At 50.7% G+C, this 53862-nt stretch carries 70 protein-coding genes and 2 tRNA genes (1 of these 72 cut by a window edge); 48 read left to right on the forward strand and 24 right to left on the reverse strand.

All coding sequences use genetic code 11. The features are described from left to right. Positions 1-1065, forward strand: the 3' end of a protein-coding gene (locus QXT02_RS02605) for a helicase-related protein (RefSeq protein ID WP_342811767.1). It extends 1122 nt beyond the left edge of the window; 1065 of the gene's 2187 nt are visible here — the last part of the coding sequence; its start codon lies off the left edge, out of view; the stop codon is at positions 1063-1065. Here the strand turns inward: QXT02_RS02605 and QXT02_RS02610 are convergent. The 3 genes from QXT02_RS02610 to QXT02_RS02620 form a co-directional block, all read right to left on the reverse strand. Then, complete coding sequence (locus QXT02_RS02610; protein WP_342811840.1) at positions 1062-2426, reverse strand: NAD(P)/FAD-dependent oxidoreductase; 1365 nt, start codon at positions 2424-2426, stop codon at positions 1062-1064. The genes QXT02_RS02605 and QXT02_RS02610 overlap by 4 nt on opposite strands. A 74-nt stretch (positions 2427-2500) precedes the next feature. Next, positions 2501-3274 (reverse strand): metallophosphoesterase, encoded by a 774-nt coding sequence (locus QXT02_RS02615; RefSeq protein WP_342811768.1) that lies wholly within the window; start codon positions 3272-3274, stop codon positions 2501-2503. A gap of 42 nt (positions 3275-3316) precedes the next feature. Continuing rightward, a complete protein-coding gene (locus QXT02_RS02620; RefSeq protein ID WP_342811769.1) occupies positions 3317-4366 on the reverse strand; it encodes an mRNA surveillance protein pelota in 1050 nt (349 codons plus the stop codon). A 60-nt stretch (positions 4367-4426) separates the two neighbouring features. Between QXT02_RS02620 and rimI the strand changes: the two genes are divergently transcribed. Continuing rightward, positions 4427-4894: a ribosomal protein S18-alanine N-acetyltransferase gene (gene rimI, locus QXT02_RS02625; RefSeq protein WP_342811841.1), complete on the forward strand. Its 468-nt coding sequence runs from the start codon at positions 4427-4429 to the stop codon at positions 4892-4894. On the opposite strand, the gene dnaG is transcribed toward rimI, so the two are convergent. Both dnaG and QXT02_RS02635 read right to left on the reverse strand, forming a co-directional pair. Then, complete coding sequence (dnaG, locus tag QXT02_RS02630; RefSeq protein ID WP_342811842.1) at positions 4895-6058, reverse strand: DNA primase DnaG; 1164 nt, start codon at positions 6056-6058, stop codon at positions 4895-4897. It abuts the gene before it with no gap. A gap of 192 nt (positions 6059-6250) precedes the next feature. Beyond that, complete coding sequence (locus QXT02_RS02635) at positions 6251-6709, reverse strand: small multi-drug export protein (RefSeq protein ID WP_342811770.1); 459 nt, start codon at positions 6707-6709, stop codon at positions 6251-6253. Positions 6710-6874: 165 nt separating this feature from the next. Here QXT02_RS02635 and QXT02_RS02640 point away from each other — a divergent pair, with 165 nt between their 5' ends. From QXT02_RS02640 to QXT02_RS02650, 3 genes are read left to right on the forward strand one after another with little or no spacing between them, the layout of a single operon-like run. Beyond that, positions 6875-7009 carry a hypothetical protein gene (locus tag QXT02_RS02640; protein WP_342811771.1) on the forward strand — a complete coding sequence of 45 codons (135 nt, stop codon included), beginning with the start codon at positions 6875-6877 and terminating at the stop codon, positions 7007-7009. 16 nt (positions 7010-7025) lie between these two features. Beyond that, the gene (locus QXT02_RS02645) at positions 7026-7451 is read left to right on the forward strand and encodes an HAD-IB family phosphatase (protein WP_342811772.1); all 426 of its coding nucleotides are present in this window, start codon (positions 7026-7028) and stop codon (positions 7449-7451) included. 57 nt (positions 7452-7508) lie between these two features. After that, positions 7509-8117 carry a phosphoribosyltransferase gene (locus QXT02_RS02650; RefSeq protein WP_342811774.1) on the forward strand — a complete coding sequence of 203 codons (609 nt, stop codon included), beginning with the start codon at positions 7509-7511 and terminating at the stop codon, positions 8115-8117. A 5-nt stretch (positions 8118-8122) separates the two neighbouring features. On the opposite strand, the gene QXT02_RS02655 is transcribed toward QXT02_RS02650, so the two are convergent. Further along, complete coding sequence (locus QXT02_RS02655; protein WP_342811775.1) at positions 8123-8518, reverse strand: toprim domain-containing protein; 396 nt, start codon at positions 8516-8518, stop codon at positions 8123-8125. Positions 8519-8524: 6 nt separating this feature from the next. Beyond that, positions 8525-8695 (reverse strand): hypothetical protein, encoded by a 171-nt coding sequence (locus tag QXT02_RS02660; protein ID WP_342811776.1) that lies wholly within the window; start codon positions 8693-8695, stop codon positions 8525-8527. 60 nt (positions 8696-8755) lie between these two features. Here QXT02_RS02660 and QXT02_RS02665 point away from each other — a divergent pair, with 60 nt between their 5' ends. After that, positions 8756-9670 carry a cation diffusion facilitator family transporter gene (locus tag QXT02_RS02665; protein ID WP_342811777.1) on the forward strand — a complete coding sequence of 305 codons (915 nt, stop codon included), beginning with the start codon at positions 8756-8758 and terminating at the stop codon, positions 9668-9670. Positions 9671-9756: 86 nt separating this feature from the next. On the opposite strand, the gene QXT02_RS02670 is transcribed toward QXT02_RS02665, so the two are convergent. The 4 genes from QXT02_RS02670 to QXT02_RS02685 form a co-directional block, all read right to left on the reverse strand. Next, a complete protein-coding gene (locus QXT02_RS02670; protein ID WP_342811778.1) occupies positions 9757-9900 on the reverse strand; it encodes a hypothetical protein in 144 nt (47 codons plus the stop codon). A gap of 150 nt (positions 9901-10050) precedes the next feature. Beyond that, entirely contained in the window at positions 10051-10998 is a 948-nt protein-coding gene (locus QXT02_RS02675) for an adenosine kinase (RefSeq protein ID WP_342811779.1), read from the reverse strand. Positions 10999-11008: 10 nt separating this feature from the next. Further along, complete coding sequence (locus tag QXT02_RS02680; RefSeq protein WP_404980422.1) at positions 11009-11512, reverse strand: CDP-2,3-bis-(O-geranylgeranyl)-sn-glycerol synthase; 504 nt, start codon at positions 11510-11512, stop codon at positions 11009-11011. A gap of 7 nt (positions 11513-11519) precedes the next feature. Then, positions 11520-12254, reverse strand: a complete 735-nt coding sequence (locus QXT02_RS02685) for a TrmB family transcriptional regulator (protein WP_342811781.1) — start codon at positions 12252-12254, stop codon at positions 11520-11522. Positions 12255-12321: 67 nt separating this feature from the next. Between QXT02_RS02685 and tes the strand changes: the two genes are divergently transcribed. The 4 genes from tes (at position 12322) to fen (ending at position 16985) form a co-directional block, all read left to right on the forward strand. After that, entirely contained in the window at positions 12322-13923 is a 1602-nt protein-coding gene (tes, locus tag QXT02_RS02690) for a tetraether lipid synthase Tes (protein ID WP_342811782.1), read from the forward strand. Positions 13924-13996: 73 nt separating this feature from the next. Beyond that, entirely contained in the window at positions 13997-15655 is a 1659-nt protein-coding gene (gene thsB, locus QXT02_RS02695) for a thermosome subunit beta (RefSeq protein ID WP_342811783.1), read from the forward strand. Positions 15656-15666: 11 nt separating this feature from the next. After that, positions 15667-15870 carry a DNA-directed RNA polymerase subunit K gene (locus QXT02_RS02700; RefSeq protein ID WP_342811844.1) on the forward strand — a complete coding sequence of 68 codons (204 nt, stop codon included), beginning with the start codon at positions 15667-15669 and terminating at the stop codon, positions 15868-15870. A gap of 86 nt (positions 15871-15956) precedes the next feature. Continuing rightward, the gene (fen, locus tag QXT02_RS02705) at positions 15957-16985 is read left to right on the forward strand and encodes a flap endonuclease-1 (protein ID WP_342811784.1); all 1029 of its coding nucleotides are present in this window, start codon (positions 15957-15959) and stop codon (positions 16983-16985) included. Here fen and QXT02_RS02710 read toward each other — a convergent pair. After that, on the reverse strand, positions 16982-17641 hold the full coding sequence (locus QXT02_RS02710) for a protein-L-isoaspartate(D-aspartate) O-methyltransferase (RefSeq protein WP_342811785.1): 660 nt from the start codon (positions 17639-17641) through the stop codon (positions 16982-16984). The two genes, fen and QXT02_RS02710, sit on opposite strands and share 4 nt — an antisense overlap. Positions 17642-17690: 49 nt before the next feature. On the opposite strand from QXT02_RS02710, the gene QXT02_RS02715 reads away from it, so the two are divergent. Further along, complete coding sequence (locus QXT02_RS02715; protein ID WP_342811786.1) at positions 17691-18116, forward strand: DUF371 domain-containing protein; 426 nt, start codon at positions 17691-17693, stop codon at positions 18114-18116. A 78-nt stretch (positions 18117-18194) separates the two neighbouring features. Next, positions 18195-19244 carry a flippase-like domain-containing protein gene (locus QXT02_RS02720; protein WP_342811787.1) on the forward strand — a complete coding sequence of 350 codons (1050 nt, stop codon included), beginning with the start codon at positions 18195-18197 and terminating at the stop codon, positions 19242-19244. Here QXT02_RS02720 and QXT02_RS02725 read toward each other — a convergent pair. Then, complete coding sequence (locus tag QXT02_RS02725) at positions 19213-19614, reverse strand: metal-dependent hydrolase (RefSeq protein WP_342811788.1); 402 nt, start codon at positions 19612-19614, stop codon at positions 19213-19215. The two genes, QXT02_RS02720 and QXT02_RS02725, sit on opposite strands and share 32 nt — an antisense overlap. Before the next feature lie 59 nt (positions 19615-19673). After that, positions 19674-19865, reverse strand: coding sequence for a hypothetical protein (locus QXT02_RS02730; protein WP_342811789.1), 192 nt, complete (start codon positions 19863-19865; stop codon positions 19674-19676). A 92-nt stretch (positions 19866-19957) separates the two neighbouring features. On the opposite strand from QXT02_RS02730, the gene QXT02_RS02735 reads away from it, so the two are divergent. After that, on the forward strand, positions 19958-21112 hold the full coding sequence (locus QXT02_RS02735; RefSeq protein ID WP_342811790.1) for a glycosyltransferase family 4 protein: 1155 nt from the start codon (positions 19958-19960) through the stop codon (positions 21110-21112). A gap of 29 nt (positions 21113-21141) precedes the next feature. Beyond that, positions 21142-21846 (forward strand): glycosyltransferase, encoded by a 705-nt coding sequence (locus tag QXT02_RS02740; RefSeq protein WP_342811791.1) that lies wholly within the window; start codon positions 21142-21144, stop codon positions 21844-21846. Between the two features lie 14 nt (positions 21847-21860). On the opposite strand, the gene QXT02_RS02745 is transcribed toward QXT02_RS02740, so the two are convergent. Continuing rightward, on the reverse strand, positions 21861-22958 hold the full coding sequence (locus tag QXT02_RS02745) for a glycosyltransferase (protein ID WP_342811792.1): 1098 nt from the start codon (positions 22956-22958) through the stop codon (positions 21861-21863). 3 nt (positions 22959-22961) lie between these two features. After that, complete coding sequence (locus QXT02_RS02750; protein ID WP_342811846.1) at positions 22962-24380, reverse strand: B12-binding domain-containing radical SAM protein; 1419 nt, start codon at positions 24378-24380, stop codon at positions 22962-22964. A 74-nt stretch (positions 24381-24454) separates the two neighbouring features. Between QXT02_RS02750 and QXT02_RS02755 the strand changes: the two genes are divergently transcribed. Both QXT02_RS02755 and QXT02_RS02760 read left to right on the forward strand, forming a co-directional pair. Continuing rightward, positions 24455-25363 carry an NAD-dependent epimerase/dehydratase family protein gene (locus QXT02_RS02755; protein WP_342811793.1) on the forward strand — a complete coding sequence of 303 codons (909 nt, stop codon included), beginning with the start codon at positions 24455-24457 and terminating at the stop codon, positions 25361-25363. Between the two features lie 67 nt (positions 25364-25430). Then, the gene (locus tag QXT02_RS02760; protein ID WP_342811794.1) at positions 25431-26102 is read left to right on the forward strand and encodes a YqaA family protein; all 672 of its coding nucleotides are present in this window, start codon (positions 25431-25433) and stop codon (positions 26100-26102) included. Between the two features lie 36 nt (positions 26103-26138). Here QXT02_RS02760 and fbp read toward each other — a convergent pair whose 3' ends face one another. Genes fbp through QXT02_RS02775 form a run of 3 tightly spaced genes read right to left on the reverse strand, consistent with a single transcriptional unit; the run spans position 26139 to position 28094 of the window. Continuing rightward, positions 26139-27236, reverse strand: a complete 1098-nt coding sequence (gene fbp / locus QXT02_RS02765; protein ID WP_342811795.1) for a fructose-1,6-bisphosphate aldolase/phosphatase — start codon at positions 27234-27236, stop codon at positions 26139-26141. A 32-nt stretch (positions 27237-27268) separates the two neighbouring features. Further along, complete coding sequence (locus QXT02_RS02770) at positions 27269-27829, reverse strand: hypothetical protein (protein WP_342811796.1); 561 nt, start codon at positions 27827-27829, stop codon at positions 27269-27271. A gap of 19 nt (positions 27830-27848) precedes the next feature. Next, a complete protein-coding gene (locus QXT02_RS02775) occupies positions 27849-28094 on the reverse strand; it encodes a hypothetical protein (protein ID WP_342811797.1) in 246 nt (81 codons plus the stop codon). 145 nt (positions 28095-28239) lie between these two features. Here QXT02_RS02775 and QXT02_RS02780 point away from each other — a divergent pair. Beyond that, a tRNA-Thr gene (locus QXT02_RS02780) sits at positions 28240-28315 on the forward strand. Position 28316: 1 nt separating this feature from the next. On the opposite strand, the gene QXT02_RS02785 is transcribed toward QXT02_RS02780, so the two are convergent. Both QXT02_RS02785 and QXT02_RS02790 read right to left on the reverse strand, forming a co-directional pair. Then, on the reverse strand, positions 28317-29135 hold the full coding sequence (locus QXT02_RS02785; RefSeq protein ID WP_342811798.1) for an SPL family radical SAM protein: 819 nt from the start codon (positions 29133-29135) through the stop codon (positions 28317-28319). Then, positions 29135-30430 carry an Nre family DNA repair protein gene (locus QXT02_RS02790; protein WP_342811799.1) on the reverse strand — a complete coding sequence of 432 codons (1296 nt, stop codon included), beginning with the start codon at positions 30428-30430 and terminating at the stop codon, positions 29135-29137. The genes QXT02_RS02785 and QXT02_RS02790 overlap by 1 nt, the downstream gene beginning before the upstream one ends. Before the next feature lie 161 nt (positions 30431-30591). On the opposite strand from QXT02_RS02790, the gene dph2 reads away from it, so the two are divergent. From dph2 to QXT02_RS02895, 21 genes are all read left to right on the forward strand, one after another. Next, positions 30592-31593: a diphthamide biosynthesis enzyme Dph2 gene (dph2, locus tag QXT02_RS02795; RefSeq protein WP_342811800.1), complete on the forward strand. Its 1002-nt coding sequence runs from the start codon at positions 30592-30594 to the stop codon at positions 31591-31593. Between the two features lie 38 nt (positions 31594-31631). Next, on the forward strand, positions 31632-32210 hold the full coding sequence (locus QXT02_RS02800; RefSeq protein ID WP_342811801.1) for an exosome complex RNA-binding protein Csl4: 579 nt from the start codon (positions 31632-31634) through the stop codon (positions 32208-32210). Continuing rightward, on the forward strand, positions 32210-32410 hold the full coding sequence (locus tag QXT02_RS02805; RefSeq protein WP_342811802.1) for a hypothetical protein: 201 nt from the start codon (positions 32210-32212) through the stop codon (positions 32408-32410). Before QXT02_RS02800 ends, QXT02_RS02805 begins: the two co-directional genes overlap by 1 nt. 30 nt (positions 32411-32440) lie before the next feature. Continuing rightward, positions 32441-32722, forward strand: a complete 282-nt coding sequence (locus QXT02_RS02810) for a DNA-directed RNA polymerase subunit L (RefSeq protein ID WP_342811803.1) — start codon at positions 32441-32443, stop codon at positions 32720-32722. Positions 32723-32747: 25 nt separating this feature from the next. Continuing rightward, positions 32748-33353: a DUF99 family protein gene (locus QXT02_RS02815; protein WP_342811804.1), complete on the forward strand. Its 606-nt coding sequence runs from the start codon at positions 32748-32750 to the stop codon at positions 33351-33353. Then, positions 33340-33903 (forward strand): signal peptidase I, encoded by a 564-nt coding sequence (locus tag QXT02_RS02820; protein ID WP_342811806.1) that lies wholly within the window; start codon positions 33340-33342, stop codon positions 33901-33903. The genes QXT02_RS02815 and QXT02_RS02820 overlap by 14 nt, the downstream gene beginning before the upstream one ends. Positions 33904-33907: 4 nt before the next feature. After that, entirely contained in the window at positions 33908-34297 is a 390-nt protein-coding gene (locus QXT02_RS02825; RefSeq protein WP_342811807.1) for an NUDIX hydrolase, read from the forward strand. A gap of 4 nt (positions 34298-34301) precedes the next feature. Beyond that, positions 34302-34628, forward strand: coding sequence for a transcription factor S (locus tag QXT02_RS02830; protein ID WP_342811808.1), 327 nt, complete (start codon positions 34302-34304; stop codon positions 34626-34628). A 9-nt stretch (positions 34629-34637) separates the two neighbouring features. Beyond that, positions 34638-34985 (forward strand): hypothetical protein, encoded by a 348-nt coding sequence (locus QXT02_RS02835; RefSeq protein WP_342811809.1) that lies wholly within the window; start codon positions 34638-34640, stop codon positions 34983-34985. 3 nt (positions 34986-34988) lie between these two features. Beyond that, positions 34989-35744, forward strand: coding sequence for a proliferating cell nuclear antigen (pcna) (gene pcn / locus QXT02_RS02840; RefSeq protein ID WP_342811810.1), 756 nt, complete (start codon positions 34989-34991; stop codon positions 35742-35744). A gap of 53 nt (positions 35745-35797) precedes the next feature. Next, on the forward strand, positions 35798-37075 hold the full coding sequence (locus tag QXT02_RS02845) for a hypothetical protein (protein ID WP_342811812.1): 1278 nt from the start codon (positions 35798-35800) through the stop codon (positions 37073-37075). Between the two features lie 9 nt (positions 37076-37084). After that, positions 37085-38041, forward strand: coding sequence for a DNA primase catalytic subunit PriS (gene priS / locus QXT02_RS02850; RefSeq protein WP_342811813.1), 957 nt, complete (start codon positions 37085-37087; stop codon positions 38039-38041). After that, positions 38038-38592 carry a hypothetical protein gene (locus QXT02_RS02855; RefSeq protein ID WP_342811815.1) on the forward strand — a complete coding sequence of 185 codons (555 nt, stop codon included), beginning with the start codon at positions 38038-38040 and terminating at the stop codon, positions 38590-38592. The genes priS and QXT02_RS02855 overlap by 4 nt, the downstream gene beginning before the upstream one ends. A gap of 50 nt (positions 38593-38642) precedes the next feature. Next, the gene (locus QXT02_RS02860; protein ID WP_342811816.1) at positions 38643-38924 is read left to right on the forward strand and encodes a 50S ribosomal protein L44e; all 282 of its coding nucleotides are present in this window, start codon (positions 38643-38645) and stop codon (positions 38922-38924) included. 1 nt (position 38925) lies between these two features. Beyond that, positions 38926-39105 carry a 30S ribosomal protein S27e gene (locus tag QXT02_RS02865; RefSeq protein ID WP_342811817.1) on the forward strand — a complete coding sequence of 60 codons (180 nt, stop codon included), beginning with the start codon at positions 38926-38928 and terminating at the stop codon, positions 39103-39105. A gap of 9 nt (positions 39106-39114) precedes the next feature. Next, positions 39115-39903, forward strand: coding sequence for a translation initiation factor IF-2 subunit alpha (locus QXT02_RS02870; protein WP_342811818.1), 789 nt, complete (start codon positions 39115-39117; stop codon positions 39901-39903). Between the two features lies 1 nt (position 39904). Further along, positions 39905-40066 (forward strand): RNA-protein complex protein Nop10, encoded by a 162-nt coding sequence (locus tag QXT02_RS02875; protein ID WP_342811819.1) that lies wholly within the window; start codon positions 39905-39907, stop codon positions 40064-40066. Beyond that, on the forward strand, positions 40063-40824 hold the full coding sequence (locus tag QXT02_RS02880) for a proteasome assembly chaperone family protein (RefSeq protein WP_342811820.1): 762 nt from the start codon (positions 40063-40065) through the stop codon (positions 40822-40824). Before QXT02_RS02875 ends, QXT02_RS02880 begins: the two co-directional genes overlap by 4 nt. A gap of 61 nt (positions 40825-40885) precedes the next feature. Continuing rightward, positions 40886-42130, forward strand: a complete 1245-nt coding sequence (locus tag QXT02_RS02885) for a TIGR00375 family protein (protein ID WP_342811821.1) — start codon at positions 40886-40888, stop codon at positions 42128-42130. Continuing rightward, the gene (locus tag QXT02_RS02890; RefSeq protein WP_342811822.1) at positions 42127-42300 is read left to right on the forward strand and encodes a 4Fe-4S binding protein; all 174 of its coding nucleotides are present in this window, start codon (positions 42127-42129) and stop codon (positions 42298-42300) included. The genes QXT02_RS02885 and QXT02_RS02890 overlap by 4 nt, the downstream gene beginning before the upstream one ends. Beyond that, positions 42284-43471, forward strand: a complete 1188-nt coding sequence (locus QXT02_RS02895; protein ID WP_342811823.1) for an NAD(P)/FAD-dependent oxidoreductase — start codon at positions 42284-42286, stop codon at positions 43469-43471. The genes QXT02_RS02890 and QXT02_RS02895 overlap by 17 nt, the downstream gene beginning before the upstream one ends. A 3-nt stretch (positions 43472-43474) precedes the next feature. Here QXT02_RS02895 and QXT02_RS02900 read toward each other — a convergent pair whose 3' ends face one another. Then, positions 43475-44575 carry an MFS transporter gene (locus tag QXT02_RS02900; protein ID WP_342811824.1) on the reverse strand — a complete coding sequence of 367 codons (1101 nt, stop codon included), beginning with the start codon at positions 44573-44575 and terminating at the stop codon, positions 43475-43477. A 60-nt stretch (positions 44576-44635) separates the two neighbouring features. Here QXT02_RS02900 and tpiA point away from each other — a divergent pair, with 60 nt between their 5' ends. From tpiA to QXT02_RS02930, 6 genes are all read left to right on the forward strand, one after another. Beyond that, positions 44636-45322, forward strand: a complete 687-nt coding sequence (tpiA, locus tag QXT02_RS02905) for a triose-phosphate isomerase (RefSeq protein WP_342811825.1) — start codon at positions 44636-44638, stop codon at positions 45320-45322. A gap of 58 nt (positions 45323-45380) precedes the next feature. After that, positions 45381-45469 (forward strand) — tRNA-Thr (locus tag QXT02_RS02910). 47 nt (positions 45470-45516) lie between these two features. Beyond that, a complete protein-coding gene (locus tag QXT02_RS02915) occupies positions 45517-46287 on the forward strand; it encodes a 7-carboxy-7-deazaguanine synthase QueE (RefSeq protein WP_342811826.1) in 771 nt (256 codons plus the stop codon). Next, a complete protein-coding gene (locus QXT02_RS02920) occupies positions 46287-46775 on the forward strand; it encodes a 6-carboxytetrahydropterin synthase (RefSeq protein WP_342811827.1) in 489 nt (162 codons plus the stop codon). The genes QXT02_RS02915 and QXT02_RS02920 overlap by 1 nt, the downstream gene beginning before the upstream one ends. Beyond that, a complete protein-coding gene (locus tag QXT02_RS02925) occupies positions 46775-47200 on the forward strand; it encodes a GIY-YIG nuclease family protein (protein ID WP_342811828.1) in 426 nt (141 codons plus the stop codon). Before QXT02_RS02920 ends, QXT02_RS02925 begins: the two co-directional genes overlap by 1 nt. Before the next feature lie 67 nt (positions 47201-47267). Further along, positions 47268-47882 (forward strand): RlmE family RNA methyltransferase, encoded by a 615-nt coding sequence (locus QXT02_RS02930; protein ID WP_342811829.1) that lies wholly within the window; start codon positions 47268-47270, stop codon positions 47880-47882. On the opposite strand, the gene QXT02_RS02935 is transcribed toward QXT02_RS02930, so the two are convergent. Continuing rightward, positions 47866-49032, reverse strand: a complete 1167-nt coding sequence (locus QXT02_RS02935) for a tRNA (guanine(10)-N(2))-dimethyltransferase (protein ID WP_342811830.1) — start codon at positions 49030-49032, stop codon at positions 47866-47868. The two genes, QXT02_RS02930 and QXT02_RS02935, sit on opposite strands and share 17 nt — an antisense overlap. A gap of 326 nt (positions 49033-49358) precedes the next feature. Here QXT02_RS02935 and QXT02_RS02940 point away from each other — a divergent pair, with 326 nt between their 5' ends. From QXT02_RS02940 to QXT02_RS02950, 3 genes are all read left to right on the forward strand, one after another. Further along, positions 49359-49949, forward strand: a complete 591-nt coding sequence (locus QXT02_RS02940) for a hypothetical protein (protein WP_342811831.1) — start codon at positions 49359-49361, stop codon at positions 49947-49949. Between the two features lie 147 nt (positions 49950-50096). Next, complete coding sequence (locus QXT02_RS02945; protein WP_342811832.1) at positions 50097-50558, forward strand: signal peptidase I; 462 nt, start codon at positions 50097-50099, stop codon at positions 50556-50558. A 638-nt stretch (positions 50559-51196) separates the two neighbouring features. Continuing rightward, positions 51197-52000 carry a P-loop NTPase gene (locus QXT02_RS02950; protein ID WP_342811833.1) on the forward strand — a complete coding sequence of 268 codons (804 nt, stop codon included), beginning with the start codon at positions 51197-51199 and terminating at the stop codon, positions 51998-52000. A gap of 20 nt (positions 52001-52020) precedes the next feature. Here QXT02_RS02950 and QXT02_RS02955 read toward each other — a convergent pair whose 3' ends face one another. Beyond that, positions 52021-53427 carry a PGF-pre-PGF domain-containing protein gene (locus QXT02_RS02955; RefSeq protein WP_342811834.1) on the reverse strand — a complete coding sequence of 469 codons (1407 nt, stop codon included), beginning with the start codon at positions 53425-53427 and terminating at the stop codon, positions 52021-52023. Here QXT02_RS02955 and QXT02_RS02960 point away from each other — a divergent pair. Then, positions 53402-53862: hypothetical protein (locus QXT02_RS02960; protein ID WP_342811835.1), on the forward strand; the 461-nt coding region annotated here is incomplete at its 3' end. The genes QXT02_RS02955 and QXT02_RS02960 overlap by 26 nt on opposite strands.

Raw genomic sequence — 53862 nt, forward strand, 5'->3', positions numbered from 1 at the left:
GTGGAAGTTTTGGAGAAGCTAGTGTTGGAGCAACTCTCCTCTAACCCCTCTTCGAGGATAATCGTCTTCACCCAATATCGTGATACCTCAACTTACCTGGCGGCGAGATTGTCTAAGCTTGGTTTGACGGTGGTGAGATTTGTCGGACAGGCCGCTCGAGGTCAGGACCAAGGTTTGACTCAGGATCAGCAGTCCCTGCTGTTAGAGAGGTTCAGATCAGGGGACATCAAAGTCTTGGTGGCGACCAGTATCGGTGAAGAAGGACTGGATATACCGAGCGTTGATCTGGTGATTTTCTACGAGCCAGTTCCCAGCGAGATCAGATACATTCAAAGAAAGGGGAGGACCGGCAGAAGGAGTTTTGGCAGGGTCGTCATCTTGGCGGCTGAGGGCACCCTTGACGTTAATTACTTGAGGGCCAGTAGAAAGATGGCGGAAAGAATGAAACAGATGGTGAAAGGGTTGAACTCAGAACTTCATCCCATCATCCGTTTGGGGACACCACCGGAGAGGAACCCGCTTTCCCCCGAGTTTATATCCGAGGCGGAGGTCCCCCAGCCACTGGCGGAGACAGCTGTTGTTTCATCGTCCGAAGTGGAGCTGCTCGAGAAAGAGAGATTGTCAAGGTTCAATCGAGAAGTCAGGGAAACTGCCAAGCGGATCTTGGGTTCAGTTTTAATCGCTGGGAAGAGAGGACTGTCCTTTGAGGAGTTATACACCGAGCTTGAGGAAGAGGGGAGAAATCACGCCACTATTAGAGCAGCCGTTGATAAACTTCAGGCAGAGGGTCAGTTAAGGGAAAGGGAAGGAAGGTTGTACTCCATAGGTGCTGCGGCTGTGTCCCCGGGAACGGAGCGTCATGTTTTTGAGGTTTTGAAAGTGCAGCTGGGTGAAGCCATCCTGATTGTTGACGATCGCTTCCGTGCAGTTTTAACATCCGCGGATTATAATGGTCCCAGAGAGCTGCTTCGCAAGGGTAAAAGGTTCAGCGCAGTTTCAGAACTTTATGAACATGATGGAGTGCTTTACGCCCGGATCTATGCCATTGAGGAGGCCCTAGCTTAATCCAGATGCTCTTCGCTACCTGATTTTCTGATGATTCCTCTGGCCGCAAGTAACCCCGTGGCGGCGGCTGTGACGATTCCTCTTGAGAGACCGGCTCCGTCTCCTGCCACGAAAAGATTTGGAACGCTAGTTTCCATATTTTGGTCGACGTTTATCTGCATGGCGTAAAGCTTGACCTCAGGAGCGTAAAGCAATGTTGAGTCAGAGGCAACTCCCGGAACCACTTTATCTAGACGTTCAAGTCCCTCGATGATGTCGGTTACTATTCTTCCGGGCAGGGCCATCGAGATGTCGCCGGGTGTGACGCTTTTGAGGGTCGGAACCACATGTCCTCTTTCAATCCTTTCCCAGGTCGAGCGTCTTCCTGCCCGAAGATCGCCCATGCGCTGGATTAATGGTCGCCCACCACCTATTGTGGTCGCGAGATAAGCGATGGACCTTCCATACGCGTTTGTATCGGTGACCGGTTGGGTAAGTCCAACGTGAACTAAAAAGGCGAAATTGGTGTTTTTGGATTTTTTATTGCGCAACGATTGCCCATTTACTCCAACGTGATCGTCGTAGCGTTCTTCCATCACCCATCCTTCAGCATTTGTACAGAAAGTACGCACAAAATCGTCGAAAGTTTTTGTCTGGATGTGAAATTTGGGGTCTCTGTTTACCCGGACAACCGGCTCGTAGACAACTGCCGGCACTTCCACTCTGACGCCGATATCCACAGGGAGGTGGGTCAGTTTGACGCCTAGCGACTTTGCTTGTGCAGCGAACCAGTCGGCCCCGACCCTCCCGGGTGCAGCTAGAATGTAGTCAGTTTTTACTGTGGAACCGTTGATGATGACCTTACCCTGTCCGATACTTTCGACCTTTGTGTTCAGCATGATTTTGACTCCGCGCTTTTCGAGTTTTTGCCGGATGGAATTTATTACCTCAGGAAGATACTCACTGCCGATGTGCCTCTGCGGGATTGGTATAAACCTAATTCCGGCGGCGGCTGCTTTTCTAGCCAGTTCATCGATCCCGGCCGTGTCCTGTCCGTAAACTTCCTTTGGGGCCCCATTCTCGACAAAAATTTCGTCAACTTCTTTCACCAGTTCTTCGGCTTTTTCCACGCTTTTGGTGAACTTGCTCAGGTCTCCCCCGATGTCATATCTGAGGTTCAGAATGCCGCTCGACATTCCTCCAGCTCCGCCGAGTCCGGACATTATGTGACAGGGCACGCAACCGATACACTTGCCTGTCTTGGTTGCCGGACAATATCTCTTGGTTATGTCATTTCCCCAGTCAACTATAGTCACCGATAATTTTGATTTTCGAGATAGCTCGTAGGCGGCGAAAAGTCCCGCCGGACCGGCTCCAATTATAAGAACGTCGGTCGTTTTATCCCCCGATGTTTAACTCTGCCATCTTATAAAAGCTTTTTTAGTCGGTTTTGCCCTCACTTGAGTGTTTTGATTTTTCCCAAGAAAGTTCCGTCAAGCAAGTAGGCCTCAGCCTCATCAAGCTTCACGGTACCAGAACGAAAGATAGGTCCGATCAGTTCCTTGGGCAATCTACGGTTCATGGCCGCGCCGCCGACGAGCTCGCTGAACGCAGGTACCACGATTAACTCCGGTAACTTTTGCTTGACCGATGGAATTAATTTTTTAGGTATTTTTTTTGGATTCAGTTTTGCCCGTAACCAGATGGGTTCGATTGACCTGCCGCCAAGCTCGTCTCGAAATTCTATTGCCGGATGATTGTGTCCAGCTATGATGAACTCTGTGTTGAAGAGTTCCGGCGCTGGCCAAGTATGGCCATGCACGAGGCCGACTCTTTTTCTTTTTCCCAAGACAATGCCGTGCGGATCGTGAATGGTGACTTCATGCGGCACCATGCCCTCCAGATCACCGTCGTGGTTTCCTTTGACAATATCGATTCTAGCCAGCCGAGCCAGATCTTCGAAAAGAGAGGGCAACTCTCGCCACTCATGCCAAGTTGTTACCGGAATGTTATGTTTAACATCGCCCAAAATTATGAGTCGATTGGCTTTTTTCTCCTCGATGAGGGCAGTTAATCTCGCCTTCAACCCAGGTATCTGACTGGGCAGGGAGATGCCTCTATCTGCCAGCTCGTGCTCGATTCCTATATGCAAGTCTGAAATCACGATTATCTTTTCCTCATTTATTTTCAATATAAGAGCCGGCGTTCCATATATCGGAACGGCTTTCATAAGAGTAAATTCGTCGACTAAAGTTATAGGTCTATTGGATATTCAGAGCTTGAACCTCAGGAATGCGGCAATTCCGCCCAGCGCCGTGAGCTGTTTTCCAGCATCGTGTTCCGTACTTATCACAATAACTTCGGACCTTGTTTTTCTGGCATTTTCAAGGATTTTTGAGATATCTTCTCGGTTTGATCTTAACAACTCGTCGGCAACTAGAAGCCTTTCGACCGCTCCGGCAGCGACCGCTCGCTCCACCTCATTCTTACCATAGGTTGCCAGTCCTTCCTTGGTAATCTCACCCATTAATCGGTCCATCAGCGAAGTCTCAAGTGAAAGCCGGTCTTCTTTTGATACAAGCTCGACTAATCCTCGTCGTACTATTTCATAGAGTCCGGCGCTCCCGCCAGAGCTGGCGTCTCCAAGCCTAATGGTCTTAGATAGGTCGGGAAAGTTATCCCGCAAAAAAGATGTAAAATTATCCTTTGTGAATCCGGGCCCGGCCACTATTGTCGTTTTTATGTTTTCCTTGGAAGTAACGTCTTTAATGGCATCCGCTAAACGGTGGAAAAATTTTTTCTCATCGGCCTCGTACTCAACTAAGTATCTTTTCCCTGAGCGAGGACGCGATATAGTCCCGATTTCATCTAATCCGTACTGTCTCACCACTGCTAGATCAGCAGTTGAGTCATCAAGAGCAACGAGCAAAACTCGAGGCCGGTTGCTAGCTCGAACCGCTTCCTGAATTCTTCGGAGGTCCTCAGGATTCCATTCCTTGGTGATGGTTAGAACCGAACCCGGTTCAAAACTGAAGGAATGGTGTTTTCCAACGTCAGGACCTTCCAGTATCTTCCCCAAAACGCGCAGGCGGTTGCTGTGCTTGTGAAATTCGATGTTCTCCGCTTGAATCGAGATGGTGATCGGTCTTTTTTCCATCCTTTCAGGACGGATTTTATCACTCATCTCTTGTTCTCTTCGCCAAGTGACGGCTGTGATAATATCACTTGGGCAGATTAAATGTTGCAGGTGCCATAGGTCGTCCAAAGTTTCCAATGCTAGCTTGATTTTCCCGTGCTTCAAGTCCTTGTGGATGATTTTCAAATTTATCCCTCAGTATTTACCCGTTCCGCAAATGATTTTATGTCGGGTGGTTTAAACTTGGTGAGGGATGTTATGGTCACCCAGCGATTAATAAATATCAGAGAGCTTAGGGCGGAGGACCTTAAAGCGATCATGTCAATTCAGTATAAGTGCTTTAAGGATCCCTACCCGGTTAGCCTTATAAAACGATTACACCTGATGCACCCTGATGGTTTTTTGGTAGTTGATCTAGGTGGAATTGTCGCTGGCTATTTAATTGGAGTCATCCGCTGGAGCAATATAGGCCACATCCTTGCCATAGCCGTCGATCCAGCCTTTCAAAGGCAAAGTTTAGGTACCTTGCTGATGAACAACATTATCGAGCGTTTCAGGAAAAAAGGTGTTAAATTAGTTCGGCTTGAGGTGAGGAAAAGCAACGTTGGGGCGCAGCAATTCTACAAAAAACTGGGTTTTTTGGAAAGAGGGGAAATGCCGTTTTACTATGAGGACGGCGAGTCGGCTATTGCGATGGAGCTATCCCTTGATTAGTTATCTTTGATGTTTGATCCTGCGAAGGTCATCCAATGTCAGCACCCGCAGGTTTGGGGGCACTGACTCCACTCTTGATCTCATTCCGACTAAGTACTGAACTCCTCTCCCTGCAGCAAGTTCGGCGAGTTCTTGCGTTATTACGCCGTCGAACACGACCGCTTTTACATTTTGTGCTTGCGAAAGATGCTCCTTCAGCTCCCTCACTTGGATTTCTTCCATTAACTCCAGTTTTTCATTGAGCAGTTGGGCCTTGAGAGTACCGCGCAACTTGTTGGCCATATTTTCAAGCTCTTGTAATTCACCGTTACCTGTTTCAGCTGGTTGGACCGGCGCTGGTTTTGCCCTGTATTCCGCAGCTGCGATTTCTACTGGAACTTTGTTTCTAAGCGCTTTGATTATTTCTTTTTTAGATAACTCTTCCACGCTTCTACCAGGAGGAGGTCGAGCCACGAAATCTATCTCCGCCACTTGGAGCAGTTCCTTCAAGATCAGGTCGCCGCCCCGGTCGCTGTCAACAAATGCAGTGACTGTTTTGTCCTTGGTTAAATCTATCACTGCCTTAGGTACGCTGGTGCCCTCTATACCGATGGCGTTTTTTATGCCCGCCCTCAGCAGGTTGAGAACGTCGGCACGCCCCTCGACGATTATAATGGCATCAGAGTCCTTAACACCCGGTCCCGCGGGGAGTCCCTCATATTCAGATATCTCTTCAACACGTACGGATTCCATTACTTTTTCCGTTATCTCTTGAGTTTCAGTAGCAGCTTCCTCAAAAGCCCCGAGAAGCTCTTTGGCTCTCTCCACCACAAACTTCCTCTTAATGTCCCTGACGTCCTCGATGCGTTCCACTTTTATGGTTGCTTCACAAGGGCCGACACGATCAATAGTTTCTAGGGAGGCGGCAATTATTGCCGTTTCAACTCTGTCAAGGCTTGAAGGGATCGTGATCGTGCCGGTCGACTTTCCTTGGCTTGAGTTGATCTCTACTTTGATCCTCCCGATTCTACCACTCTTTAACAGCTCCCTTAGATCAAGGTCGCTTCCGAGCAGACCCTCCGTCTGTCCAAATATTGCACCCACGACATCTGGGCGCTCGACCACGCCGCTAGCCTCTATTTTGGCGTGGATAAGATACTTGGTCGTACCACTATCTTCACGCATATTTGAAACCTCCTTTTTGCCGAGCTTTTCGGCCACTAAATCCTGCAAACTTTTTTCTTCCACGGGCAACAGCCCTCAATGGGCCAGAATTAGCTTGATCGTGATTCTGGCTTGATTTAATGATAATAAAAATAATACTGCTTATCTTAAAAAGCTGACGCTTGAGATACAGATGGTTGCTTCGGCCGGCCCTCAAAGCCCAGTTACGCCTTGAATATAAACTATTCCAAGAATTGCCAGTAGCATTATTACACTTGCCAGAAAAACACCGATTGCAATTGCCAGTGATGAGGTTTTGCGGTTGAAACCAGCGACGTAGGCTATAAGAACCCCACTATAGGCGCCAGTTCCCGGAAACGGCACTCCTACAAAGAGGGCAAGCCCTATCAAGCTTAGCCCTTGATACTTTTGTGCTCGTTTGACAGAAAATTGGAACAACCTGTTGACCAACTTCCATTTACGCCTGATCGGTGGCACGATTATGTCGAGCAGAAGGTAGGCTAGTGGTATGGCTAGCAAGTTGAGAATGAGGCAAATGGCAAATACTACAAGCGGAGGTAGTCCCGGATTGTAAATTGTAGCAAGTGGTAATGAAAAGCGCACCTCTAAAAAAGGCACCAGCGAAAGGAGAAAGGACAGCCATCCCATCATCTTGGGCCCTATATTTCATCGTGACCGGAGAATAAATCCCTTGAGAAAAACCGAAAACCGCATTTTAACGCTTATTATCGTTTTGGCAAAATTTAATTTGGTTCGCATGCGCTACAAGCTCGTGGCATTTGACATGGACGGAACCTTGATACTAGAGGACAGTTGTTGGGGATAATTCAAAGATTTGGCACCAAGACGGCCGCACTTGGGAACTTAATGGCGTATGAGTCGGGGCAGATTGATCATGCGGAGTTCATGCGTCGCGACATAGCGCTGTGGCAGCCGACCCCCCACTTTTAATGAGATTAGGAAAATTTTGTCTCAATATACCTTGGCCCCAAACGTGAAAAATGTGGTCGGGGAAATAGTTCGCAGAGGTTTTCAGACAGCGATTATTACTGGAGGCCTTGATGTGTTAGCCGGCAATGTGGCCCGAGACCTTGGTATCCCCCACATTATCGCAAATGGTCTGGAGGTGGATAAATCCGGTTATCTGACTGGAGAGGGTATTCTCAGGGTTGAACCACGTCATAAGGATAAAAATTTGGTTAAACTGGCGAAAGATCTGGAAATTTCCCCCGAAGAACGTGTCGCGATTGGTGACGGTAAATATGACGTAAATTTCTTAAAAAGCGCTGGTCTGGCGGTTGCGGTGGGAAAGAACCCTGAGTTAGCCCGGGTGGCTGATGTCGTTATAGAGGATTTTGATCACTTTCCTCGGTTGTTAGATTACCTGGTCTGAAAAGTGTAGCTTTAATTAAACACTTTTGACAGAGAGACCATGTGCAGGTGTGTTTGCATGGGTGTGATCAAAAAGCCCGTAAAGTATGAAGTTCCAGGCTGGGAATACATTCATGAACTCTGCGTGGAACTAGCTGAACAGGTGAAGAGGAGCAAGTACAATCCAGACCTTATCGTCGCCGTTTCACGAGGCGGTTGGATACCGGGCCGGTTGATCTTGGATTTCTTAGGAGGGCCAGATATTGCCACGATTAAGGTGGAATATTATGTAGGGTTTTACAAAACCCGTGATAAACCTGAAATAACCCAACCACTTGCCGTGAATGTTAAAGGGAAAAAGATACTACTCGTCGATGATATTGCCGACACCGGTAGGAGCCTAAAGGTTGCTTTGGAATACCTCAGGGAACAAGGAGCAAAAGAAGTTAAAACTGCCGCTCTTTATTTTAAGCCTTGGTCCCTGGTGGTCCCGGATTTCTATGCACGGAAAACGGATGCTTGGGTTTGCTTTCCTCATGAAACTTATGAATCCATTGACAAAATGTACTCCCAGCTGATAAAGCAGGGTAAAAGTAAAAAGGATGTAATGAAAAGGTTGGTGGAACTGGGCATAAGACCGTTTCATGTAGAAAAATTTCTTTCGAAAAAAGGCCCGAAAAGAGTTTAGCAGTTTTATCTCACTCTTTCTCTTTGCAGAAACTTTGCCAGCCCTTCCACGTCTTTCACACTTCTGCGCACCAGTGGCTTTAGCCTGTCTCTGAATTCAGATATTGGCTTAACACCAAGCCTTTTTGCATGTTTGATGATAAAACTTGCCAGTTCATCGCCAGCTTTGTCGAAATCGGTTAATATTACTATTTCCTTTGAGCCTGAAAGACCTTCAACGAAGTTCAGCAGGGAACCACCGTTTGAGATTTTGCGAACGCGTCCACTTATGCCCAGTGCACGCAAAGCTTTTTCATCATCCATACCTTCAACGATTATCGGTATACCATCTAAGGCTAACCTGTTCAGCTCAGAGAGCAGCTCATCAATCTGCTCAAGGACCTCTTCTGTTAGCAAGTTCATCACTTTTTATTCAGGACCTTTGTCGCTGATCCAGAGCCCTTTTCGCAAACATCTAGTGCAGACACCGATATCGCTGACAAAGTCACGGGAGCAAACAGTGGCTCCGCATATGCCGCAACGGTGCACATCGTAGCTGATTCTGCCGCATATCGCGCAAGTGCCGGCTATTCTTCCCATGGTCCATCCGATAAACCTTCAAATAACCAAGATTAAAAGTTTGCACATGGAAGCGAAAGCATGCTGGAGCAAATTTCCACTTTCACTGATAGCCGCCTGAAAGCGAGTCGGAGGCTTATGCTGGCTTTCCTATTAACCGCTTCGGTGTTTGTAGCCGAGGTGATTGGTGGAATTCTGAGCAACAGCCTTTCACTGATCGGTGACGCCGGGCACATGTTGGTGGACTCGGTAGCCTTAGCTGTTGGCGTGAGTGCTTTCAAGCTTGCGATGAGACCGGCAACCAAGAGAAAAACTTACGGTTATTATCGGCTGGAGATCCTAGCTGCTCTTTTTAATGGCTTATTGTTGTTTATCGTTGCGTTTTATATCTTTTCAGAGGCCTACAGAAGATTTACGACCCCCGCCGAAGTGAGGGCACCCCTGATGTTGGCAGTCGCCGTAGCTGGTTTGGCGGTAAATTTTTTATCACTAGGTATTCTTTGGAAGGTGAGAAAAGAAAATCTGAATGTGAAGGGTACCTTTTCCCACGTTTTCTCCGACACCATTTCTTCGGTTGGGGTCATCGCCGCGGCGGTGATAATTTATTTCAGCCAATTGTTCATAGTTGATGCCTTAATAGGGATCTTGATCGGTGGAATAATACTAAGAAGTGCCGTCGCCTTGATCAGTGAGTCAGGCCGTGTTCTTTTAGAAGCTGTCCCTGAGGGTATTGACCCCGATAGAGTGGTAGAAAAGATAAAAAAGATCGACGGTGTTCAGGATGTTCATGATTTGCATATCTGGTCGATAAGTTCAGGTATTAACTCATTGAGTGGGCATATTGTCATAGATGACCAAAAGCTGAGTAAAGCGGAGGAAATCTTAAGACAAGTAGACAAACTGCTTAAGGAAAATTTTAGCATAATCCACACAACGATTCAGCTAGAGTGCAAAGCTTGTCAGGAACCGTTTGTTTGTTCCCTCGGAGGAAAATGAAAAAGGTACCTATTAAACCCATTTGCATCATTTTACCAGAGTTTAGGTTGTGTATGCGGGTGTAGCTTTCAGCAGATCATCCTGAGCTATGCAAGCGCGTGAATAACATTGAACTCATACCACTTCAGCTCCAGATTTTTGGCGTGCCTCAACAATTCCTTGCCCGCGTCTGAATGTTTTTCTAGGGCGAATCGTTGGGGATTTTCTGAAGTTACACATACAACCGCCATATCCTTCTGGATTCCGGCGGAACATCCACGTGAATAAGACACATTATGTATTGTGTGCACACGTGTGCAGTGCTGACTTTGCCCGCTGTGGCATCTGGGCCGTGGCTCCAATCAGATCGGCCCGCTACTTACCAAAAAAGAAGGATATTTTCACAGCTTATTAGCTAAAGTGGCGCCGAATTTTTCCACTACTTTTTTTGCCAGCTGTGCTCCGAGGGTTCCAGATTCTTTGATGGACTTACCCCTGCTGAGACCGAACAAGACTCCAGCCGCGTAGAAGTCACCGGCCCCTGTCGTATCCACGACATTTGCAGGTAGAGCCGGCACATGGAACTCTTCCTCCTTTGTGAATATCGATGAACCCCTTTCTCCTTTCTTCAGACAAACGATGTCTATCTCTTTAGCCAGTTCTTTAGCGGCTTTTTCATCACTTGACCCCGTTAGTGCTTTGAGTTCTTCCTCATTCGTGAACAGCACATCGGCGCGGGTGAGTATTCTCCACAAACGATCTTTCTTTTTTTCCACCAAGGGCGGGCTCTCGAGCGAGATTGATATTCGAACTTCGTTTCCCTCGGCCACATCCATTGCGTCTCGAGCGCTTCTGGAGATGGCACCATCGGCAAAAAGAGTAATTGAAGTTAGATAAAGAAAAGCTGAATTTTTTATTCCTGTGACCGGCAACCCGCCGTAGTCCTTGCCATTACCCAAGTCAACGGCAAAGGTTCTTTGGCCGTCCCGTGTGATAAGGGCAATTATCTTCCCGGTTCTGCCCGGTCCTTTCTCAAGAAAAGAGGCTATTTTTTGTTTTCGCAGGGATTCTTCAAAGATTTTACCCTCAGCATCTTCAGCGACTCTTCCAGCGTAGGCGGACCTACCTCCAAGATGGACTACCCCCTCACAGGTGTTGCGGGCATTATCCCCAGGAAAGCGGGCGAATATTGAGTCGGCCAGCCTTACTTGAATTTCATCAAGCCTTTCCCGCGAGACAAAATTGGATGCCCCTTTGATTAGGCCATTTTTCTCCAGAAAACTGTCCGTGGTTCTGCAGAAATGATCCACTAGGGCGGTGCCGATTCCAAAGACATCATACTTGGGCATAGTTATTACCTTAATATGGCCTGTCCTTCAGCTTGAGCTTATGTCCGATGAAATTCGTCGCTAGGTGTATCGGCGGCGTTATTATCAGGATGATTAAAATTATCTCCCATGAGGGCACGGATACTAGGCTGGCGAACAATAATGCCAGGACAACAAAACTGAGCTGGTCAAGGACAGGTGCGGCAGACCCTCTTTCTAAGTTAACTCTTCTTTTGATGAAGCTGCCTAGAAGATCTCCCACCAGTGCACCTAAGGCAAGCAGGAAACCAAGCGCTGAGTATAGGTGAAGCTGACCGGTGGCTAATCCCTGCAAAACACCGAGGACAAAGCCCGCGGCGAGTCCGGAAATGAAACCACGTATTGTTTTTCCCGGTCCAAAGATGGGACGCCCATCGATGAAAGTATGCCCACCGTCGATAGGTTTCCCGCCGCCGAGGACAACCGGTGTGGCGTTGGCGACATAGGCCGGCAGAATAAACCAGATTGCCGCTACAATAAGTTGAATCAACTCCACGCACACATTAGGTCACCTTTGAGTCCTTCCAGAGGTATTCAAAATATTCCTTGGCAAACTTGGCCAAGCCGATTTCATTCGACCATATTCCTAACAGTTCATTTCCGCTTCCTAGGATGAGCAGCACCTCTTGTCCATCCACGACGACACCACCACCGAAGAGGTTTTCCCTTTTCCTGATTTCTAACTTTCGCGGCAGCTCCAAGCTGCGGAGATTAAGCTTCTTTGACGCCAAGATCCTGACGGGAATTTGTTTTGCTTCCAAGAGTGAGAGATAAGATTTCAGGCCGGATATCTCCTGAGGCACGTTCGGTAGCGAGAGCAGGACTTCAATCCCGGCGCGGGTAAGCATCTCTCCAATTTTGGTGAGGATATTTTTTTCACCACGAATCACCCAGACATCTGGTCGCTTTACCTCGGCTCTTCTTGAATAAAGCGGTTCAAGTTCCTTCAATAGCGCCTCTCCAGCCTCTTTGAGCCTTTTCTCCTCCTCAGTCTTCACGATTTTCACCACTTCAGCCGGATCCCTGGAGCGGTATCGGCTAGGTCTGCCAGCTTGGGCTTCTACCCATCCACGCGCCTCAAGCCTGGATAGAATGTCGTAAATTCTTGAGTAGGGGACGTTTGCCAGTTTGCTCAGTTCACCAGCGGTTGAAGGACCATTTGAAACTAAGGCACAGTAAACTCTCGCCTCATATTCGGTCAGGCCGAACTCACGCAGGAGCCGGTGAGCCTTCTCCATAGCACCACTTTTCATATTGAGAGAAGTTTGGCAATGCTTAAAAGTTACCCCTTTTAGTGGTAAATTGATGGCCATGAAGGAATTGGCAAAGACCGGGTCCGTCTGCCCGCAGTGTTTGAGAATTCTTCCCGCGCAGATCATTGAGCGCGATGGAAAAGTTTGGATCAAGAAGGAATGTCCGGAGCACGGTGTTTTTGAGGACCTCTACTTTGGCTCTTATGAGTGGTATCGGCGAGCCCAGATCTTTGCCCGCGACGGCAGAGGGGTGCTGAATCCACAGGTTACCAAGGAAAACCCTGTTTGTCCTTCTGACTGTGGTTTGTGTAAGATGCACATGAGCCATACCGCTTTGGCGAACATTGTACTCACTAATCGTTGTGATCTTTCCTGCTGGTACTGCTTTTTTTATTCAGGCAGGGTGGGCTATGTTTACGAGCCCACTTTTGGTGAGATAGAAGAAATGGTTAAAACCCTGAAGTCGGAGCAACCGGTGCCGTGCAACGCAGTTCAGCTCACCGGGGGAGAGCCTTGTCTTAGGGAGGACCTAGTGGATATCATAAAGATGGTCAAGTCATATGGTGTGGATCACGTTCAGCTGAACACAAACGGCATCAGGCTGGCGTTAGACCCGGACCTCGTTGAAAAAGTTCGGGCGGCTGGTGTCAACACCCTTTATCTTAGCTTCGATGGAGTTACTGAGAAGACTAATCCCAAGAATCACTGGGAGGTTCCCCAGCTCATAGAGAACTGTAGAAAGGTTGGCATGGGTATTGTTCTGGTGCCCACGGTGATAAAATCTGTAAACGACCATGAAGTTGGTGACATCTTAAAGTTCGGGTTCAAGAACATTGACATCATCCGCAGCGTGAATTACCAGCCAGTTTCTCTTGTGGGCAAGATGCCACGTGAGGAGCGCGAGCGCTACCGCATCACCATTCCTGATGTCATAAAGAATATTGAGGAGCAGACCGATGGAATTCTTAAGATGGATGATTTCTTCCCTGTTCCGACCGCGTTGATGATAAGCGATTTCGTCGAGGCCCTGACGAAAAAGCCAATGTACCAGATGAGCAGCCATTTTGCCTGCGGTGCTGCCACCTATGTTTTCAACGATAACGGCAAGATGCTGCCGCTGACTCATTTTATTGATGTCCAGGGCCTGCTTGAATACTTGGCTGAGAAGTCGGAGGAACTTCGTGCCGGAAAGAGCAAACTGCTAGTTGGGGCCAAATTGCTTTATAGCATCGGGAAGTTCGTTGATAAAAAGAAGAAACCGAAGGGTCTGGATATCGACCGCATAATATTCAACGCGTTAATAAAACACGAGTACAACGCGATAGGTCAGTTTCACATGAAATCTCTTTTCATCGGGATGATGCACTTTATGGATCTCTATAATTACGATATTGAGCGGGTCAAGAGATGCTGCATCCATTACGCGATGAACGACAATCGGATTATTCCCTTTTGCGCCTTCAACGTCATTCCGGAGTGGTACCGGGACAAGAACCAGGCGGCGCAGGGTATCTCGTTTGAGGAGTGGGAGAGAAAGACAGGAAGACCGCTGAAACAGGACCTTTATAAGCGCGATGCGGAAAAATTAAAGGCATCTGAGGCTTACAAGAAGTTTGTTTGGCAGGTGGAGGAGATAAAGTCCGGCAAGTTTTGAAAGGGCAAGGTTTTTATATTCTAAAATTTTCTCATTATAGTAGCGTAATTGAATAATTAATGGGAGGGATTTTATGGCGAGTCAGTTAGGAGGACAACCAATACTCATTCTGCCGGAAAAAGTTCAGCGGTACCTGGGCCGAGATGCCCAGCGTATGAACATAATGGCCGCGAGGGTCATAGCGGAGTCGGTCCGCACGACCTTGGGCCCACGCGGAATGGATAAGATGTTGGTTGATAACTTGGGTGACGTCACCATAACTAACGACGGCGTCACCATTCTTGAGGAAATGGATGTTGAGCACCCGGCCGCAAAGATGATGGTCGAGGTCTCAAAGGCACAAGAGGACGAGGTCGGAGATGGCACCACAACAGCGGTGGTGTTGGCCGGAGAGCTGTTGAAGAAGTCGGAGGAGCTACTTGAGCAGGATATCCATCCGACGGTCATCGTCAGCGGCTACAGGCTGGCAGCCGAGCAGGCTCAGAAGATCCTGGAGAAGATGGCAACTCCTGTCTCCAAGGATGACGACAAGATTCTCAAGCAGATTGCCAAGACATCAATGAGCAGCAAGGGCTCGGAAATGCACGGCGATAAGCTGGCCGAACTCTGCGTGAAAGCAGTCAAACAGATAGTTGAGGAAGTCGACGGCAAAATTGAGGCGGACATCGATAACATCAAGGTTGAGAAGAAAACTGGGGGCAGCTCTGCCGACACTCAGCTGATCAAAGGAATAGTTCTCGACAAAGAGGTGGTTCACCCCGGCATGCCGAAGAGGGTGGAAAATGCCAAGATCGCTCTGCTGAACCTTGCTCTAGAAGTCAAAAAGACCGAGACGGATGCCAAGATTAACATTACTGACCCTGAGCAGCTCAAAAAGTTTATCGATGAGGAACAGCGCATGCTGAAGGAGATGGTTGACCAGATAAAGAGCGTCGGCGCCAACGTTGTCTTCTGCCAGAAGGGTATCGACGATGTGGCCCAGCACTACTTGGCTAAGGCCGGAATCTTGGCGGCTCGAAGGGTGAAGGAGTCCGATATGGAGAAGCTAGCCCGCGCCACCGGGGGCAACTGTGTGACTAACATCAAGGATCTCACCGTCAAGGACTTGGGCACAGCGGAGCTGGTGGAGGAGAGAAAGATTGCAGGTGATGAGATGATTTTTGTTGAGGGCTGTAAGGATCCGAGATCAGTGAGCATTCTGGTTAGGGGTGGCACCGAGCACGTCGTCGATGAGGTCGAGCGGGCAGTACATGACGCGGTTTCAGTGGTTTCAGCGGCCATTGAGGACGGAAAGATAGTCGGTGGTGGCGGAGCCCCCGAGATAGAGGTGGCCAAAGGACTTAGGGAGTATTCCGATTCCGTTGGCGGCCGCGAGGCTCTTGCGGTAAATGCTTTTGCCGATGCGATCGAGGTGATCCCAAGGACTTTGGCTGAAAACGCAGGGATGGATCCCATCGACATCTTGGTGCAACTTAGGGCAGCCCATGAGAAGAGCGATGGAAAGAATGTGGGTGTTGATGTCATCAGCGGCAAGGTCTTGAACACTCTCGAGAAGGGGATAGTGGAACCACTAAGGGTCAAGATCCAGGCAATCAAATCCGCAACTGAAGTCACCGAGATGATCCTTAGAATAGACGACGTTATCGCCGCAGGAAAGCTGGAAAAAGAAGAGAAAGAAAAAGAGAAAGAGAAGGGAGCTGGCCCTGAGATGGGTGGCATGCCAGAGATGTAGGGGGCCATCCCATTCTCCACAAAAAACACACTCGCTTTGAAAAGGCCCGCATTATTGGAGCTAGGGCGCTTCAGATACAGATGGGCGCCCCTGTTTTAGTTGAGTTGCCGAAGAACTTAGTTGACCCAATCGATATTGCCATGTATGAATACGAAAGGGATGCGATTCCGATTACGGTGGTGAGAAGGCTTCCTGGAGAGACCAGAGCTGCGTAATAATGATCCCTTTTTATTTCACAATTAACCAGTTTTTTACCAGTTTTGATTTTAAGTAATGAATGTGAGCTTTAATTGGTGCCAAGATGGGAGTGCAGCTTGGCGATTTAGTTTCCCGGGAGAAGGTTGAACTGGAAAGCTTGAGCGGCAGGATAATTGCCATAGATGCCCTGAACTCCCTCTATCAATTCCTTTCCATAATCAGGCAGCGCGACGGCGAGCTGTTGCGGGACTCGAGAGGCCGCATAACCTCACATCTTTCTGGGATCTTCTACAGGACGGCCAATTTTGTCGAGGCCGGGATCAGACCAGTTTATGTCTTTGATGGAAAGCCACCGGCCCTGAAGCGTCTGACGGTCGAGCAGCGCCAGCTGGTGAGGCTGGAGGCAGAAAGCGAGTGGAAAAAGGCGCTGGAAGAGGGAAGGATACAGGATGCCAGAAAGTTCGCCCAGAGAGCGGGCCGTTTAGACACCGCCATGATAAAGCAGACGCAGGAGCTTTTGAGTTATATGGGGCTTCCTTGGGTGCAAGCTCCCGGTGAGGGTGAGGCTCAGGCGGCGCTCATGGTTCAACGTGGTGATGCTTGGGCAGCGGCAAGCCAGGATTTTGACAGTCTGCTCTTTGGTGCGCCAAGGCTGGTTCGGAACTTGGCCATCACGGGCAGGCGAAAGCTTCCAGGTAAGGATGCTTATACCGAGGTCTATCCTGAGATCATCGAGCTGGAAAAGGTCCTAGCGGAGCTTGGAATAACTCGGGAGCAGTTGGTCGACATTGGGATTTTGGTGGGGACGGATTACAATGAAGGCATCAAGGGCATCGGACCTAAGAAAGCGCTGGAGCTGGTCAAAAAATATGGTTCGATGGTGGAGATTCTCAAGACTGAGCTGGGCAAAAAGTTTGAGGTTGACCCGCTTGAGGTCAGGGAAATTTTTCTAAGACCAGATGTTACTACCAACTATAGCTTGGTCTGGGGTGATCCCGATCCTGAGGCCATTAAAAAATTCCTCTGTGATGAATATGATTTTTCTGAGGAGAGGGTGCGGTCGGGAATAGATAAGTTGACTAAGGGCAAGTTGGAGCGGGGACAGGCCAAGCTGGAGAAGTGGTTTAGCTAGTCTTCCTTGTTCCAGCCGCATCTTCCAATGAGGGGCACGAAGGAGCAGCCACCGTGTTCGGTGATTGAGATTTCTCCCGACTCGGTTTTCTCTGCAATGGTCCAAGTTTGAAACATATAATCCCTACCCACCGGAGCACCCAATTTACCGCCGATCTTTAGCTGTTTTATCAGCGGCCTCGGCAACTCAGGGGCGCAGGCGGTTACCAAAATACGATCCCATGGGGCGCCCTCTTCGTAGCCAAGTGAGCCATCACCGATCACCACTTTCACCCAGCCGTACCCCGTTTTTTTCAGGTTTTCTTCGGCAAATTCCGCGAGTTCCTTGATTCTTTCCACGGTGACCACAACCCCCTTTTTTCCAACTACCTCGGCGATAAGGGCAGCGTTGTATCCTGAGCCAGCGCCGATCTCCAGCACGCGCATTCCCAGGGACAGGTCCAGCGTTTCCATCATAATCGCTATCATGCTGGGGGCAGAGATGGTCTGGCCTTTTCCAATGGGCAGCGGTTGGTCATAATAAGCGTAGCTTCTTTCGCTGTCCGGTATGAACTCGTGTCGGGGTACCTTCCTGAAGGCAGCGATGACATTAGGTTTGGTCAGATAACCCCATTTAATCAACCTTTCGACTAATTCCTCTCTCTCCCGGTCCAACATTCGATCAAAGTAATATTTTTCCTTGCTTCTTAAATTAGGTCGTGGTCAGATGAGATGGGTTCTCAAGGCGAGGGGCCATCCGATGGTGACCGCGAAGCACCGGACAACTTTTATGATCACCAAGGATGAAACGCTTGGCCCTAGGGGAGATTGTGTCATTGGGGTGCGCGCGGATAGATCCGCTGCGGAGCTGGATCTCAAGCTGAAGAGGCTGGCGATGCTAGGAGGGCCGGTTATCATCAGGCTCAGGGCCGGTGGGTTTTATGACGAGGTCAGAGCTTGGGGGCATCCGTTGTTGACCCTCAGCCATCCAACTGATATTGTGGTGAGAAAGAGTCGGTTTATCTGCAGCCGGACTTTAGCGGTTGGTGCCAACAAGGCGGCCGCGGATCTGTCTAGAGAACTAGTGGCGTCTCTTCGCAAGCCAACGACCGAGTTAGAGATGGAGATAATCTTTAGCATTGGCCGCGTTTGATTTCCAGTTTCAACCCAGTTGAACCTTGGCAAGTAATATTTAAGTTATTTCAGTTCGTTTTGTTGATGTGTGAAATTGATGAAAAAAAGGCTTGGTTTTTTTAACAAGAGGTCGATCTCAGTTTTCATACTTTTGTGTTTGCTGACAGTAATAGCGGCTTTTTTGTTGTTGCGGGAAAACTTGGACTCGATGCTGTGGGCCCTATACCGGGCTAATCTTTTTTTCCTGTTACTGGCGGTTTTCACGTATTTATTCGGATTGTTGTTTTGGTCTTTGCGTTGGCGTCTGACTCTCGCTACGTCAGGGTACATAGTTCCGATCAGGAGCATCTATGTCATCATTTTGGGCGGAATTTTCATAAACAACATAACGCCTTTCACCTACGCAGGCGGAGATCCGATTGCTCGGGCTTATATTCTTAGAAGAACCCAAAATGTGCCTTATTCAAGCGGCTTTGCCACGATTCTGTCGGAATACATCATGGACTTGCCGGTATATGTTTCGCTGTTGATCTTCGGATTTTTAATTTCCCTGAAACAGTTTGATCTTTGGTATGGGATTTTCGTTTTTCTAGTCTGGCTGTTTTTTTTAGTTGGATGGAGCGTTTTCTTCTTCCATGTGTTATCAAGTGCCACAGGTGCCAAGCGGATAGCTAGGGTGACCTCAAAACTGGCGAAGATCTTTCATCGCAAAGTGAAAAAGGCGGGATTGGAGCGCAGCATAAAGAGGTTCTATCGGAGTTCCGAGGAAATCATAAAGGACGGTAGAACGATCTTTGGCATCACTGTTCTTACTGTCACCATCATAGCATTGGCCATTTCTAGGTTATACTTCATCTTCCAGGCTTTTGGCTACATGCCTTCTCTCCCGATGTTGTTCTTTGCCTTGACCCTTCCCGCGCTTGTGGGATTGATACCCGTGCTCCCTGGGGGATTGGGCACAGTGGATGCCACGATTTTGTCCGTTTTCCTTCTTTTCGGTGTCCCGCTTCAAGTGGCAATAAGCGCCACGTTGATCGAGAGGGCGATAACCCTTGTTTTCAGCACAATATTGGGGGCAGGTGCAATTTCCTATTTAGGGATAAAGCAGGGCAATGCTAGAATATCAAGAGCAAAACGGCCGCGATGAAAAGCCCGCCCTCCAGCGCTAGGACCTTTTTGTCGGTCAGATAGGTCCAGAAGTCATAGGGTAGCACCCTGATTCCGTAGAACTTTTTGCTTAGCGGGTAAAGGAGGCGCCTTCCCTTTTCATCGAAGGACTCGGTTAAAACGTGGATTATTCCGCCCAGAGAAAATGAAATGGCAATATTCCAGCTGTTGCTCCAGCCGATGGCGCTTAGCCCCAGATAGAGGAACGGCAATATTATCAAGTAAAGAAAGATAGTGTGCAGGATTGTGGAGGCATGGGTTTCATTGATCGGGTTTTTAGGGGTTTTCTTCCTCAGCAGCGTTGGGAAGACGTCAAAGTTAGGAAAACCGCTTCCGATGAGTAAGGCCACCAGATTGATGTTCCCTGAGAAAAGGCCGTAGATGATTAGTGGGATGGAAACGTGTCCTATTAACGTTTTCTCAGCTCCTTGGCCATCTTGATCATGGCTATGAGGAACGGCGGCAGAAAGGGCGCGATTACTACCAGCGTGTAGATTCCTATTTCCCGTATCACCAGCGCTAGCAGGGTTAGACCCATGAAGATCCAGATGACAACGTAACCGGCATTTTCGCGCATCCATTTCCTGAGTTTGACCCTCATACCTGATCCAACCTTTTTAAACTTCGTGTTTTGATTTAATGACTTTTGCGTCATCTCTTTAAGCACCCATCCAGATGAATTTAGCGGTAGGGATGAGAATTCTACACGTTAACCCGTTTTACTATCCGTATCAGGGCGGTACTGAGAAATACCTTTACGATCTGTGCAAGCGGCTGGCTAGGAGGAATTCCGTGAGCGTGATATCCTCAAAGTTTGGGAACAATCCCGAGTTCGAGATTATCGAAGGAACCAAGGTTTACCGGATAAAGAGCATCGTCCTGGAGAAGCTACCTCCATTTTTACCGCCACCCCTAGCGATACCGATCTCATTTCGCCGCAACATTCTCAGGATCTGTGAAAAGGAAAGGCCTGACGTGGTCCACATCCACAACAGATTCTTTTTGAGCTATTCATCCATGGTGCTGTGGAAGAAATCGTTGGGTGCACCACTTTTTATCACCCTTCACAATGCTAGGCCTGTGGGCATAAATGAGGAGACTGATTTTCTAGGGCAGCTTTTTGATGATTACATTGGACATAGGATAATTCGAAGTTGTGACCGGGTTCTCGCCAACAGCCGGTGGACGCTGGAGACAACCTTGCCCAAGGATTATCCTCGGGAGAAGGCAGAGATAATTTACAACGGAGTTGACACCCGGAGGTTCAGGCGGATAGATTCAAGTCTTAAGGACAAGCTGGGCTGTGAGTTTCTTTCCACGACCGTTTGCAGGTTGCTACCGCAGAAAGGGGTCAACTATCTCATTGCCGCCATCAAGGATATTGAGGAAGACTACAAGGCTGTGATAGTGGGTCGGGGCCCATGCCTCGGTGAGCTAAAATCTTTGGCTAAAAAATTGGGCGTAGATAAAAAGGTTGAGTTTGTCACCAGTCATCTGACGGATGAAGAGTTGGTTAAATATTACTCTGCCAGTGATTTCTCAGTACTTCCTTCCCTCTGGGAGCCTTTCGGGATAACCTTGATTGAGGCAATGGCCTGTGGCTGTCCCATAATCGCCACGAATGTCGGCGGAATTCCTGAGGTCGTCACCAGTGACTGTGGAATCTTGGTGAGTCCTAGAAGTTCCAATGAACTTGCTTTGGCCATTAACAGGCTCATCGGGGATAAGAACCTCAGGAGAAAAATGTCCAGAAATGCCCGTAAACGGGTTGAGAAGTACTTCGACTTTGATCTGATTGCTGAAAAGGTTGAACAAAGCTATCGGAGTTATCTTGAGGAATCGGGTTGAAGTTAGCATTTTTTCAAAGGTGATTTTTTGTGTATCAACTGTCTGAAAAACCGAAGATAACGATAGTGGTCCCGGCCCTAAACGAGGAGAGGCTGATTGCCCAGACATTGGAAAATGCTTGTTGCGTAGCCCCTGAAGCTGAGATCATTGTTGTCGATAGTGGCTCCACAGACAACACAGCCAGAATAGCCGCCCAGTATGCGAGGGTCTATCACAAGGTTGGTAATGTGGCGCAGGCGAGAAACTTTGGCGCAAAGATGGCCACCGGAGAAATCATCGTTTTTTTGGACGCGGATACTCTTATAACCAAGCAATTCATGGATGAGGTTATTCGCGCTTTCAAGAATCCTGAGGTCGTCGGAGCTGGAGGCTTGATTATGCCCCACTTCAAGGGGGTTTTGGTTGAACTCATCTTTTACTTTTTCAACCTTTTGGTACTAGCTTCTTTTGCTTTTTTAGGCCCCTTTCTTGCGGGAACTTGTGTCGCTTACAAGAGAGACCCGTTTTTTGAGGTTGGGGGTTTCAATGAGCAGCTGGTGGCCTCTGAGGATTTCGATCTGTGTCGGAGAATTTCCAAGAAGGGCAGGGTAGTCTTTCTTAGGAAGATTGTTGTAAGAACATCGAGGAGAAGGTTGGAGAAGCTGGGGTTAATGGGGCTGGTTCTTGACTGGGCCAAGGTCACGGTTCATTATCTGAGCGGCAGAAACCCCACGAAATACGGCAGTTTTAGGTGACCCAACCGAACAAATCAAAGATGGGCTTGGTAGAACTTCTCAAGTTTTTTCGTGCATTCGGTTACGGAAAATTTTTCGCTAGTTTTTATCGCCTGAGTCTGCATTTTGGGGGACGGTTCATAGGAGTTTAAGATTTGCGCCAGCTCCGCGATGTTTCCAGGGCTAAAGAGGTAGCCATTTTTCCCATCTTTTATAATCTCAGGTATTGCGAGCGAGTTGGCACCGATCACTGGGCACCCGCAGGCCATTGCTTCCACCACCACCAAAGCCTGAGTTTCCCCAGTTGAGGCTATGACAAAAGCATCCGCGGCCGAATAGTAAAGGGGCTTTAGCTTTTCCGGAACATAACCAGTAAATTGGACCTTTTTCTTAAGCTTGAGCTTGTCCCTCAATTTTCTCAACTTTTCAGCGGCTGGACCTCGACCCGCAATGATCAGTTTACCATCAACCTCAACAAAAGCGCGGATGATGATATCTATATTTTTTTCGTGGCTTAGTCGCCCTAGGCTCAGGAAGATTTTTTCACCATCATCCAGTCCCAGCGATTCCCGGGCGGTTTCCTTTTTTTCTGGCCTGAAAAAGTTGGTGTTTATCCCTGTGGGTATGACTGAAATGGTCTTTTTGATGTGGTGGGAGACCAAGACGCTCTTTAACGCACGGCTCGGGACAATGATCCCTTTCTGCTTGTTGTAAAAAATTTCACAATATTTCCAGATGACTTTTTCCATTATTTTTTTACCCAGTGGTGCCACATATCGGACGTATTCCGAGAGCAGGGTGTGGAAGGTCGTAACGCGGGGAATTTTTTGGAAATTGGAGACCCGCCACCCGAAGAAACCCATCGTGAATGGAGAGTGGCTATGGATGATGTCCAGCTTGGGCACCGACTCTCTTCCCTGAGGCACCGCAATTCTGAACTCAGGATAGGGCTTGAAGGTTACCGCTGGATAGGAATAGACTTTCATCCCCCCGCATTCCCTGACCTTAGTCTTGGGGCAAAAGATGAAGACCTCATGCCCACGTCTAATCAGTTCGGGTCCTGTGCTTAACAGCGAGGTCACCACACCATTTTTCTGTGGTAGGAAGGTGTCCGTAAAGAAGCCTATGCGCATGTTTTATCCCCCCCACAGCTGTTTGATTGATTTCAGCCCTCTTCCCGAGCGGAGGTTGGCCAGCAGAATTTTCATCCGGTATTCGCTCTTTAAGGTTTTCCATATCTGTGAGATCAGGTAGCTTGGTCTTTCGATAAATTCTTGATAAAATCCGTTCACCATTTCATTCAGTTCTCCTTCGTTGAGAAGGGAAGGGAGGACACTGACAGCAGGTACGGCGGCATCCCAGTACTTTCCCTCGTCCAGTTGACCATCCTTTACAGCTCGGTTCCACAGCTCCATTCCGGGCGAGAGGTTTAGAAGGTTCATCTGGGGAAAGTCCATTTCCCTTAAGCTGAGGGCAAAATCAAAGGTTTTTCTGACGTCTTCTCTCGTTTCAATGGGTGCCCCGACGATAAAGGAGCCAATGACGTTCTCAATCCCTGCTTTCTTGGCGTTTGAGACCGCCTTTCTGCTCATCTCCGGAGTTATATTTTTTCCATAATAGTCCAGAACCTTTCGGCTGGCGCTCTCAATTCCAAAGTAAATAGTCCGACACCCGGCGCGGGACAATTTCTTCAAAGTCTCTTCAGACGCCTGATCAACCCGCCCCTCCGCCCAAAGGTTAAGCTTTACCTTGCGGGTCCTCAAAATTTCGCAGATTTTTTCGACGCGCTTTCTGTTGAGGAGCAGGTTATCATCCACGAAGCCAACTTCCTCATACCCTTGGCTGTAAAGTTGCTCCATCTCCGCGGCAACGTTTTTCGGGGACCTGAATCTAACCCTTCTGAGGGAAAATGCTGAGCAGGCGCAGTACCGGCAGGCATAGGGGCAGCCTCTGGATGAGAGCAGGGTGGTGAATTTTCCTGAGGTGCCAAGTAGTCCGACCAGCTCCGAATGATACTCCTGTTCCAACAGCGATCGGTCGGGGAATGGTAGCTTGTCCAAGTCCTGAATTGGTTCCTCAGGCGGGTTTTTTATCACCCTATTTTTCTTCCTGAAAGCGATGCCTTTTATCCGTTTTATTTCATTTTCCTTTTCAAGGGCCCGGACCAGTTCTGTGAGGGTTCTTTCGCCCTCGCCGAGAACAACGAAGTCAACGATGGAATAATTTTCCAGCAACCTCTTGTACTCAAAAGTGGATTGATAATTTCCAAAGATGAGCCTCACTTCAGGATTTTTTTCTTTCACTGCTTTTGCGATTTTGATGGCTTGCCTAAATGTGGGCGTCAGAGCGCTTATTCCCACGATGTCCGGTTTTTCACTTTTTACGCGGTCCGCGAGCCTCTCCACAGGTGATCCTTCTCGAGCGTTGTCTATGATCTTGACCTCGTGACCATCCATCTGCAGCACCGATCCTAAATAAAGCAGACCTAGAGGAGGCCAAGCCGCTTCATTTTCAATCCGCTCTTTCTCCCCAGTATTGGAATTTATCAAGACCATCTTCAAATATCCACAACCTGAATTAATATCCAGATTAGGTTAAATTTATCAGGTTAAAGGGATAGGTGGGACAGATGAAAGTTCTGGTTACAGGTGGTGCGGGGTTTATCGGCTCGAATCTTGTTGAGGAGCTGGTCAGGTCAGGTGAGGATGTCATCGTTTTGGACGATTTCTCTACCGGGTCGCTGGAGAATTTAAGAGCTGTAGAAAAGCAGGTGCAGATAGTGCGGGCCTCCTGCCAGCGGCTTTTGGAACTGAAACTTCCGGAGGTGAAGAAGATATTCCACCTCGGGATCCCATCTAGCTCTCCGATGTATCGCGACAACCCGCTGCTGGTCGGGGAAGCCATTCGTGGCTTTATCAACGTCTTTGAGCTGGCGAGGAGAAACCGGGCCAAGGTAGTTTATGCTTCCACCTCCAGCCTGTACCGAGGCTGTCCAACGCCGCATCGTGAGGACAGAATATCCGAACCTTTTGATTTTTACACCGAGGCCAGAATTGCCATGGAGCGCTTGGCCCGGGTTTATCACGAGCTCTATGGCATTCCTTCGGTGGGCATGAGGTTCTTCTCGGTTTATGGTCCACACGAGCGCGCCAAGGGCAAATATGCGAACAACGTCTCCCAGTTTCTCTGGGCCATGCGCGAGGATAAGTCCCCTGAGATTTACGGTGATGGCGAACAGACGCGCGATTTTGTCCACGTCAGTGATGTGGTGCGGGCCTGTCTTAAAGCGGCCAATTCTGATTTGGGCTGTGAAGTGATAAACGTCGGCACCGGCAAGCAGACGAGCTTCAACCGTGTGATCGAGTTGCTCAACAAAGCGCTGGGAAAATCGATAAACCCCATTTATGTACCCAATCCGGTGAAAAACTATGTTTACCACACTTGTGCCGATCTGACCAAGGCAAGGAAGCTACTAGGATACGAGCCAACCGTGACCCTGGAGGAAGGCATCAAAAGACTAGTCGCGGTGGAAGGATAAAACCAGCTAATTTAGTGATGGTAGTAGGTTTAGAGGAAGACCACCAAAGCAATGTTGGGGTTCGTTGTTGAATAAAAACTGGCTGCACCGGCATAGAAAGCTGACAGCAATAGTTGGTGTTGTTATCGTTGGCCTCGGTTTTTCACTGTTGGCCGCCTACACCACCAATCTCCCCAGTGATTTCTGGAGAAGCATTGGTTATCCTGGTATCTTCCTGTTAAGTTTTATCGGAACCAGCTCGATAATTATCCCTATACCCTACACAGTGGTTTTATTGGCGATATCGCCGGCCTTTGACCCTCTCCTCTTCACCTTAGCCGCCGGTGCTGGCTCGGCAGTTGGGGAAATGGTAGGATATCTCCTCGGATTCTTGGGTAGGAATGTGCTGGGGGAAAAGCGTCGCAACCAGATGGATGCGATGCTGAGAATTTTCAGGAGATTCGGACCAATTGCCGTGTTTGTTTTTGCGCTTACCCCGCTCCCCGATGACTTGATTTTTATCCCGTTGGGGCTCATGCGATACAGTCCTTGGAGGACCTTGGCTGCCTGTGTTGCTGGTAAGTTTTCTATGGTCTTCATTATCGGGGTTGTGGGCAAGGCAGTGGGAGAATTGTCTGGTGATTTGCCCCTTACCATTTTGATATCTATCTTGTTGGTCTTGATCATCATCGTGATCTTCAAAATTGACTGGGTAAAGCTGGCCGAAAAGTACGCGCCGACATCGGGTCAGTGCTGCTAATTTGGAAATCCTTTAAATGATTCCAGTGAGGTCCTTTCACTTCTTTATGGGCTCAAAACGATCCTTCAGTTTTTTAATCACTTCTGGCAACGTGGTGTATTCCAGTTCTTCGGGGGAGAGCAGGTGGGGTTCGAAGGGCCCGTGTCTGCGTATATATTCACTTACCTCGATGGCCTGCTGTCTAGCTAGGTCAAAAGAGGGGTCACCAAAGAGATCCACAGGACCGATCAGTTCTCCTTCGCACACTTGGAAGCCGTAGGCCATTATGCGTGGAGGACCATCAAAACGGGTTGGGCGTGCCTCTTCACGGGAGACCGGCATTAGCGGCCCCCTGTGTGATCCGCGCATCCACCCAGGCACAAGTTGCGGGAAGGCAAACGCTTCCAAGATTTCCCCCACGGCAGGAAATCCTGATTGCGCGCGGGTGATGGCGACAGGATCGTCCTTACCCACGTACTTTCCGGCTATAAAGGAGAGCCGCTCCGTGCTGGCCACCGCAGCCACCACTCCGTCCCTCCTGAAGACTCTTTTGATCGCATAGCGGCTGGAGAGTCCGATTAAGGCGAGCAGGTCGTAGATTTCCTCAGGGCAGTTGAGAAAGATTCTTTTACCTTCTTTAATGTCATGGACTTCAAACCTGAAACCTCCGTGTATCTTTGAGTCTATCACCAGCCCAGCGGTGTTGAATGGATCGGCAAAGATCTTGTAGAAGGGGAGATTGAAAGCCGAGGGTGAGGTTTTATCGCACATGAGGACAATTATGGGCTCGCTGGGGCGCTCCTCGATCTCGAATTCAGCCACACCTGGACCCATACCCCTGACGTTTCCGGAAAAGGCCTCGACCAGCAGGTCTTGGCCCGCGCCGTAGTATTTTCGTTTTTTAGCCAGTGCAGCGGCTTTTTTGAAGGTTTCCCAGGCAAGTTCATGAATTTTCGGATTGTCTTCCCCCTTATCGTGAGACATGATGAGTTCTAGGTCGTCTCCACAGTTGGTGACGTGATAGCTCTTAATGATGCCTTTCTGTGTGGCAACCTTCAGGGATTTTTCAGCAATTTCCAAAAGCTCTTCGGGCACCTTGACATGACCGGGGATGCTACCCACATCGGCTTTTATAACACTAATAGTAGTTTTCATACATCAAGTTTACAGCGGAATATTTTTAAGTCTTACGTGCTGGCGATCGCAAAGGCTGCGGTCAGTCCCACGATCAGGGATAGGGTGACGATAAGGATGAGGCTTGAAACTAGTTCAGAGCCCGTGGCCGGTTTCAGCGGTTTTCCCCGCAACCGGTAGAGCATTCTGATGGCTCGCTGAGTGCCCAGCTGCGCAGCCCATAAACAGAGCGGCAGGTTGACGACAAAGATTAGTATGATGAAGAAGATCGTCCAAATTTCCACCGATGTGCTTGAGGTCAGCTTCCAGTTCGAGAGCATTGTTTCCATACCCATGATCAAACTGCTGTCGTAGACACCTCGTGAGAAGAGAAAGGCCGCCGCCCCAACGCCGAAGAAGAGCTGTGACAGCACAAAGGTGGCGACGGGTGTCAGGGTAAAGTATAGGATGGGCTGCCAGGGCTCCATCCGGCCGGGCGGTGGCACGCTGAAGGACCGCCCGAGCTGGGAAAGAAATTCTTCGGGTTCTCCCCACCATTTTCCGTAGGCGAGGCCGAGGACCCAGCTGCCGACCACGATGAGCCAGAAGGAGTAATACCAGTATTCCTCGCGCATCGCCCCACCGGAGCGCTTTCTATTTGTATTTCTGGTCGTAATCGCGTTTGGCTAGGTTGATGGCCCGGCTGAGATATCTGTGGCCCGCATCTTTTTTTTGCTGGACTGAATCAGGCACGGGTTGGGTTGGTTTTTGTGGGGAAGGTTTTGGCGGGGGCAGGTTCCTTTCTAGGGCCATTATCCTGCGCTCAAGTTCAGAAATTTTGGCGTGAAGGGAATTTAACCTCTCCTCTAGTTGCAAAATGCGTAGGTCACCTCTTTCCATGTAATTGCACCTTTAGAATTTTCTTTTGATTTCTATTAAGTGTTTGGTGTGTTTTTTTAATAAAGCGAAAGGCAGACCCACTTATGCTTTATGAGGAACATTTTAGCAAAACAGCTTTTTGTTGGAAGAAAAAAGAGATAGCTGGGCCGCCGTAGCTCAGCCGGTAGAGCGATCGCCTCGTAAGCGATAGGTCGTGGGTTCAATCCCCACCGGCGGCTCCACTCAACTCCCAAAAGCCGCCTCGCACCTAATTCCAAGTTCCCGGCAAATGGAGGTTATCTTCGAAGAGATCTTGTTTCGGTAGTCGGATCCTTGGGAGATTATGGCTGGCACCCGCTCCGCTAGGCCGGGCTTCAGATTTTCCAGAACGGGACCCAGCCTTTCCATCACCCACTGTTTCAGGTTGAGCTTATCATAGAGTATCTTGCTTTTCGTCTTTGCCGCGATTTCAACGATTTTTCTGAGGTTCTCATCGTCATCGTTTGTTTCAGGGATTATCGGTCCCAGAAATATCCAAGTGTCTACTCCACGGCTGGAGAACTCCTCAACGACCTGAGCGCGCGCGTCGGGTGGTGAAGCCCTTGGTTCAAGCAGGCGCGCCAGTTCCTGGTCTATTGTGGTGATAGTTACCCCGACATCAAATTTTTTCGGCACAATCAAGTCGGAGTCGCGCAGGATCAATTCAGATTTGGTCTGGATTGATACCGGAAAATCGTGCTGACACAGGATTTCAATGCATTTTCTGGTCAGTTCAACAGTTTTCTCGATTGGTTGGTAGGGGTCGGTCACCGTGCTCACCCCGACAGTTCCGGTTTTTTTATAGATAACTTCCCGGCTCAGCACTTCTGCAATGTTCTGCTTTATCCGAACTTTTTTACCCCAGCTCTCGGCAACTACTCTGTCCCTTAAAACTGAAGGGCTGTAACAGTAGGCACAACCGTGCTCGCATCCGGTGTAGGGATTCAAAGAGTAGGTCAGCCCGGGTAATCCGCTGAGGGATAACGCAGTGTGGCAGCTGACGAAGATGTATTCCACAACCATCAAGAAAACTCCGTTATCTTTTTCTGATATAAGGATTGCTTCAGGAGCTGGCTATTCCGAATCCAGTTTTTGAGGGGGATGGTAAGTTTAGCCATGGCGTGGTTCAGTGCCGCGTTGAAGCTGTCGAACTTTTCAGGCTCACTCTTCAGCATTTGCCTGAGGGATTCGCGCACGTTCCAGACGCCCACCGGCAGGATGTAGCCCGGGTGAATCTCCCTCAGCACAAGGGCCGCCGCCTGTCGGTTCTCCTGAAAGAGCCTTTCCGCGACCGCCAACCTGCTGGAGTAATAGCAACCCCCCACGTCGGGATAGGTGTTTCTGCCCCAGTAGTTCTCGAAATCCCCCATCATTGCCGGTTCTCTGGTACCCTTGTCCGGGTTCCAAGTTGTCCCCGGGAACCAAGCCTCGATCCACTCAAAACTCCATTTTTCCGGCATCAGAATGGCGACATAGCGGTTGTCCAGATAGCTGAAGGAATAGACCCGGTATTCGTCTATGGTGTCGTTCTGTTTGATCCGGTTGATGAGTTCTTGGGAGATGATCGAGTCCACGGCGGTGATGCTCCAGCGCGTGGGGACGAGTTTTCTGTTTTTCCCCAAGCCGAACATCCCGAGGCTGAACGCCCGCTGAATTCTGGTAACGTAAACACCGCTGTCGTAGAGTTCCACCACCGCCCCGTTGGCCTTGAGGTCGCGGTCGTAAAAAGCCTTCTCCAGTCTGCGGTCGACGGAAACGTCAGAAGCATTAAAGGACCTTAGCGGCGCTGAAGGGCCGAAGGGTTGAATATCGCTCCCGAGGGTGAGAACTCCTTTTGGGACCTTTGCCAGAACCACCTCGGCGTCCACCGGGCTTCTTCCTAGCGCCAGTTCCTGAAGCGATTCCAGAAGACGCGTGCCGGTCTGTGCTTCGCGGATGTTGGCTATTGCCTTGCCGCGGATGAGTGAGAATCGGTAATCTATTATTTCCTGTATTCCCTTGCCGATCCAGAGTTCCGGGGTGTCCAGAATCTCGGTGTTTCCGGTGAACGGCGGGACCATCGGACCAATGAAGACCTTAGGATATCCCAGACGGCCCACGAAGACTCCCGGCGGGGTTGAACCTTGAATGTGAGTGGATGTGATGCGCAGGGTTGTTTTTGCCAAGGATTGGGCCTTGGCTATTATCGGACAGCTGAGCTTCCCGCAGAGTCTCCGGCCACCTTTACAAAGGAGACAAAGCGAGTTCGCCCTAGCGACCCTGATCTCCCGGAAGGTGGTCAGCTCGTTGACCTGCTGCGGTGAAATTACATCGCTCAACCAACTGGCTGGGGAAGAGGGCATGTTTTAACCCGGTTTATTCGATTGAAATAAAACTATTTCCCTCCTTTAAAATAATTGCCGTTACCACCTATCTTTCCAATTTCCTTTTAAGCCCTGCGGGCACTGTTTTTATGTAAGCAGAATTTTCGGCGTTTGAAATGTATGACTTTGAGGAAGCCAAGGTGAAGGAATTTTTGAAAAGGACAGGGGCCAAACGGGCGGCCTTACAGGTACCGGCAGGTCTCGCTCCGCATCTGCCCGAGATCATGAGACCCTTTGACCAGCTGGGTGTGGAAGTGGTAATAATGGCCGGCAGCTGCTACGGCGCCTGTGACTTGGCCGATGAGGCGGCAAAGAAGCTGGGCAGCGATGTGCTGGTTCACTACGGTCATGCCGACATGGGTCTTGAGTCGGTTCTGCCCACGCTTTTCGTGGAAGCCCGGATAGAGAAGAGCCCGATTGAGTCACTTGAGCTGGCTCTTCCCGAACTGAGGTTCAAGCGAGTCGGTTTGGTTGCCACGGTTCAACACGTCGGGCATCTAGAAGAGGCGGCTAATTTTCTCGAATTACACGGGATTCAAACATTGGTGGGTGGACCGTCTACTAGGACAAGATATCCGGGGCAGGTTCTGGGATGTGATGTTGGCTGTGCTAAGACCGTGGCACCGATGGTCGAAGGTTTCATCTACATTGGCACAGGTGAGTTTCACCCGTTGGGCGTTGCCCTGGTCACAGGAAAAAAGGTTGTTGCGGTCAACCCGGTCTCTGTGAGTTTCAAGATTTTCATGCCTCAGCAGGATGAGTTCATCAAAGAGAGAAAGGCCATGGTGGCTCGGGCGGCTCTGGGCAAAACTTTTGGCGTCATCGTGAGCACAAAGAAGGGCCAATCTCGTTTTAATCTCGCTAGCAAAATCGTAGATCTGCTCAGGAGGGAAGGGAAACGGACCTACCTCTTGGCGGTTGATGACATCTCTCCGGAAGTGATGAAAAATTTTGGCTTCGATGCCTTGGTCCTTGTCGCCTGTCCACGCATCCCGGTAGATGACGCAGAACGATTTGAGAGTCCGGTGTTAACACCATTTGAGGTCTTGGTCATGCTGGGAAAATTACCAATCGAGCCCTACCGAATGGATGAGATAAATAAGGAGGATATGGGATAAATCGTTTAAGTGGAGCAATATATTGTTGGTGGGATGTTATGCCTGAAGTAAGTACAGGAGATTTCGTGATACCGGGTGACCTCTTGGCTACAGCGGAGGAGTTTGTCCCGGGAAACGGTGCTTATGAGGAGAACGGGAAGATATATGCCGCAAACACTGGCGTGGTCTTGGTCGATGCTAGAACGAAGCACATCTCGGTGTTTTCACGGACAGCTGGGGTACCTACCTTAAAGAGAGGCGACATCATCATCGGCAGGGTGGATGAGGTAAGAGATCAGAATGCCACCGTTGTCATCGGTCGTCTGCGTGGCAGGGAGGATCGAGCACTGCCACCACCGAATGTGGGTTTAATTCACATCTCGCAGACTGATGCTGGGTATGTAAAGGACTTGGGCCGGGAGTTTCGAGTCGGCGACATCGTGCGTGCCAAGGTCATCAACGCCAGTAGGGAGCCCGTGCAGCTGTCTACCGTCGGCGAGGATCTCGGCGTCATCGTTGCCTTCTGTTCGAGGTGCCGGAGCCCGCTGACCCGCCAGGGTAAGAAGCTGGTGTGCGATTCTTGCGGCAACGTGGAATTTAGAAAAATAGCGAACGATTACCGAAAAGGAGTGCTGTGATGGCGAGGACCAAGCGGGTTCTGAACGTGCCTGTGAAGGACACGGCCCAGATGCTGGACCTCATGAAGAGGCTCGGGACGCTGGCGGCGGACCTGGAGGCGGTTTCTAGGCCGGGGATGGTCAGAATAGTCCTGCACGGAACCGGCGAGGAGATTAAAGAGCTGAAGCAAAAAATTAAAGATTTCACAAAGGCTAAATAAAGGGGATTACAGGTAGTCTGGGTGGGGTAAATGGAGCTTGAGTTAATCGAGAAGGGGGAGGACAGCATCCTGATAAAGATAATTGGGGAAGATCACACCTTTTGCAACATGCTGCGGGCGGAACTGTTGAAGGATGACAACGTGGTTTCCGCAGTCTACATGATTGAGCATCCCCTGACTGAGCCACCGAAGTTTTATCTCAAGGTCAAGCGGGACAAGTCACCCGAAAAAGCGCTGATGGATGCAGCCGGACGTTTGGTTGAGCAGCTGGAGGACCTGAAGAAACAACTCCAGAAAGAGCTTAAGAAATAATACTGATGTTCTCTTAGGGCTTGCTTTGCGCCAGGTAAAGTTTTGGCAGATAAAGCCTGAGATCAGGATTTTGGGCGTCGACGATGGTCCATTTGAGGCGGACTACCGTGGAAAAGTTCCGCTGGTGGGAGCTGTTTTCAGAGGCGGGACTTGGCTTGATGGCGTCATGATTTCCGAAGTCGAGAAGGACGGGATGGATGTAACCGAGCGTTTAATCGAAATGCTGGGGAGGAGCCGCCATCTGGGTCAGCTCAGGGTTTTGATGGTCGATGGCGTTACCTTTGCCGGGTTCAACGTGCTGGACGTGAGGGAGGTCTTCAGGAAGACGGGCTTGCCGGTGATTGTCATCTCTAGGGAAATTCCAGTGATGGCAGATATTCGTAAGGCGCTGAAACATCTTCCCAAATGGAGGCAAAGGTGGAGGATCATCAGGGGGACGGGAAAGATATATGCGGTGACGACACAGAGCCAAGACAAGCCGATATATATGCAGCCGGTCGGGATTAAGAGAGAGGATGCTGAAAAGGTGGTGAGGTTGAGTTCAACCCGGAGCTTGGTTCCAGAGCCTCTTCGGGTTGCCCACCTCATCGCCACCGCAATCGTTCGCGGTGAGAGCTATGGTCGGGTCTAGGAAAAAACATCGATTCTTCAGGAGAGCCAAGTCATCGGTGAGAAATTTTCTGAGGCGCCCGGCAGTTAATGGAACGGTTGAGTTTCTGCTGATGTTAGGCATCCTCTATTTTGGTTTCACTGGGATCATGATTTTGATTTTTCGAACCGATTCCTTCTGGAGGGGGGTAACCTCCCAGAGTATGAGACATGAAGATGATTATTCTTGGCGCCAGTACTATATGGACCGGGGCATTGACACCTCCCAGTTCCCAATTCAGGGCGGATTTGAACGCGGGGACCTGTTGATCATTCAGGGGGTCAGCTCCTTCTCTGAAATAAAGGTGGGCGATGTCGTCGTTCTGGATCAGGGTAGTGATGTGATACCGCTGGTGCACAGGGTCGTTGAGATATGGTATGAAAACGGATCGCCCAGATTCATGACCAAGGGTGACGCCAACAGCCGCTCGCTACCAACTGAGGAGGCCAACCGACCTGAGCAGATCTTGGGCAAGGTCATCTTTGTCGTCCCCAAACTGGGCTTTATCTCGCTGTGGTTCCAAGGACAGTGAGACGATGGCGAGACCAGCTTTAACGGTTGATTTGGTGATCAAGCTCCGTGGTGGCGTCGTTCTGGTTAAAAGGAAAAATGAACCCTACCGGAACCGGTGGGCACTACCCGGCGGTTTTGTGGAGTACGGGGAGAAAGTGGAGGACGCTGCGGTCAGGGAGGCATGGGAGGAGACCGGACTCAGGGTGAAGTTGCTGGGCTTAGTCGGCATCTATTCTGATCCCCACCGGGACCCGAGGGGGCACACGGTGAGCATCTGTTTTTTGGCCAAGAGGGCTGGCGGAAGGCTCAAATCGGGCAGCGACGCTAGTGAGGTCGGGGTTTTCAGGAAGATTCCTTGGGGGGAGCTGGCGTTCGACCACGCGCAAATTTTAAAAGACGCAGGGTTCAAGTGAGCATATGCAATTTTGTCCTAAATGCGGACGGCTGCTGCTACCGAAGAAGGAGAAAGAGCAGGTGGTCTTGGTCTGCAGCGCATGCGGTCATGTGGTCAGGGAGGAGAAGGTGGAGGGCTATTCCGTTGTCAAAAAAACCACCACGTCTGAAGATATCTTGGTCGTGGAGGAAGAAACTAAGACAGGTTTGCCCTCAGCTAAGGTCCACTGTCCCAGCTGCGGCCACGATCGGGCCTACTGGTGGATGAGGCAGACACGTTCCGCGGATGAACCGACGACACGTTTTTACCGTTGCGCGAAATGTGGAAAAGTGTGGAGGGAATACGCCTAGTGGGATAATATGGAGGAGATTCAGCAGAGGAGGATGCCCGCCAAGCCGAGGAGGATCGCCGAGATAAAGATAGGTGACGAGAGGGTTAGGGTCGTCGGGCTGGTGGTGGATAAAAGGGACTCAGAGTTCACTTTAGATGATGGAACCGGACGCCTGACGGTAATTTATGATGATCCCGCCGTCGCTGAGGGCGTAGAGGTGGGCTCCAAAGTCAGGGTCTTCGGAGCGCCGCTGGTGGTTTCTGGGACCAGTGAACTACACGCTGACATCGCCCAGAAGCTGGACAAACTTGATTTAAATCTCTACAGAGAAGTAAGACAGGAGGCAGAGAAACTGGAGCGTGAGCTGGGGAGGTAGAATATGGTCAGCGCCAAGATGTCGGATCCCAAAGTTTGGAAGACATGTGTCGGAGCCATGGTTAACCTGATAGAGGAGGCGGCCTTCAGGTTTAGCCCTGAGGGCGTCAAGATGAAGGCAATGGACCCCTCTCATGTGGCGCTGGTGGACTTTGAGCTGCCCGCCGCTGCTTTTTCCGAGTATGCGGTCAAACAGCCGGTGACGCTGGGAATAAACCTTACTGAAATGGATAAGATACTTTCCCGGGCCAAGGCGGACGATGAGCTGATACTTGAACTTGATGAGAAGATGAATCGTCTGGCCATTGTTTTCAAGGGTGCCTCGACCAGACGGCTGAGCTTGCCCCTCATCGACGTTCGGGAGGCGGAGCTACAGGAGCCGAGGATACAGTTCACCGCCACGGCCGAGATACTCGCCGGGATCATCCAAGATGGGCTCAAGGATGCCGAACTGATCAGCGACAACGTGAGGTTCGAGCTCAACGAGGAGGGATTTTTTGTCACCGCTGAGGGGGACAGGGGATCTACCGAACTCAAGCTCTGCAAGGGCGACAAGGGGTTGCTGAAGCTCAGCGTCAGGGAGAGGGCCCGGGCTATGTTCAACATAAAGTATCTCACCGATATGACCAAGGCGGCCGGGTCTGCTGACGTGATAAAGGTCAGCTTGGGGACCAACCTGCCCATTCAGCTGGACTACCCAATAGCTGGGGGCGTGGGGAAGCTCAGATTTTTGCTGGCGCCAAGGGTGGAATCGGAGTAGCTCCTCTGAAAAAGTTAAATCTGGAGACGCCGAAATAGCCTCAAAGCTGATTGTTGGGGCTGGACTTGATCGCTCCGGAATATTTGGCCGTGCTGGATCCGTTTGCAGACGAGGCGAAGCGGATCGTGGAAACATCGCCGCCGCTGGAGTCCCTACCGCCGGAGATAGTTGAGAGGTCCGTCCGACGGGTGAAGTGGACGACCAAGGAGATGCTGGTCGAGCCGAACCTAGATAGCATCCGGGCTGAGGTGCTTTCCTTTTACCTGATGTGCCAGGCGGTTGCTTCAGTCTCCTTTCCCGGCTCGCCAGAGGTCCGCCTGATCAGCGAGGCGACCCGGAACACGCTCAGATACCGGATGTATGACCTCTTCAAGAGGGGGCAGGTGGATCTATGCTTGAGGGCCGTCAAGCGCTCGATAAACTTAGTGGATTTGGAGATCGGGGAAGCCATCCAGGTTGCCGGCTTTACCATACCTCGCGATGATTTCTACCGCCTGCGCGACCTGAGGCTGGCGGAGGATGGGCTGGAGACGGTTGACGATAGGATTCTTCCCCAGTATCTGCCGAGGTATGCGGTGAGGTGGACCGATCTCGCTCCACTGCTCAGGCACCGGCGAAAGGAGCTGACCAAGCTTTATCTGGTCGGGGGCTGGGCTGTGATCACACCTCGGGATCTCTGGGATCTTTATGCTAATTTCATCAGCGTGAGACTGGAGGATTACGTGCAGTCTGTCTATGAGAGAATTCTGGAGTCGGGAGCCCAGCCGTCGGGAGTTCTAGCCCAAGTGGGCGAAAGGATTTCCTCGATGGTGCCTAAGGAAGTGGCGATTCGCGAGGGATTCACCCGCGGGCCGGCGGGCAGGCTTCGGCCCGAGTTCTTCCCGCCGTGCATGAAGCTGGCCTTGAACGGGGTCGGGGCCGGACTGAGAAACTACGCCATCATGATGATGCTCACGCCCTTTCTCTCCTATGCTAGGGTGGCTCCTTCTGGAAAGGTGGCCACGAGGATGGCTGACTTCATCAATGATATTTCTATAGTCAGGGATGAAATCGCCCCGCTTCTCTTTGAGGCGGCGGAGAGGTGCAATCCCCCCCTTTTCAAGGATCAACCCCAGGAAAAGGCTGGCATTTTTTACCACATGGGGTTTGGCATGACGACCGAGCCCACTCTTGCCGACTCCGGAAGATCGAAGTGGTACCGGACCCCCAACTGTTCCAAGATTCAGATGTCGGCACCAACTCTCTGCAGGCCGGATGAATTCTGTCGCAAGGTGAAGAACCCGCTTACCTATTACTTCAGGAGGAAGTATGAGGCGTCGAGGGCGGAGTGAGGTGTCCGGATGATAATGCGCGAGGCAACTCCTGAGGAACGCCGTAGGTTTTACCTAGAGGAGTGGAACAAACGTGAGGTACCTGATTTTATACTTCACACAATTTCGATGAGGGAGTTTGGTTTCGACCTGGATGGTAAGGGACCCAATAACCGCTACAACCAGTTCTTGACGGTCGACCAGCTGGGTGATTTCCTAAGGATCCGGGCACCCTACTCTGCTTACGCTAGCGTGGCGCTCTACGAGAGGCCCTCGGCGCGGGAGGGCTGGCTTAAAGCCGAGCTGGCGCTGGACATTGATGCCAAGGACCTGCCGCTCAAGTCGTGCGGATGCCCGCCTGGCAGCGTTTGTGAAAGGTGCCTGGATGAGGCGAGGCAGGTTGCCAAGCAGTTTGCCGAGGTCTTGGCGAGTGACCTAGGACTACGGAAGATAAATTTCATTTACTCTGGGCGTGGCTTTCACATTAGAGTCAACGATGAGTCGGTGATGACGCTTGAGGGCAATGAAAGGGCGCAGTTGGTGGACTATGTAACTGGTGGGGTGATCCCGTCCGATTTCACCATGGCGCTGGGCTATTCCAAGGTCTTCCGCGAGAGGCTGGAGAGGACCTTCAGTTCACTGAGGATGGAGGATTTACTTGAGGTGAGGGGTATGAAAAGGTCGCTTGCTCAGCGGCTCATTCAGGAGAAAGAACGCGCCATGGAGATGATAAGAAAAGGGAAGCTGGATGAACTTTCCGGCTTAGAGGGCATGGGCCCCAAGACCTTCCGGAACCTTCTGGAGTTTCTGACTAAGCTGAATTCAGGTTTCACGGATGGCAAGGTCACCATCGACACTAAGAGGATCCTTAGGCTGCCTTCAAGCCTGCACTCAGGAGTAAGCATGAAGTGCATGGTGGTTCAGGACATCGACAGGTTCAAGCTGGAGGAGGCGGTTCCTAAATTTTTGAGGGAGGCGGCTGGATGATAAATTTCTCCCTTGAGGAACTAGTCAGGATTTACCAGGCAGAAAAGAATTCGCGCGAGTTGGTTGAAATATCCGATGACTTCTATCAAAGCGTCGGCGGGCACATCTCTAGGTTAAATGCCGAGATCAGCCGTTCTGATGTCGTGAGGAGGGAGCTGCTGGGGGAGGAACTCCGGAACGTTGTTTTCATGGTCCAAGAGATTTACTTTACTCGGCTCGTCAAAGCCATGGCGGCCGTTGTTCGGGGTCAGGTGCCCGCTCCGCTGATCGAGCGCGAGCGCTTTGCGTTTAGCGAGATCAGGCAGATTCTGGAAAAGCTCCATGCTGAGCTGGTGCAGCCAGCCATTTCTGGCAAGGTTGAGGTCATCGTTCCAGAGCGGATAACGAACACCCTTTGCATCATGCTGTCCGACTTCCAGGAGAGGATCGTCGGCGCCGACCTGAAGAGTTACGGGCCTTTTGCTAAAGGAGAGATAGCCAGCTTGCCGGCGCTTAACGCTGAGATAATGGTGAAACACGGGCTGGCGAGGAGGATAACGGTAAAAGCCTAGAGCCGATATGCTTTTTGGGATGAAGTGCGGATGTTTGCGGGGGAAAAGAGATGATAATACCCAAGAAGATCAGGACTTACTGTCCTTCCTGCAAAAAACACACTGAGCACAACGTCGCCCAGCTGAAGAAGCGGGCGGCGCGACCGCTGAGCTGGGGTCAGCGCCAGTTCACTAGGGTCACTGCGGGCTACGGTAGCCAGCCCAGGTCTGAGCAGAAGAAGTTCTCAAAAACTTCCAAGAAGGTGGTTTTGATGCTGAAGTGCACCGCCTGTAAAAAGTCACATCCGTACAAGGGCTTCAGGAGCAAAGGGGTGAAGTTTGAGGAGGGATAGTTTGGCCGAAAAAAGACGTTCAAAGTTCTTAGTGGTTAGGTGCAACGAGTGCGGTAATGAGCAGGTGGTCTTCAGCCACGCCAGCACTCCCGTCAGGTGCAACGTTTGCGGCAACACAATTTCAGTTCCCCGTGGTGGAAAGGCCGAGATCAAGGCTACCGTTTTGGGTGCTGTGGAGTAGGGGCAGATTATGGTCAGGTACAGATCTGAGTGGCCTTCGGTGGAGGAGCTGGTCTTGTGCACGGTGAAGAAGGTCTTCCCCCAGGGAGCGTTCGTGACGCTGGATGAGTACGGTGGAAAGGAAGGGATGGTTCATATTTCTGAGGTCGCGTCAGGCTGGATCAAGAACATCAGGGATCATGTTCGTGAGAACCAGAAGGTGGTATGCAAAGTTCTCGCGGTCGACCCGGCGAGGCAGCAGGTGGATCTTTCCATCAGGAGAGTCAAGGACAGCGAGCGCAGGTGGAAGGCACAGCGGGTCAAGCTCAACCAGAGGGCCGAGAAGCTGCTGGAGCTGGCCGCAAGCAAGCTGGGCAAGACACTGGATCAGGCCTATGAAGAGATTGGGTTTAAACTGCAGGAAAAGTTTGGCGATTTGTATTCCGCAATGGAAACGGCGGCCAAGGACAGCAGCAGCCTTGTTGGCCTTGCCGACGAGTCTTGGGTGAAGACCATCGCTGAGCTTGCCAAGGAATCCATCCAGACACCTTCTTACAAAGTCACCGGAAATGTGATTTTGAGTTCAACGGCACCTAACGGGGTGGAGATAATAAAGTCAGCGATGATAAATGCCCGCGATTCCGTCAGGGACGAGGACATCAACGTGGAGATTTACTACGTTGGTTCACCCCGTTACAGGATTGAGGTGACGGCTCCTTCCTACAAGGCCGCCGAGAATGCGATGCAGCAGGCGGTTGAGATGATGATCGAGGCCGTGACCAAGGCTGGCGGGAAAGGGGAGTTCCAGAGGTCGGGTTGAAATGAGGATGAAAAAATGTAAGTCCTGTGGTATTTACACCTTAAAGGATCTGTGCCCGAGCTGTGGAGGGCAAACGATCTCACCTCACCCACCTAGGTTTTCCCCCCAAGATCCCTATGGCAAGTATCGCAGGATGCTGAAGAAACAGGCGGGAGTTCCATGAAGGAGACGGTAATTGAAGTGCTGATCAAGCCCCGGCTGAAAAACCCGGTTTTGATTGGAGGACTCCCAGGCATGGGCTACGTGGGTAAGTTGGCGGTAGAGCACTTGGTGGCGGAAATTAGAGCCAAGAAGTTCGCGGAGCTTTACTCACCTCATTTTCCACACCAAGCTGTTGTGGAGAGGAATGGCTTGATCAGGCTTCCGAGAAATGAGTTTTACTGGGCTAAGGTGGATGGGAGAAGCCTAGTCATCTGGACCGGTGACGCCCAGTCGGTGACTCCAGAGGGACACTATGAGATCGTGGAGAAAGTTCTGGATTTTGTCGAGAAGCTGGGCGTCAGGCAGATGTTCACACTGGGCGGCTTTGCCACCGGGAAGTTTTCGAGGGCCCAACCCAAGGTGGTTGCCCTTGGCGATCCGGAATTGCTCAGGGATGTAGGCCCACTTGGAGTTTCCATAGAAAAAAGGGGAGGGCCCATCATCGGCGCGGCCGGCCTGCTGGTCGGGCTGGGAAAGCTACGCCGGATGCCGGGTGTTTGTCTGCTGGGTGAAACTCACGGGATGCTCGTTGATCACCGTGCGGCGCAGGCGGTTCTTCAGGTGGTGCTGAAGGTGCTGGGTCTGAACATCAGCCTGGAAAACCTGCAGCAGAGGGCGAGGGAAACGGAGCAAATGATTGAGCGGGTTCAGCGGGAAATCGTGAGCCGCGAGGAGATGATGAAGAAACGTGAGGAGGAAGAGTCCTGGTATATCGGTTGATTTCTTTCATCAGCTTGGTTTTTTCATTCTACTTAAAAATTTAAACCAAGGGCGTGGTGGCTTGTCTGAGCTCAGGAGTTATGCTGCGGATTTTCACATTCACTCGAAATATTCGGGCGCCACCTCCAACCAAATGGATGTGAGCACGATAGCGGCACAGGCCAAGCTCAAGGGGCTCACCTTTGTCGGAACTGGCGATGTCTTTCACCCCTCTTGGTTCCGGAGCTTGAAGGAGGAGCTGGTTGAGGTGGCCGAGGGGACGTTTGAGCACCGGCGTTACGGGACTAAATTTATTCTTACAGCCGAGGTCGAGGATAGGAACCGCGTGCATCATGTCATCATTTTACCCTCCTTCTCCACGGTTGAGAGCGTTCGCGAGAAGCTGGCCAAGCATTCCAAGGATATCGACAGTGATGGCAGGGCACACATCGAGCTGAGCGCTCAGGAGATTGCCGAGATCGTGACTGCCCACGACTGCCTGATCGGGCCTTCGCACGCCTTCACACCTTGGACTAGCGTCTACAAGGAGTTTGACAGCCTTAGGGATTGCTATGGTGATAAGCTCAGCGCGGTCAGCTTTCTTGAGTTGGGGCTGAGCGCGGACAGCGACATGGCGGACAGAATAGCCGAGTTAGCTGATCTTACCTTTCTTTCCAATAGTGACGCTCATTCGCCTTGGCCTGACAAACTGGGCAGGGAGTTCAACCGCTTGGGGCTGGCTGAGCCTACCTACGCTGAGGTAATTAAGGCGATCAGGCGAGAGGATGGCAGGCGGGTGCTTCTTAATGTTGGTTTTGATCCTCGTTTGGGCAAATACCATGTCACCGCCTGTTCCCGCTGCTTCAAGCAGTTCTCAGTGGAGGAGGCTGTCAGGTTGAGGTGGAAATGTGATGACTGCCGGGGCTGGATAAAGAAGGGGGTCATGGATAGGGTGAATGAACTAGCGGACTATCCTGAGCCCAGACACCCTCCCCACCGTCCGGAGTACCTGAGGATAGCGCCACTGGCTGAGGTCATTGGGCTGGCCACCGGGGAGGATCCTCACTCACCCAATGTTCAGTCCGAATGGGAGAAGCTGGTGACGAGCTTTGGTGACGAGATCTCGGTGCTGGTGGACGTCTTTCCCGAGCTGCTTCTAGAGGTCACCAGCCCGAGAATAGTAGAGGTTATAAAGTCGTTCAGGACAGGAACATTAAGGGTGATTCCGGGCGGAGGCGGACGCTATGGCCATCTGGAGATTGGGATGGAGGTAACCAAGAAGCTGCCGCCGAAGCCGCAGAGGAAGCTCACGGAGTTTGGAGTATGAAGGTGGATCAGAATCTCTGTGTCCGGTGCGGTGGATGTGTGGGTGTATGTCCCTTTGACGCCATCGAGGCAACTGACGGCGTCGTCGGGCCGAACCAGAGGTGCACCGACTGTGGCATCTGCGCGAAGATCTGTCCTATGGGGGCGATCAGGGTTGAAAGAAAGCTATGATGTGGTCGTCGTCGGAGCTGGGCCAGCGGGATCGGTGGCGGCCTATTCAGCGGCCAAGGCAGGGACAAGCGTTTTGGTACTCGAACGCCGCAGGGAGATCGGGGTACCAGTGCAGTGCGGGGAGGCTCTTTCAGAGGATGTTCTCAAAGAAATGAATATCAAGCCTGATCCGAGCTGGGCGGTGAATCCCACCAACTCGGTAAAGATAGTTTCTCCTTCAGGTATAGCCGTTCGCATCTCTGAGCGTAGGGTGACGGGTAAAGTCGGCTACATCTTGAATCGCAAGGTCTTTGACAAATACTTGGCTCTCAGGGCTGCAGAAGCTGGCGCCGATATCCGGGTTGGGACTTACGTGGATGGTCTGATGTTTAAGGATGGCAAGATTTGTGGGGTTAGGGCCAGAGGGTTTGAGGGTAACCTTAAGGTTGAGAGTAAAGTGGTGATAGCCGCCGACGGTGTCGGTTCTAGGGTGGCTCGCTGGGCCGGGATGAACACGGCGATAAAGCTGGATGATTTTGAGAGCGGCGTCCAGTTCCAGATGGTGGGAGTTGATTTTGAGTCGCCGACAATGCTGGAGTTTTACCTCAGCAGCAAAATAGCTCCGGGAGGATATGCTTGGGTGTTTCCAAAAGGGGAGCATTTGGCCAACGTGGGTCTGGGTGTCTTGGGCAGCCGGGCCGAGCGAAGGGCCATTGATTATCTGCGTGATTTTGTATCAAGTAATCCCGCCCTGGCAAAGGGCAAGGTGGTCGAGATAAATGCCGGGGGCATCCCTGTTTGCGGGCCGCTGAAACAGACGGTGAAAGACAACGTTGTTCTGGTGGGAGATGCCGCCCGTCAGGTCAACGCCCTAACTGGTGGAGGCATTGATTCTGCCATGCGAGCCGGACAAATTGCGGGTGAAGTGGTGGCGGAAGCGGTCAAAGAGGGAGATGTCTCTGAGAAAAGGTTGAAGGAATATGATAAGCGATGGCGGGAGAAGATGGGTAAGTCTCACGAGAGGTACTTTAAGGCGAAGAATGTGCTTTTGAGTTTAAGCGACCGGGAGCTCGACCAGCTTGCCGAGACGCTTTCCAAGGTGGACTTTGATAGGATCAGCTTAACTGACATGCTGAAAGTGTTGGTAAAGTCACACCCGAAGTTGCTATGGAAGCTCAAGGGCTTAGTTTGAAAGTTATCCTTCCTTTGGCAGTTTTTTCCACAGAATTGCGGCCGAGACCAAACCGATTAATCCGGATATCAGAAACGCTGAGGTTGGACCAAATGAGTCGGCGATGGCACCCCCCACGCCCGGGAAAACGCCCCAGCCGATTGACGTGACTAAGTTGAAGATGCCCATCAGGTAGCCCGCACCGCCACCAGACTTGGAAAACGCGCTCAGGACAGAGGGATATAACAGCCCTTCCGCTATTGCGAGCGGAATTAGAAGTACCGTCAGCAAGATGGCGTCGGATGCCAAGTAGAGGAGGAAGAAGGTGAGAGAGACGCCGAGCAATCCCGCCAAGATAACCGGACGGTGGCCCACTTTGTCGGAGAGGGCGCCCATGGGGGTGAAGATTACTGCTCTGATCAGGACAAAGAATGTTATTAGTAACCCGACATCGAATGCCGACATTTTGAGACCAGATGTCGCATAGACGGGAAGAATGGTGTTGATTATCGCCACTGTGCCCACATATATCAGACCAGCAAAGCAAAGAGCCAATATCTTGGATAGGTTTGGCTTATCTAAGATGGACTGTGGGCCGATTTCAGGGATCTTTGTCGCCACCGCGGCGGAGGCTAGTGCTACCAATCCCCAGAGCATGAAGGTTATCTGAGCCCCTGCAACGGAGTAGCAGAAACCACCGATGATTGGGCCTAGGGCAACCCCGAAACCCCACCACCTGCCATAGGACCCCATCGCCCTGCCTCGGGCATCGATTCTTGAGCTGGCGATTATTGCCACTTGGACATTTATCCAGAGGACGGTTTCAGTTAGTCCCTGCAGAAACCTGAGAACCAACAGCCAGGGAATCGACGGGGCGAAAGCGTAGAGGGTCATCACAATCGCGGTGCTGAGGAAGCCCCCGATGATGAACTTCTTCTTCTCGTGTTTATCGCTTGCTTGGCCTATGGGCAGCGAAAAGATCGCGCCGAGAATCACATAGGCGACGCCCAGCATCCCGATCTCAGTATAGCTGGCGCCGAGGCTGCTGGCGTAAAGCGGGAGGGCTATAGCTGAGCCACCCATCGCCATGGACATCAGGAAGACAGCAATCATCAGCCAGGACATATTTTGTAAATGGGATTTTTTCCAAATAAATTTATTAACTCAGGTTCAGAAGGTCGCAGTGTGATGATGCTGGAGACTCCCATTGTCATCGTTAACTTCAAGACCTATCCTGAGGCCACCGGGGAAAATGCCGTCAAGCTGGCTCGTCTCATCTTGGAGGCGGGAAAAGACCATGGTGTTTCGGTGGCTGTGGCACCGCAGTTGGCCGACATCTATAGGGTTGCCTGTCGCGTAAAGATTCCCGTCCTTGCTCAGCACGTGGATCCGGTCAAGCCGGGTAGGAACACGGGGTGGATAACTCCTGAATCGGTAAAGGCGGCTGGGGCCGTGGGCACTTTAATCAATCACGCGGAGCACAAAATTTCTATTGACCAGATTGCCAGTGTCGTGGCTCGCGCTAATGAGATTGGGCTGTCAACGGTTGCCTGCGCCGCCGACATAGAGGAGAGCCGGGAGATAGCCAAGCTTGGGCCGGAGATGATCGCGGTTGAGCCTCCAGAGCTAATCGGCACCGGGGTTTCTGTTTCTAAGGCGAAGCCTGAGGTGGTAACGAGGTCGGTGGGAGCGGTTAAAGAGGCCAATTCAAAGGTTAAGGTCGTCTGCGGCGCCGGCATAACCACCGGAGATGATGTGGCGAGGGCTCTGGAGTTGGGAGCTGAAGGGGTGCTGCTGGCTTCCGGAATTGTTTGTGCACAGGATCAGCGGGCGGCGATTGTGGATATCATCAGGGGCATGTTAAAGGGCTAGCCTCAACATTCCAAGTTTTTAGCAACGTATTTTTTCTTAGAGATTTACAGGTTGTTGGGCCGCCGTAGCTCAGCTGGCAGAGCGATCGCCTTGTAGCTGTGGCGGGAGAGCGATAGGTCGTGGGTTCAATCCCCACCGGCGGCTCCACTTTTGACAGTGTTTTATCCTGTAAAGTCCAGATTTGATGGGAGAGAATGACGGAAGGTTATGTGGGTCAGATCTTCAACTCGTTACAGGGTGAGGGAATATACATAGGCAGACGGCAGGTCTTTGTTCGCTTCGCCGGCTGTTCGTTAGATTGCAACTATTGCGATACTGAAGTTTACAGACGCTTTAGGTCGACATTTTGTGAAGTCGAGACCAAGCCGGGATCAATGAAAACTAAACTGGTGAAAAATCCGATGAGTCATGAGCGGGTGCTTCGGCATATCCGACGCTTGGCAACTCCAGACATCCACAGCGTGTCGCTGACAGGCGGTGAGCCGTTGAATGCAGGCGAGTTTCTCGTTGAAATCGCCAAAGGCTGCCAGCGAGCGGGCTTGGCCACTTACTTGGAGTCGAACGGAGCCAGCCTCGGGATGATGAAAAGGGTCGTGGAGTACATCGACTTTGCGGCCATGGACATCAAGTTGCCTGAGCACCGTGCCGTGCCGGTCAAAAGCTGGCCTAAGCTACTTGAGGAGGAGCTCTCCTGTATTGACCTGTCAATTAACAGCGGTGTGCGAACCTTCGTCAAAATCGTGGTCCTTCCTAACACATCTGAGAAGACGATTCTAAAGGTATGCCGGAAATTGGTCGAGCTGGGCGATGTTCCTCTTGTGCTCCAACCGGTTACTCCCGCCCGAAAAATAAAACGTAGCCCGACGATGGCGCAGATGTATCGCCTTTCCCAGGTAGCAGCCCGAGCTGGTGTGAAGGAGATAGCAATAATACCCCAGCTGCATAAGTTGATTGGGGTCTTCTGATGCGGGTGGAGCTGACCGAGGGGCTGGGCTTCTCAGCCGCCCATTTTATCATCGGGCACAAAAAATGTGAGTATCTGCACGGGCACAACTGGCGGGTGGGAGTGACCGTGGATGGGGAGGAGGACGAACGCGGGCTGGTGGTCGATTTTTTGGATCTCAAGCGGATGATGGAAAAGATCTGCAGTGTCTACGACCACCGTCTATTGCTGCCGTCGAAGAATCCGGCGATAAAGATCGTCTCAGAGGGAAAATCAACTCGCATTGTCGTGCATGGTCGGGAGTTCGAGTTTCCCAGTTCTGATGTTGTTTGGATTCCGGCAGTAAACACAACCGTTGAGGAATTTGCCCGGGTTCTCGCCGACGAGATAGTCAAGTGTCTTTCCGGACGTCCTAACGTGAAAAGCATCAAGGTTTTCGTTGAGGAGTCCCCAGGTCAGAGCGCCACTGAGGAGCGCTTGCTGGGACCAAGGCCGCTGGAGGTTTCCTAGTGGACCCTGGAATTTATGCCCTTTTGATTTACGTACCCTATGATTTATCGTTGAATATTGGTCAGCTGGGCGCGATCGATTTCAAACGAGGTTATTATGCCTACGTGGGCTCGGCGCTCGGAGGCATTTCGGCCCGCGTGCGGAGGCATCTGAGGAGCGAGAAGAAGTTGCACTGGCACATAGACCATCTTCTGCTTCACGCTCGGGCCGTCGATGTCGTGGCGGCCCGCGGCAGGGGTAGGAAGGAGTGCACGGTAGCCGCTGAGCTAGCAAAGCATCTCCCCAGCATCAAGGGATTTGGATCCAGCGACTGCAACTGTGAGAGCCATCTTTTCTACAGCCCGGACTTCGACGAGCTGCGCCGGGTGGTTTTTGAGGGATTCAAGGAGAGCGGTGTAAAGATATTCAAGTTCGGTGAGGTTTGAAGACCTGTTTTTCTCGGAAACCTAAAATGTCTTGCTGAATCATAGTCGATTTTGGCGGGGAAGTTAAATGGGCAGACGATGGCAGCTGGAGCGCCGAAGGGATCACTATTACCGTTTGGCGAAGCTTGAGAAGTATCGAAGCCGGGCCTCCTACAAGCTGAAGCAGCTGAACCAGCGTTACGGGCTGCTCCGACGCGGTGATGTCGTCGTTGATTTGGGTGCCGCTCCTGGTGGCTGGATGCAGGTGGCTCTGGAGGAAGTTGGTGAGGCGGGCTTTGTGCTGGGTGTTGATTTACAGAGGATTAAGGAGTTTCCCAATAAAAATGCCGTAACCATCGTGGCCGACATCACCGATCCCTCGGTTGTGGAAAAAATTAGTGAGAGAATACCCCGCCCTGCTGACGTAATCATCTCCGACGCTTCACCGTTGATCTCCGGGGTCTGGGATGTGGATCAGGCTAGGTCGGTGGAACTGGTGAGATCGGCTCTGAGGATCGCTGAAGAGGTTCTGGCCCCTGGCGGCAAGTTCTTGGCCAAGGTTTTTCAGGGCGCATTGATGGAAGATCTTTTGAAACAGGTCAAAGAGAAATTTGAATTTGTGAAGGTGTCAAAGCCCTCAGCGTCGAGAAAGGGCAGCGCGGAAGTTTATGTCATTGGGAAGGGGTTCAGGCATTCTCGATGATCTTCAGGATCTCTTCGATTGGTGCGTCCGTTCTGAAGCCAGTGTTGGAAAAATGAGTGCGTGAGGCGAAGTAACCATTACTTCTGATCGCGGAAATTAATTCTCCCATTTTTGGTGTAGGTTTTTTCAGAAATCCTGCTAACCGGTTGAGATCGTAGAAGGTGGGCGGGCCATCAGCTTCCTCGGCGCATCTGCAGAGAAGCGAAATCTCTTGATGTTTTAATCCAAAGTTCCTCTCGGATAGATCAGCTATGACCTCTTGGATGAACCTCTTGTCAGCTAATTTTCCAGTCCAGAGAGGACCAGCATGGGAGTACTTTCTGCCACATTCGCAGTGTTCGGGCAGTTCCGTGATTAGACCATAGCTGATTTTTCGGCGCATACACGCATTACAATGGGAAATGTATCCCATTTCTTTTAGTAACTCATCAGCGCGCTGGGCTCCCCTTTGTCCCTGAAGGTAGATCCGAAAGTAGTGTCGTGTGGCGTGGACCAGAACTGGGGTCAGGGCGATCTCATGTAGTCCTCCGATCCGCTGGGCGAACCCAATCAGTATTCTGATCCCAATTTCGTGGCAGTATTCTGTTTTCAGCGGCTTGGCTCCATACCTTCTGAGACAGGTCTTAGGGTAGGTTCCTGAGAGGGGTGCGGTGTCGGTGGCCGTCAGCGCCAGCATTCCCCTCCGCGATAGCGAGCTGCAGGCGGCATCTAGAAAGGGCGCTGGTGAGCCGAAAGGATCCAGATCCACGAAGTTGAATTTGCCCCTGTTTTGCAGGAGAATGATGTTAGCATCGGCTAAGCTTGCCTCGACCGAGTTGCTCAGTCCGTTTAGTTCAGCGTTTCGTTTTATCAGCTCGAAAGCATCCATAGACTTATCGTTCACGACACATCTTGCGACGCCTTTTACTTCATTAGCATACCGGAGCCCTCTGATGCCAATGCCTGCAAGCGGATCGCAGATATACAAGCGGTTGAACATCTGAGCAGTTACTTGAGCCACCGAAATTGAGATATCGCGACAGAGTTCCATATTGGGGTTGTAGAAAACCTTGGTCAGTGAGGGAGCATAGTCACCAGCCCCCGTCTTAAAATCTTCAGGGTTGGGTGACTCAACTTTAGTTTTTCCCTCGGTTATTAAGATTGTTCTCACGGAACCACAATGATTTTTGTAAGATCTAACTATAAGTAATGTCAGGTGGTCTTGATTTTCAAATTCATAATCATAGTAGTAGTTATCATAGTTTCGATTGCCATAGTAAGTTATTAAAAGGACATCATCATAGTAGTAGAAATTGCTCAGGTTTATATCTGGACCTTTTCATAGTTTTAACCATGAAGTGCTCTCGGTGTGGGTATCAGTGGGAACCGAAGGTCCCGAATCCAAAGGAATGCCCGCGATGCAAAACTAGGCTGGATTACGTTTCTATGCCTGTAGGGGCACCAAAAAGGTTTGAAAAAAAGGAGGTGAGTAAAGCGATGTCTAGTAAACTTCCGTGGGTCGCAGCGATCATCATAGTAGCAGCAGCGGTTGCGGCTTGGGCGCTTTGGCCAACTGCTGAAGTTCCGGCTACGGTACCGTCCGCTGGGGCCAAGATAACGCTGGCAACCGGATCCGGCACCGTTTTCGCCGCGCCTCCAGAAAACTCCGGTATTGAGAACATATACATCGTAAAGACTGGGCAGAATTACACCCAAAACTTTAGTGGACTGACCGACAACTATCTGGCTGTGATTTCATCAAATGGTGCTTCGGTGATAATCCCCTACGACACACCATTTGCCATCGTTGTCGCCGTCACGGGCCACAAGGACAACATGGGACAGCTTACCACGGCATACCTGAAGGTTGCATTGGGGGCAATCACAAGCTCCGGAGAGTGGTCTATACCCTATGAGAACTCTGATGACAACAGCGCGATCAAGGAAAATATTTTCTACTCCGATAGTACCAAGATCCGCGTCAACGTCGTTTGGGACAATGGTGGCAATTATTACCAGCTAAAGGCCGATGATAATTTAATTATACAGCACGTTGACCTCTGGTTGCGCGGTAAGTACACCGGTTAGTTTTGGCGGGCAAAGATGGGTAAAGGGGCACGTGAATCACGCGTGCCCGATTTTTTATTTTTCATTATTCTCATAAATTAATTTTAGAACACTTGGGCAAACGGCTTATATTTTCTGAGTGACGACAACTATCGGAAGGTGTCAAGTTTGCCCGACAGAAAAACAGCCGCGATCTTGTTGTTGGCGATTTTGGTTGCAGTCATGGGGGTGGGCTGGCGCATGGCCGAGTCGAAGCCCCCGCAGGTCATGCCTCTTCCTGAGGATGTGGAGAACTGGACGCATCTCTTCCGAGGATATAAGGCATATCTCGACAAAGAAATTCACTACTCGGTTGTAAACGGGGACAGCATGTTGCCGACCTTCAAAGATGGCGATCTGGTGCTATGGGTTGCTGTCGATAACACTTTTGAATTTGGAGTGGGCGATATCATCATTTACAAACACCCGACTAGACCCTATCTCGACAACATCGTACACAGGATAATCGAGGTGGGGACGGACTATAGGGAAAATCAGTTCAAGACCAAGGGGGACAATTCACCTGAGGAATACTGGGTGCCGCGCGCAAATATTCATGGGCTCGTGATCGGAGTAATTTACCAAAAATAAATTGGAACGGCTGCTATCGCAAACCTATGCTACTTTTAGTCAATTTTTCAGGAGCACTCGGCAAGGTTTCTGTTAACTAATGGGTGCCGAATCCTTGCTTGATTCCATTGCAAAATATGGTCGGAGATGTGCGGAAAATTATTTAATACAAGTAATTAAGGCACGCGCCGTTATGCACACGTGTGCACACAGATAGAATGGGTTCTGTTTACTCAGGAGCTTTGCAGGAGAGCTAGAGGTAGGCGGCGGTTCTACGTGCAACTTCAGAGAATCCTCGGTGAGTTGTCGCAGAAAAGCTGGCGCAAGATTGGTGGTTCAGTGTATCTCGTAAATATTGAATATTCCGAATCAATCTTGGAAATGCTAAAAAGTTTTGTGTCCCGACTTAAAATGGTTTCAAAGGTCAGGTTTTGAGTGAATATTACACGTTCTTATTCGGTCCTTGGCTAAGAGCATACTGCACACGTGTGCATTCTCTGGATTAAATTCTCCGCAGATCCAAGTCAACCCAAAAGCGGACGAATCTTTTCTTCCTTTGGTCAATTTTTCAGGCAAACTTTTTTCTATTGCTCAGGGTTGCAGAAAAGGCTTTGGATAAGTGTTTATAATCGTTGAAAGTTAGTTTAAAAGGGGTGGCGGTGGGCTCAGAACCGGAGAAAGATAGGAGTAAAAAACTGCTCTCGCTTTTAAAGCCGGCCAAAGAGCGTGGCATTGAAATCAAGGAAAAGCGGGCAATTATAACCGGCGTTTTTTCCTGTAAGGGTGGGGTCGGTAAAACCACCACCTTGGCAAACTTGGCGCTGTGTGCTGCCCAGATCTTTAAGGGCAATGTGCTGGCTATAGATGCCAACCTTTCGGCGCCTAATCTGGGCCTGCATTTCGGTGAGCTCGACCCCAAGGTGACGATTCACGATGCCCTTGCCGGACAGATTCCTGTGGAGAAAACCATCATGGATTACCACGGCCTAGATCTCATTCTCGGTTCGATAGCTTTTGGTGAGGAGGTTCACCTAGTTGATCTCAAGGGACTTTTAGAACCGTTGAGATCCAAGTATCGTCTGATTCTCATTGACTCCGCCCCGGGTATTGGTGCTGAAGTGATCTCGGCGATGAAAATCTGCGATGAAATAATCATTGTTACCAACCCAGAGATACCAACGGTGGCCAGTACTCTGAAGACATTCCGTGCTGCTGAGAGGTACAAGATCCCGATTCTGGGTGTGGTCGTGAACAAGGTCAGAAACGAGCCGTTTGAGCTCACGATTAAAGACGTAAAGAAGGCGTTGGGTTGGCCAATCATAGCTGTGGTTCCTGAGGATATCAAGGTCAGGGAGGCGACCGCGGCCGGAATTCCAGTAGTTTCATACCATCCAAAGTCACCGGCCGCGGTGGAATTCAAGAGGTTAGGCGAGTTTATTACCAAGCATGTCCTCAAAAGCTAGCCAAATTAAGCTAGGGAAAGTTATTGTTGTTTTCGCGTGGTTTTTCTCTTCCTCTCGGAGATTCGCTTTAATTTCTTTAGAGCGGCCAGCTCCTTCCGACCAAACTTTTCCACCGTTGGGGCTGCTGCTGGTCTTCCTATAATGCGGTGTTTCGGCGCGAAAACCGCCTTCTTAAGCCTTTTCAGGATCACATAGTATCGTGATGGCTGGAGGAGACTGTAAATGATCGAAAAGGCAGCCAGACCGCCCGCCATCGCCAGCATGGTGAAGAACTCGTGGGGTACCGCGGGCAGTTCTGGCGTGATGGGTGTGACGGGTTTAACTGGCACGAGTGTTACCCGTTCCCCGACAGCGGCAAAAACTGACAATCCCGGTGAAGTTGCCTCGTAGTAGACGCAAGTGTCATCCTCATAGATGTAGTCGGTGGGCAGTGGCTGCCAGCCGTTCATGAACCGGTAAAGTCTGATCGTCATCTTATCGACACCGTTTAACTCCATCCACGCTTTTTCCAACCTGAAGTGGATCTTCACCGAGGCTATGGAGAAGCTCTCCACGTTGGTCTCTATTTCCCAGAAGTAGTGGTAGACGATTCCCGATGGTGGGAAGATGGTAATTTTGCCCTCGCGTTGCAGTTCTTGGAAAGAGGTCTGGTTAACGGTGATTATCACGTTTTCCAAGTTCGTCAGTGCTGATATTGTCACTCCAGTTATACAGTACCTATAAGGCGTGAAGTCAGCTGTGGCGGACATGCCGCCGGGTATTAAGGCAATAAACGCGGCAACGCCTTTAATTTCGGGAGCGATGATTTCGATGGAGTCGCTGGCAGCGGCTGAGAGCAACCCGGCGTTGTCCCTGACTCTAACGTAAACGGTTCTCATCCCAATCCCAGCTTGCAGTAGGTATTGCTTGGTCGTTGAGAAAGTCTCCCATTCAGTCCAGTTCACACCATCGCTGCTGAACTGCATCTGCGTCACCCCAGAAGTTCCGTCAACCGCGAGCACGGTGATCGTCACTGAGGTTGAACTGGTTGACGGGGCGTTGTTGTTGATGACCACCGCAATTATTGACGGTGGAACGGTGTCGACACCGCAGATAGCATCGGCGACTTTTGGAGCTAGTTCCACGTTGCCTTCATCATCCACTGCTATTGAGTAGAACTGATAGTAGCCATCGCCAGCCGGAGCGGTGAATGACCATGAGTTGGGTCCTGTATTGTCGCCGAAGTTCTCCCAGGAACTCCAGCTCAGTTTGTCCTTTGAATATCGGTACCAAAGTTGGATTATGGCGACATAGCCGCCGCTGCTCGGATCCGATGAAGTAGCCGTAATAGTGAACGGAGTCGCGTTTATCCAGAACGGAGAGATGGCGTTGATGTTCGAATTTGGCACACCTGGAGCTCTGATGCTGATGGTCCAGGCCTCAACCAAATGCCAAGCAGCAGGTGACCTAACCGTGCCGGTCCAGGCTTCCACAACTTTCCAACTCGTCAGAGTTCTAACGGTAGCGGTCCAGGATTGGATCAGTTGCCATTCGGCCGTGCCCCTGATTGTCGCCGTCCATAACTCAATCGGGTGCCACTCGGCAGGAGCCCGTACGGTTGTGGTCCACGATTCGATAAGACTCCATTTGACCGTAGTGGTGATGGTTCCCGCCCAAGTTTCGATGAGATTCCAACGAGCAGGTGCTCGAATCGTATCCGTCCAGCTTTCGATGAGATGCCATTCAGCAGGTGCTCGAACTGTTCCACTCCAAGTTTCGATCAGGTTCCAGGCGGTCGGGGCTCGAACCGTCCCCGTCCACGATTCGATTAAGTTCCACTGCGCTGGAGCACGGACCGTTCCGGTCCAACTCTCGATGAGCCA

It is taken from the genome of Hadarchaeum sp. (SeqCode), assembly GCF_038871235.1.
In the GTDB taxonomy this organism is placed as follows: Archaea; Hadarchaeota; Hadarchaeia; order Hadarchaeales; family Hadarchaeaceae; genus Hadarchaeum.

Excerpts from the sequence above, each read along its gene's own strand:
- QXT02_RS02615 (WP_342811768.1), bottom strand. The coding sequence starts at position 3,274 with ATGAAAGCCGTTCCGATATATGGAACGCCGGCTCTTATATTGAAAATA.
- dnaG (WP_342811842.1), bottom strand. The coding sequence starts at position 6,058 with ATGCGTGAAGATAGTGGTACGACCAAGTATCTTATCCACGCCAAAATA.
- QXT02_RS02635 (WP_342811770.1), bottom strand. The coding sequence starts at position 6,709 with ATGATGGGATGGCTGTCCTTTCTCCTTTCGCTGGTGCCTTTTTTAGAG.
- QXT02_RS02650 (WP_342811774.1), top strand. The coding sequence starts at position 7,509 with ATGGGTGTGATCAAAAAGCCCGTAAAGTATGAAGTTCCAGGCTGGGAA.
- QXT02_RS02655 (WP_342811775.1), bottom strand. The coding sequence starts at position 8,518 with ATGAACTTGCTAACAGAAGAGGTCCTTGAGCAGATTGATGAGCTGCTC.
- QXT02_RS02660 (WP_342811776.1), bottom strand. The coding sequence starts at position 8,695 with ATGGGAAGAATAGCCGGCACTTGCGCGATATGCGGCAGAATCAGCTAC.
- QXT02_RS02665 (WP_342811777.1), top strand. The coding sequence starts at position 8,756 with ATGCTGGAGCAAATTTCCACTTTCACTGATAGCCGCCTGAAAGCGAGT.
- QXT02_RS02670 (WP_342811778.1), bottom strand. The coding sequence starts at position 9,900 with ATGGCGGTTGTATGTGTAACTTCAGAAAATCCCCAACGATTCGCCCTA.
- QXT02_RS02675 (WP_342811779.1), bottom strand. The coding sequence starts at position 10,998 with ATGCCCAAGTATGATGTCTTTGGAATCGGCACCGCCCTAGTGGATCAT.
- QXT02_RS02685 (WP_342811781.1), bottom strand. The coding sequence starts at position 12,254 with ATGGAGAAGGCTCACCGGCTCCTGCGTGAGTTCGGCCTGACCGAATAT.
- tes (WP_342811782.1), top strand. The coding sequence starts at position 12,322 with ATGGCCATGAAGGAATTGGCAAAGACCGGGTCCGTCTGCCCGCAGTGT.
- thsB (WP_342811783.1), top strand. The coding sequence starts at position 13,997 with ATGGCGAGTCAGTTAGGAGGACAACCAATACTCATTCTGCCGGAAAAA.
- fen (WP_342811784.1), top strand. The coding sequence starts at position 15,957 with ATGGGAGTGCAGCTTGGCGATTTAGTTTCCCGGGAGAAGGTTGAACTG.
- QXT02_RS02710 (WP_342811785.1), bottom strand. The coding sequence starts at position 17,641 with ATGTTGGACCGGGAGAGAGAGGAATTAGTCGAAAGGTTGATTAAATGG.
- QXT02_RS02715 (WP_342811786.1), top strand. The coding sequence starts at position 17,691 with ATGAGATGGGTTCTCAAGGCGAGGGGCCATCCGATGGTGACCGCGAAG.
- QXT02_RS02720 (WP_342811787.1), top strand. The coding sequence starts at position 18,195 with ATGAAAAAAAGGCTTGGTTTTTTTAACAAGAGGTCGATCTCAGTTTTC.
- QXT02_RS02730 (WP_342811789.1), bottom strand. The coding sequence starts at position 19,865 with ATGAGGGTCAAACTCAGGAAATGGATGCGCGAAAATGCCGGTTACGTT.
- QXT02_RS02735 (WP_342811790.1), top strand. The coding sequence starts at position 19,958 with ATGAGAATTCTACACGTTAACCCGTTTTACTATCCGTATCAGGGCGGT.
- QXT02_RS02745 (WP_342811792.1), bottom strand. The coding sequence starts at position 22,958 with ATGCGCATAGGCTTCTTTACGGACACCTTCCTACCACAGAAAAATGGT.
- QXT02_RS02750 (WP_342811846.1), bottom strand. The coding sequence starts at position 24,380 with ATGGTCTTGATAAATTCCAATACTGGGGAGAAAGAGCGGATTGAAAAT.
- QXT02_RS02755 (WP_342811793.1), top strand. The coding sequence starts at position 24,455 with ATGAAAGTTCTGGTTACAGGTGGTGCGGGGTTTATCGGCTCGAATCTT.
- fbp (WP_342811795.1), bottom strand. The coding sequence starts at position 27,236 with ATGAAAACTACTATTAGTGTTATAAAAGCCGATGTGGGTAGCATCCCC.
- QXT02_RS02770 (WP_342811796.1), bottom strand. The coding sequence starts at position 27,829 with ATGCGCGAGGAATACTGGTATTACTCCTTCTGGCTCATCGTGGTCGGC.
- QXT02_RS02775 (WP_342811797.1), bottom strand. The coding sequence starts at position 28,094 with ATGGAAAGAGGTGACCTACGCATTTTGCAACTAGAGGAGAGGTTAAAT.
- QXT02_RS02785 (WP_342811798.1), bottom strand. The coding sequence starts at position 29,135 with ATGGTTGTGGAATACATCTTCGTCAGCTGCCACACTGCGTTATCCCTC.
- dph2 (WP_342811800.1), top strand. The coding sequence starts at position 30,592 with ATGTATGACTTTGAGGAAGCCAAGGTGAAGGAATTTTTGAAAAGGACA.
- QXT02_RS02800 (WP_342811801.1), top strand. The coding sequence starts at position 31,632 with ATGCCTGAAGTAAGTACAGGAGATTTCGTGATACCGGGTGACCTCTTG.
- QXT02_RS02805 (WP_342811802.1), top strand. The coding sequence starts at position 32,210 with ATGGCGAGGACCAAGCGGGTTCTGAACGTGCCTGTGAAGGACACGGCC.
- QXT02_RS02810 (WP_342811803.1), top strand. The coding sequence starts at position 32,441 with ATGGAGCTTGAGTTAATCGAGAAGGGGGAGGACAGCATCCTGATAAAG.
- QXT02_RS02820 (WP_342811806.1), top strand. The coding sequence starts at position 33,340 with ATGGTCGGGTCTAGGAAAAAACATCGATTCTTCAGGAGAGCCAAGTCA.
- QXT02_RS02825 (WP_342811807.1), top strand. The coding sequence starts at position 33,908 with ATGGCGAGACCAGCTTTAACGGTTGATTTGGTGATCAAGCTCCGTGGT.
- QXT02_RS02830 (WP_342811808.1), top strand. The coding sequence starts at position 34,302 with ATGCAATTTTGTCCTAAATGCGGACGGCTGCTGCTACCGAAGAAGGAG.
- QXT02_RS02835 (WP_342811809.1), top strand. The coding sequence starts at position 34,638 with ATGGAGGAGATTCAGCAGAGGAGGATGCCCGCCAAGCCGAGGAGGATC.
- pcn (WP_342811810.1), top strand. The coding sequence starts at position 34,989 with ATGGTCAGCGCCAAGATGTCGGATCCCAAAGTTTGGAAGACATGTGTC.
- priS (WP_342811813.1), top strand. The coding sequence starts at position 37,085 with ATGATAATGCGCGAGGCAACTCCTGAGGAACGCCGTAGGTTTTACCTA.
- QXT02_RS02855 (WP_342811815.1), top strand. The coding sequence starts at position 38,038 with ATGATAAATTTCTCCCTTGAGGAACTAGTCAGGATTTACCAGGCAGAA.
- QXT02_RS02860 (WP_342811816.1), top strand. The coding sequence starts at position 38,643 with ATGATAATACCCAAGAAGATCAGGACTTACTGTCCTTCCTGCAAAAAA.
- QXT02_RS02870 (WP_342811818.1), top strand. The coding sequence starts at position 39,115 with ATGGTCAGGTACAGATCTGAGTGGCCTTCGGTGGAGGAGCTGGTCTTG.
- QXT02_RS02875 (WP_342811819.1), top strand. The coding sequence starts at position 39,905 with ATGAGGATGAAAAAATGTAAGTCCTGTGGTATTTACACCTTAAAGGAT.
- QXT02_RS02880 (WP_342811820.1), top strand. The coding sequence starts at position 40,063 with ATGAAGGAGACGGTAATTGAAGTGCTGATCAAGCCCCGGCTGAAAAAC.
- QXT02_RS02890 (WP_342811822.1), top strand. The coding sequence starts at position 42,127 with ATGAAGGTGGATCAGAATCTCTGTGTCCGGTGCGGTGGATGTGTGGGT.
- QXT02_RS02900 (WP_342811824.1), bottom strand. The coding sequence starts at position 44,575 with ATGTCCTGGCTGATGATTGCTGTCTTCCTGATGTCCATGGCGATGGGT.
- QXT02_RS02915 (WP_342811826.1), top strand. The coding sequence starts at position 45,517 with ATGACGGAAGGTTATGTGGGTCAGATCTTCAACTCGTTACAGGGTGAG.
- QXT02_RS02920 (WP_342811827.1), top strand. The coding sequence starts at position 46,287 with ATGCGGGTGGAGCTGACCGAGGGGCTGGGCTTCTCAGCCGCCCATTTT.
- QXT02_RS02930 (WP_342811829.1), top strand. The coding sequence starts at position 47,268 with ATGGGCAGACGATGGCAGCTGGAGCGCCGAAGGGATCACTATTACCGT.
- QXT02_RS02940 (WP_342811831.1), top strand. The coding sequence starts at position 49,359 with ATGTCTAGTAAACTTCCGTGGGTCGCAGCGATCATCATAGTAGCAGCA.